Raw genomic sequence first — 57671 nt, 5'->3', positions numbered from 1 at the left:
AACCGTGCTTATCGCAATGAAATTCCTGCCCAATTTCAAGACGATGTCATTAGCATACTGCCAGAACAACCAAATAAGATATTGGTACAAACTGACTTCGATATGGCAAACAAGCCGAGCGTTTATATCTTAGACATAGCTAAAGATAGACGCGAGAAAGTTGTTCGAGCAAGAAGAAAAATATCTAGCTGGATAGCCGATCAACAAGGCAATGTAAGAATGGGTTATGGTTTTGAAGGGATCACTGCCTACTATATGCTCTATGATAATGAGACGAAGGATTTAACCGATTTCTATACCTTTCAGGCTCGTGGTCCGGAAGCTATCCATATTCTTGGATTTGATAAAGACCCAAATATTATTTACCTCACCGCACTTCATAATGGTAAAAATGCGCTGTTTAAAGCAGACATTACTAAGCGCCCGCTTTTACCTCAGCTTATTTTCTCCGATCCAGACTATGATTTTGATGGCAGTATCATTTATTCACACGACGGCAGAGCCATAGGCTTCAGCCATTCCAATCTTGATAACTCAAGAGTCTATTGGGACGAAGACCGCAAACTCCTACAACGCTCACTCAAGGCGGCATTACCAAGCTACGACACCGTTGTAATAAGTATGAGCGCGGATAATAAAAAATACATTGCGTACGGCGATTCTGACCAAGACTCTGGTACGTACCTGATTGGTGACAGAGAAACCAGCTCTTTAGCGGGGTTAGGACGTTTATATCCAGATATTACTGGTGACAATTATCTGGGCAAACAAAGGGTATCGTTTAAAGCGCGTGACGGCCTTGAAATTGAGGGTTACTTAACCCTACCTAAAGCATTCGATGCGGCTGCTCCCACAATCATCTTTCCACACGGTGGACCATACTCTCGCGACTACGCTGGCTTTGATTACTGGTCTGAACTATTGGCAAGCCGAGGCTTTGTGGTTTTCCAACCTAACTTTAGAGGCTCTTTTGGTTATGGCTTTGACTTCTTTAATGAAGCAAATCAAGGTTGGGGAGGAAAGATGCAAGATGACTTACAAGATGCGGCAAACTGGTTGATTGCAGAAAAGTATGCACTCAAAAATAAAATTTGTATAGGTGGTGCAAGTTACGGCGGCTATGCGGCACTAATGGCTGTGGTAAAACATCCTGAAACGTTTCAATGTGCAGCAAGTTTTGCCGGTGTTACAGACTTAGAATCGATAGTCAGTCGTGCACGCTTTTTCACAAACAAAGCGCTTGTTCGTGACCAATTTGGACAAGATACTGATAAACTTGAGGCACAATCTCCTGTTAACTACGCTAAGCAGATTAACCGCCCCGTGTTACTTATTCATGGTGATGACGATAAAGTCGTGCCTGTGAATCATAGTCGTGACATGGTAGATGAACTTGAAGATCATGACAAGAAGTTCAAATACATAGAGCTCGAAGATGGCAACCACCATCTGAGTTATCAAGCTCATAGAGTTAAGACGCTCACTGAGTTTTTAGCTTTTTTCGAAAAACATCTTAAGTAGCAAAGCGCCGCAATTAGCGGCGTTTTTTATTGAGAGAGCGACTTCTTCTGTCACAGAGTTGATGTATGATAGAGGCTAACATAAAGGAGAATTATTGTGCAGCTCGTTAAATTATTCGCCATGGCGTTGATGCCTATGCTCAGTGTATTTCAGGCCTCGGCAACGTCATTTTTAGTCTTTGGTGATATGCCCTATACGGAGATAGACAGAGGCATGCTGATGCCAAATGGTGCTCTGCATGAAAAGGTAAACGATATACAGCATGATTTTATGGTACACGTAGGTGATATGAAATCCGGTGCTGAGCCCTGCACTGATCAACTGCTTAAAGATAATTATGCCCTGATCTCAAGTGTGAGTAGTCAACCATTTATATTCACGCCCGGAGACAATGATTGGACAGACTGCGACCGTGAAACCCTGATCCCTAGGTTTGATGAGTTAGAAAGATTGGATTTCATCCGTAAACACTTTGCGGTGCAAATACCTGACCTTCCAAAGTTTAAACGTCAGCAAACAGTACCTGAAAATCAATCTTGGATAGTGGATGATGTGCAGTTTTTAACTTTGCATGTACCAGGCACCAATAATGGTCGCAGACAAATCTTATTATCCGATAAAAAAGTAGTGCACGAAGAGTCTCATCGTCGTGATGTAGAGAATATTAAGTGGTTAGATAGCTTGCTGATGCCAAGCCATAAAGCCGCGGTGATATTTCTACAAGCTGACCTTTATCAAAAAGAGAAGCACTCAGGACGTTGTGATAAAAACTCAAAAGCTAAGTGCGATGGTTATCAGTTATATCGAGAAACACTTGCAGAATATGCCGCTCAACTCAGTTATCCGTTGCTGTTGATACATGGAGATACGGGAGAGTTTTGTTTTTCTGAACAGTCAAAGAATTTATGGCGTCTTAACGCCCCTGGAGACTTTCAATATTTAGATATTGCAAAGGTTAAAGTTAAGGGAGGTAAAAAGAAGCCATTTAAGGTAACACCGCTTCTTTCAAAAGATAAAATAGCTAAATGCAAGGGGCTGTAAAGCCCCTTTACGCACCTTTTACGCAGCAGTACATAAAGCGTAGCGCGAATAGCTTGCCGTACCTACAGTAAAAGCTCGCGCTGTTTATTGTGGCTTTCAAACTGCTCTTGCTTAACTGTATTGACAAAATGCCACTCACTTTCCACCTTCTCTTTTGTGAAATTAAGCGTTAAATAACCACGCTGATGAATATTGGCATATTCAAGGTCATCGACTAGTAATTGCAATACCTCAGCGAATTGTAGCGCCTGCTCATCGCCTAATTGTAAGTAATGCTCAAGCCCTGGAGAACTGACAGAAGCAGTCGCATATTCTTGACCACAAACAGCTCCGCTTGCATCGCAGAGCTTACCAGACCACGCGTTGTGTGTATCTCCAGCAACGACAACTAAATTTTTACTGGCCGCTTTTGCTGTTTGTAAAATCACTTCACGTTCAACCGGATAGCCATCCCATGCATCCAAATTATAAGGTGCGGTAAACGTGACTCGTGCTTTTTCTTGTTCTGACAACGTTGAGTCACCAGCAAGCATTCTCCCCTTTATTTGAGCAAGCTCTGTTAATTGCGTCGACATTTGTGCCGAAGGATTGGCTAGAGACACGAGCAGCTCGGCTGGGATCATCATTTTGGTCATCAATACTTGTTGCCCTAAGACTTGCCATTTCGCTGCAGATGTCTTTAAGTTATCTGTGAGCCAAGTCAATTGGTTTACGCCTAAAAGCTGTTGCGAAGGCGCGGTGAGATCCGCCTGAAATCCGGCAAAATCCACTTGTCCTGTTGTAGGGTCAATATAATCTTGATAGTCGAGTGCTTTAGCGCGGCTCTCATGACGAGTATCTAGCATATAAAGTGATAACAAGTCGCCAAATTCAAATTTACGATAGAGGCTCTCAAGTTGATCCTTAACCATAGGGCGCAAAGGCATCCATTCATAGTAGGCTTGCAGTGCGGCAAGCTTTCGGGCTGTGTACTCCCCTTCTCCTTCGTTATGGTTTTCAGCGCCATCCATGTATGAGTCATTACATACTTCATGGTCGTCCCATACCGCAATAAATGGTGTACTGGCGTGGAGAGCTTGCAGCCCAAGGTCCGTACGATATTTTGCATAGCGACGACGATAATCATTTAATGAAATAATCTCGTTCGCATTATCTGCATCTAGTCCTCGCCCCATGGCGTCGGCATTTTCAGTGGCATACCCACCCATACCATATTCGTATATGTAATCACCTAAATGTAACACCGCGTCTAAATCGCTGCGTTTTGCAGCCTCTGCGTAGACATGAAAGTAACCTGCTGGATAATTTGCACAAGACATGACGGCAAGTTTTACCTGAGCTACATCGTTAACGGGTAAGGTTTTGCATTTACCTATGGGGGAATGCGTTTCCTTAGTGACGAAGCGATAAAAGTAGCGGCTATTTGCAGTCAGGCCATTAAGATCTACTTTAACGGTGTAATCGTTTTTTGCTAATGCGGCGAGCTGGTGGCTTTGTAGTAAGACGCCAAAATCTTCAGATTCTGATACTTGTAGAGTGACATCCACACTGTTAGGTGTACCTTCTGGAGTGACTCGCGTCCATAATATAATGCTATCAGCTAAAGGATCGCCACTTGCGACACCATGGTTAAATGCGACAGCAAAATCGTTGCTTGCAACCGCTTTACTATCACTGCTGCCGCAACCTACTAACGAGACGCTAATTGTCGCTGCGCCAACGCCCATTAATGCACTTTTGATAAAATCTCGACGGGTAAAACTTGCCATTATTATTGTTCCTTAACTGCAAAATGCGCCATATTGGGCGCACTTATCTACTACTTGAAGGAACTAGCTTAGTTAAGCATTATTACAATTTAACGATTGGCCTTAATTAGTGCGGATTTGGAACAACTCGATTTCTGCCACTGCTTTTGGCTTCTAGTAACATTGTATCTGCACGACGAATAATGCTCTCAACGCCAGACTCACCCGCGCCAAATTCAGCAACCCCAAATGAACTGGTAATATCGACCTCTTCACCTACCGCAATTTGAAATGATGCCTGCTCTATCATAATGCGCGCCCGCTCGGCGACTAAGATTGCCCCCTCTAAGCCGGTATTAGGCAGTACCAGGGCAAATTCCTCTCCACCTAGTCGAGCTATTAAATCCGTGTCTCGTAAAATTTCAGAGAGTAGCGAACTCACGTGAACCAGCACTATGTCCCCCGCTTCATGGCCAAATTGCTCGTTAATTGCACGGAAATTATCGAGGTCGGTCAGTATCACACTAAATGGTGTTCTGTAACGTTCATATAACCTAATTTGACTGTCAATTTTATCGCTTAGCTGCCTACGACTGGCGACGCCCGTTAATGGGTCAGTTTTGGTAATAAAATCAAGCTCTTTACGTAAGTGAGCGAGTTCGCTATTCATTGCTTTTGTTGTGGTAATGTTGTCTCCGTAGATAACAAAGGCATCATCTTGCAGCGAAAAACATCGTAATCTGAAGAACTCACCGTTTAAGGTATCAATTTCAATTTCTGGATAGTCTAATTCACAGCCGTTGCTTAAGCCTAAAAACCATTCCGTGAGTTCATCCCCGTCGATTCTGTCATCAAACGTATCGTCTGTTTGTGGGTCGAAGATATTACTCAGTGTACGCCCTGTTATGTGAGACGAGGGTTGTCCGATTAGCTTTGTCATTGCTTTATTACAAAATTCAAGAACCGACTTGTTACTAACAATAGCAACTGCATCGTCACTTTTATTGAGCACGCCACTCAGTAGGGATTGTAAATGGTTAGCGTTAGACATAATTCAATTCCGTTAGGCTTTTTGTTATTTTAAATCAATCGAGAAGATTTATCTTAGATCTCGCGCAAATCACACAAAAAAGACATTTGGGTTTCGTTATTTACATTGATTGATTCTAATTTGGCACCAATCATATTCCATTTCACTTATATTTTATGCAACAAATGAAACGTATAGTTACCTCCATACACAAAGGAGGAACTATGTTAAAACCAACGCAACTCGCAACGATTATTTCTGCTTTGCTACTGCTAAGTGCATGTGGCGAAGCTGAGCAGGCAAGCAGTCAAACTCCGCCTCTACAACCAATTGATGTAGCGGCAACACCGCAAATTAGCATTGCTGATTGGCACACCTATACAACACGCCTTTCTTCTCCGAACGAAGTCGCACTTCGCGCTCGGGTCACGGGAGTGATCGGCTCGGTAAACTTCAAAGAGGGAGATACGGTGCACCAAGGCGATGTTCTATTTGAGCTGGACGATAGAACTTTCTTGGCTGAGGTTGCCAGCCTTGCCGCACAAGTGAAACGTGCCGAAGCGGCCCTTTCGCAAGCAAAAAGTGAGTCGGCGCGTGCGCTTCGATTAAGCAAGCAAAAAGCGATTTCAACCGAAGAAGTCGATGCCCGTGTTTCGCTTACCGCGCAGCGTGAAGCTGAATTAGATGCGCTTAGCGCTTCATTTAAAGCAGCTCAGCTAAACTTAGAGTTTAGCAAGATCACGGCACCAATCAGCGGTAAAATTTCATTTGCTGAGGTCACTCAAGGTAATACCATTAGAGCAAACGACACTTTGCTTACTACGATAGTCGCAACCGATAAGATGTATGCGTACTTTGATATCGACGAGCGCACTTGGAATAGCCAGTTTGCATCAGTGACGGAAGGTGAGCCACTTCCTGTGAAATTACAGCTACTGGGCAGTGAGTCACAGCCAGTCATGGGTGAGCTAGACTTTATCGACAACGCTATTGATGACCACTCCGGAACCCTAAAAGTACGCGCTTCTTTTGATAATCACAGTGGACAACTACGAGCTGGCTCGTTTGCGCGAGTGAGTCTTTCATCCGGTGAGCAAAACGAGCGAGTATTAATTCCAGACCGCGCAGTGGGTACAGATCTTAAAAATCGCTTTGTTCTAGTCGTCAACGACGCAAATACACTTGAATATCGTCTAATCACACTCGGTAATCGCTATGGCGAATTTCGTGCTGTTGAATCGGGTTTAGCCGCAGGAGAGCGTATCGCTGTGAATGGCCCAGCGCGTGTAGGCCCAGGCATGCCGATAAACCCAAACTTAGTGACGCTTACCTTGCCAGGTAACATTGCCACAGAAGTGGTTGCGATGACGCCAAGCGATTCTTCACAAGGATTAAACTAATAATGAAATTTTCCCATTTTTTCATTAAGCGGCCTATTTTTGCGGCGATGATGTCGCTCGTGATATTAATCGCAGGGGCCATTTCCCTTTTTCAGCTTCCCGTGAGTGAGTATCCAGAGGTAGTACCGCCGACGGTTGTGGTATCTGCAACCTACCCCGGTGCAAACCCAAAAGTCATTGCTGAAACCGTTGCAACGCCGCTTGAGCAAGAGATCAATGGTGTTGAGAACATGCTGTATATGTTTTCTCAAGCAACCAGTGATGGTCGTTTAACGCTTACTGTGACTTTTGCACTTGGTACTGACCTGGACCGTGCCCAAGTTCAAGTACAAAACCGTGTAAATAGCGCTATTCCAAGATTACCGCAAGAAGTACAACGTTTAGGGGTTGTGGCTGAGAAGGCGTCACCAGATCTCACTATGGTGGTGCACTTGGTATCGCCAAGTGGCTCGCATGATACAAGCTACCTCTCTAACTATGCCGATATTTATGTCAAAGATCAGATAGCGCGCTTGCCGGGAGTGGGTGATGTAAAGCTATTCGGCGGCGGTAAATACGCGTTGCGGATATGGCTAAACCCTGAGCAACTGGCTGAAAGAAACTTAACCGCAAGCGATGTGGTCCGAGCAATCCAACAACAAAATCGCCAAGTGGCAGCTGGCTCTTTGGGTGCTCAACCCACAACCAATGAAAATCAATTCCAAATTCTGTTAAACGTTAAAGGCCGTTTGGCAGATACCAGTGAATTTGGCAATATTATTGTTAGCGTATCAGGCGATGGTGCGATCACTAGACTCAAAGACATTGGCCGAGTTGAGCTTGGACAAGATAACTACGCGTTAAGAGCTTTGCTAGATGGTAACGAAGCGGTGGCAATGCCGATTTTCCAGCGTCCTGGTTCTAACGCGATAGAGCTGTCGGATCAGGTGCGTGAAACCATGAAAGAGTTATCGACACGTTTTCCTGAAGGGGTTGAATACGATATCGTTTACGATCCGACAATTTTTGTTCGTGGCTCAATCGATGCGGTAATTTCGACATTATTAGAAGCCATCGTACTTGTTGTATTGGTTGTTATCTTATTCTTGCAAACATGGCGCGCTTCTATTATTCCGCTGGTGGCAGTGCCTGTATCGTTAGTTGGTACTTTTGCCGCAATGCAGTGGCTTGGTGTTTCTATCAATACTTTGTCGTTGTTTGGTTTGGTACTAGCAATTGGTATCGTAGTCGATGATGCCATCGTCGTGGTTGAAAACGTTGAGCGTAATATTGAAAACGGCCTTGCGCCCTTTGAGGCGACTAAACAAGCGATGTCAGAGGTGACAGGCCCTATTATAGCGATTGCATTGGTGCTTTGTGCAGTGTTTATTCCAACTGCATTTATTACTGGGTTGTCAGGCCAGTTTTATAAACAGTTTGCACTCACGATCACGATTTCGACGCTGATCTCGGCGTTTAACTCATTAACACTATCACCGGCGCTAGCTGCACTACTGTTAAAGCCGCACGGCGCTAAACCAGACAAACTCACAATGGTGTTAGATAAATTGTTTGGTCAGTGGTTATTCAAACCGTTTAATCGCTTTTTTGATAAGGCCGCTCACGGCTATGTTGGACTGGTAAAAAAACTTATTAGACTGAGCACCATTGTTTTGGTGGTTTATTTAGGGTTAATTTTTGCCACCACTAAGTTGTTTAGCACAATCCCTGGTGGCTTTATTCCACAGCAGGACAAACAGTATCTTGTTGCGATTGCACAACTGCCAGACGCTGCAAGTTTGGATAGAACAGAAGCCGTTGTACGCGAGATGGAACAAATTGCACTACAGACTCGAGGCGTTTTACATTCCGTGTCTTTTCCTGGGCTTTCAGTAAATGGCTTTACAAACAGCCCAAATAGCGGGATTGTATTTGTTGCCCTAGACAAATTTGAAAATCGCACATCGCCAGAGTTGTATGCGTCTTCAATCGCTGCGCAGCTTAATCAGAAGTTTGCCATCATAGATGAAGCGTTTGTCGCGGTTTTCCCACCGCCACCAATACAAGGGTTAGGCACCACTGGTGGTTTTAAACTGCAAATTGAAGATAGAGCAAACCTTGGCTTTGAGAAGCTATTCTCGGACTTACAAGCAGTGATCGCAAAAGCGCAGCAGCAACCGGAGCTAATGGGACTGTACTCAAGCTTTAGGATCCAAGTACCACAAATGGACATTGATATCGACCGTGAGCAAGCAATGGTACAAGGCGTACCGCTCGAGGAAGTGTTTAATGCATTACAGATCTATTTAGGTTCAATGTACGTCAATGACTTTAACTTATTTGGCCGCACTTATCAGGTCACCGCTCAGGCTGACGCGAACTTTCGCTCAGATCCTGCACAAATTTTGTCTTACAAAGTAAGAAACAACTATGGTCAAATGGTGCCACTTGGCGCGGTACTCAAAGTCACGCCGACAACGGGACCTGATCGTGTTATGCACTATAACGGGTATCCTACTGCCGAGTTAAATGGCAGCCCTGCGCCCGGCTATTCTTCGGATCAAGCGCAAATGGCAATTGAAGCGGTGCTAAACGAAACGCTTAGCGAAGGCATGGCATTTGAGTGGACTGAAGTCACCTATCAGCAGATCCTAGCGGGTAACGTGATGGTGTATATCTTCCCACTGGTTGTACTCTTGGTATTTATGGTTTTGGCATCGCAATACGAAAGCCTAAAGCTACCATTTGCAATCATTCTCATTGTGCCAATGACGATACTGTCAGCATTGGTTGGGGTATGGCTAACAGGCGGCGATAATAATATCTTTACCCAGATTGCTCTTATCGTTTTGGTTGCTTTGGCGTGTAAAAACGCAATCCTAATGGTGGAATTTGCCAAAGAAGAGTACGAGCAAGGCAAGACTAATTTGGAGTCAATTATTGAGGCATGTAAACTACGTTTACGACCTATTCTGATGACGTCGATTGCCTTCACCGCAGGAGTTGTACCTTTGGTACTTGCAACTGGTGCGGGTGCTGAAATGCGCGAAACTATGGGGATTGCAGTATTCTCAGGAATGATAGGGGTTACCTTATTTGGTCTATTGTTTACGCCTATTTTCTTTATGGCGATGACTAAGCGATTATACACGCCGAAAATACGCGAAGCGCAGAGTACTATTCCAGTAAACGATTAATAACTTGTAATCATGTTCAAAGGCCCATTGGGCCTTTTTTATGCTGCTTTTTATTTCCTTGTAATCGCACTATTCACCTTAACTTCATCCGTTTACGCTAAATTATCAGATACCGTCTTTTTCTCGCCGGAGTCTGTTTATGAAATCTCAAATTGCCTTTGCTGTTTTAATTACCGCTGTTCTCAGTGCATGTGGCGAGGACACTTCAAATCGTAAAATTGAGCTTAGTGAAACACTTAGTCGCTATCAATGCGATAATAATTCGGTGATAAAGGTTGACTACAACGACAGTGATAAAGCAACTGTCCATTTTAACGAACAAGTGGTTAAGATGAAGATTGCTCGTTCAGCCAGCGGTGCAAAATATCAAGGTGATGGGTTTGTATGGTGGACAAAAAATAACGAAGGCATGTTGCTTAGACAGGAAGAAGATAAAAACAACCGCATCATCGCACGTTGCGAGATGCGGCCCAATGAAGCCTTAACAGTGAAGGCGCAATCAAACTGATTATAAATGCTCGTCCCAATAGGCAATGTCACTTATATATAGAATTAGGATGTCTTATACCGACAACTTTTCAGGTGTAGCTAAAGTACTTTTTACAAACTCAATGGCAGCGCTTACATCAGCAAATAAAACTTGATTTAATGGTTCTGGCATACCTATTTCTTTGCGCATTTTTTCAATCTGGCTTTTCGCAATTGCCGACTTCAACACATACGCAGCACTAACACAGCCTAACTGCAAACAGCGCTTTGCTGTGTTTACCAGTAACTTGTAGGCTTCTGGTGTCGCAGCTATGGCCTTTTCCGAATAACTTATGTAACCCCATGTCGATGCGTGGATCTCAGTTCGACATTGCTCTAATGCCCTAGAAAAATAATGGATCATAGACTCATTAATATTTCCTTCGAAACAGGCAAAGAGGATATTTTGCTCGGTCCAGAGGGTTACTTTCCCGCACCGAGTTTGATAACTATATTTTGACATTAATCCTTATCCGGCTCCTTTCGAAGTGCGGATTATACATCAGCACGACAAGGTTAAAAAAGAGCAATTGCTACTTTTTTAACCTAAATCGGATATAACGCTTATGGCTCAGCGAGTTGCTGTTTCGCTGCCTCAGATTCTTCTTTTAGGTAGTTATTAAATGACAACCCTAGAAACTGCGGTAAAGTTGCGCTAATTGCCAAGGAAGACAAAGTACCAATGAGAATGCCACAACACAACGCCATGGCAAAACTATTAAGTCCAGCACCGCCTAACCACCATATCGCTAACACCGTTGTGAGCGTCGTTAATGAGGTGATAAGCGTGCGGCTCATTGAATCCTTTATCGCTTGGTCTATGGTATTGCCCACGGGGCTGGTTTTCCACTGCTCTTCGAACAAAAGCTCCCTAACTCTGTCACCAATTACAATCGAATCGTTGAGTGAGTAACCAATAATCGCCAGCAGCGCTGCAAGCACAGTTAAGTCAAACTCTACTTGCGTTATTGCAAACAAACCAAGCGTCACAATCACATCATGAAAAAGCGCGATACTTGCGGAGACTGCCAAGCGCCACTCAAATCTAAACGCCAAGTAAATCAATACACTAAGTAATGCGAATATACCTGCAAGGCCACCTTGTTCGATTAACTCATTACCCACCTGCGCACCAAGATAACTGGCGTCTAATACGCTTGCTTGCCATTGTGTTTCAAGTCCTTCTATCCACTGTTTGACGTGTGTTTCATCGGTGGACTGAGGGGTTTGGAAAACTCGCCAGCTACCATCGTTTTGTAGATCGATTCGCGCATCTTGAACACCAAGCTCAGCTAGCTTGTTTTGCATTTCTGTTTGGCTCTTTTGCTTGGGTAAGTCGATAACCGTAACGTAACCGCCGGTAAAGTCTTGGCCTAATACAATGCCTTTTTGGGCGATGGCTATGAGACTTGCAAGGACAAGTAACAATCCAGAAATTAGCCCGACGAATCTTGCCTTTTGCGTCTTACTTGTCATTTTACTTTGCGCCTTTACGTGATTTTGAATAAAGAGATTCTGATAACATACCGGAGACGACCACACCGGCGAAAATACTGGTTACTATGCCCAGCGCCAAGGTGATCGCGAACCCTTTTACTGGTCCATAACCGATACCAAGTAGGATAAGAGCAGTTATCATCGTGGTTAAGTTGGCATCGATAATGCTCGACATGGCTTGTTGATAACCTTGCTTTAATGCAGTAACCATCCCAATGCCTTTACGCCTTAATTCGCGAACTCGCTCAAAAATAATAACATTGGTGTCGACGGCCATACCGATAGTCAAAACCAAGCCCGCAATGCCGGGTAAGGTAAGCACAACACCAGGAAGCAGCGACATTAATCCAATCAGGCAAACTAAGTTTACCAGTAATGAGGTAATGGCCACTGCGCCTAGCTTGCGATACCATACTGCCATAAACAGCAAAGTTAGGCTTAGCCCTAACGCCAAAGCTTTAAAGCCGCTTTCAATATTCTTTTCGCCCAATGAAGGACCAATGGTTTGCTCTTTCACAATGGTGATTGGTGCGTCTAGAGAACCCGCCCGCAACAGTAATGCTAACTCCTGCGCACGTTCCATTGACTGCATATTGGTAATACTGAATCGGGTATTTAATACTTGTTGAATAGTGGCTACGGAAATCACTTCGGTTTTGCGCTTAATCTCTCCTTTTGTATCCGCGTAATATTCGCTGAATACGGTGGCCATTGGTTTACCAACATTGTTTCTAGAAAATCGGTTTATCTTTTCACCACCTTGAGAAGATAAGAATAGTTGCACTAAAGGCTTTCCGTATTCGTCTCTTCCTGCTGTTGCGGACTCTATTTCATCTCCGCCAAAAATGGCAACTGGGTCGACTGAAACCAGAGCGCCAGATTTATCCTTTAATTTTTGACCTCCCATTTCTTGTAATGCATGAAATGAAAGCTTTGCTGTTGCGCCGATAATACGCTTGGCTTGTTCTGGGTCTTGCACGCCAGGTAATTCAATTCGTATATAATTAGTGCCTTGACGTTGCGTAACCGCTTCTGTGATCCCGAGTTCCTCAATACGCGAACGTAAAGTAGACAGCGCTTGGGTCATTAACTGCTTATCGAACTCTGCTTTTTTCGCTTCGGCAAAACGGAAATTAACTTTCGTTAAACTGCCTTGTTTATGAGTTGTATTGGTAAATTGTGGATAGAGTTCGCGCAGTGTAGCAATAAGCGCAACGAGTTCATTTTGCCCTTGCGCTTTAGCTATGACCTCAACCTGCTCGCCACTGATAACTTGAGGAATAGATAGATTACGATAACGATTTTTGATCCGTAGGCTATTGGCTTCGTCTGCGAGTGACTGCAATTTATTTTGTGCCGCTTGTTCTGTGTCAACCTTGAGTACGAACAACACACCGCCGTCCAAGTCTAGTCCTAGCTTGATAGGTTTGAGTCCTGTGCTTTCTAACCACTGTGGCATCGTCGAAGTACTAACAACCTTAACACTTAGCTTTGAGTGAGACTCAGCCATATAAGCACGCGCTTCGGCGGTTAGCGTGCGGTTTTCAAGTTCAACTAAATAGCCACCTTGATGAGACTCGATTTGCTTGACTTTGAATCCCTCTCCTTCTAACTGAGATTTAAGCTCAGGCAGCGACAGAGACACAACCTCGTTACTACTTGCTTGAATTTGAATCAAATTCTTATTGGGATACAAGTTTGGTAGTGCACAAAGGATCAACAGGAACACAATAAGCGCAGTAAAAAAGCGTTTTGCACGCGCGTTGGCACCACGAGGGGTTGATGGCCTCGTTGGCGAATTTATATCTTTCATATTTTTCTCATTATCTATCTGAGCGATACCGATTTGCTAACGAATACTGTTCATACAGACGTTAGGGTGCTGGTATCAAAAACTACTATTTGGGTGCTTTATTGGTAGTAGATAATGATTATGAGGCGAAGTTGAGGCTGCCTTTGAAGGTTAAGTTTGCCGGCTTACAGTTGTCGATAAAGCCATTATTTGGCCGAGTATCACACATATACCAAGGCACGGGTTTAGGTCTATTGATGTCATAGACTGAGGCCGGTACATATTTTTCTGCTGCAAGCTCAAATACAAGCGCATATTCGGCTTGTTGTTTAGGATGTAGAAAATAACTAGGGTGGCTAGTACGCTCACGTTCCGGCAATAAGCCCTTTTCGTGATGTGTGGTTTCACCACTGAGCTTTATTGGAGTCGCAGAACTTGGCTTACTGGGTAACTGATTGGAGTCAGCGAGGCCCTTCTGGGTGATGTTTTCGAAGCTCGTGCTGTTAGTATCACCAGTATGGGAAAAGTGATAATCAGGCGTTCCTGTCGCGCACGCAGCAGTTACCCATAACAACATGAGTAATGACATAACGGCAAAAAGGTTAGAACGCTTCATGAAAACAGATTAAATAACTTATTAGATAAAAATACAAGATTGGGGTGATGGTAGCAAATTCAAGATAGCGGTATCAATTATAATGAATATGATAGGTATAAAAAAAACCTCCGACTTGGGAGGTTTTCCTTGTCCAGCGAGTGGATTAAAGATTTACTTGGTCTTTTAGGCCTTTACCTGCTTTGAACGAAGGAATGTTCGCAGCTGGGATTTGGATTTCAGCGCCAGTTTGTGGGTTACGACCAGTACGCGCAGCGCGCTCTTTTACTGAGAATGTGCCAAAACCAACTAAAGCAACAGAACCGCCATCTTTTAGTGTGTTAGTTACTGCGCCAGTAAACGCTTCCAAAGCACGAGTTGCCGCTGCTTTTGAAATCTCTGCGTCTGCCGCCATCTTTTCAACTAGTTGAGCTTTATTCATTATTAGATTCCTATAACTTTATAATTTGCCTAAGCAAAACCTATGTTTATGCATTTTGCGTTTATGTGCAACCCCAAAATTGCGAAATTCGACGAAATATTTATTATTTTATTGCGTTTCGCCCCGGATCCTGTGGGTTTGTAATCAAACGCTATCAATTTGCTGGCATCTGCGCAAGCTTTGTACCCCATAAAATGCGATTAAAACTCACTATCAGGTAGAACCCCACACTCCACAGCGCGCCAAATGCTGGCCAAAAAATGTACCAAGGCATTGAGATAGAAACTACATCAAAGTTAGCTGCACCAAGATAGCTTGGTGGCGCACAGACCAAAAATATCACTAGCAATATCGGCGCTTTGAGTGTTAATAGTTTGGAAAGTGCATTATTTATTGTCAGCACCAAGGCAACCCACAAAACCCAAAGCCAAAGCGGAAGTAACTCACTACCTTGGTAATTGATGAGCTGGGTTTTGACCGCAATCAATTCAATGCCCATTCCTATGGCGGGCCCCACGAGCGCAAGCACCAAATTGAGACGCTTATTTTGGTGCCCTGCGAGCATAACGAGACAGCCAACCAACATCAACCAAAGCGCGTCTGCTTGAAAAAATAATGCAGCAAACCAAACACTTTGGAAGAGTAGCGCGTTAGTAATCCAATGTTTGAGTACAGACATTTGACTGGTATCTTGGTTTTCTGGCGACTAAATGCACGGCACTGGTTGCTCTGCGTTTAAAAGCCCCCTCGCAGTAGCATAAATAAAATTGCCAAAGGCGATAAAAGCGTTCATCGAAACGTTTACTATCAAGCGAAGGCCATGCTTTTTCAAACCGAACACGCCAATCGTATAGCGTTCTGGCATAGTGCAGACCGATATCATGGAGTTCGTGGACAACCATATCGGTGGAATTTACAATTTGCTTGCTCATTTCACTCACGGAAGGAAGACAACCGCCAGGGAAGATGTACTGCTGAATAAAATCTGATTGCTTAAGGTAATGTTGATAACGCTGACAGGCGATGGTAATGGCCTGAATAAGCATCGCGCCTGTCGGCTTTAGCAAGTCATTGCATTTGGCAAAAAAGCCCGATAAATAAGCGTGTCCAACTGCTTCAATCATTTCAATGGACACAAGTTTGTCGTATTGGCCGTCCAAATCGCGATAATCTTTTTTTAGTAGTGTGATGTGCTGCTGCAACCCTTCTTTTTCAATTAGCGCTTTTACGTAGTCATGCTGCTCTTCTGAAATGGTTGTCGTGGTTATGTGGCAGCCGTAGTTTTTTGCAGCATAAACCGCAAATGCGCCCCACCCGGTGCCAATCTCAACAACTTTGTCAGTTGCCTGAAGATCCAAGCGCTCGCAGATTGCGGCTAACTTATGTTGCTGCGCTTCTTCAAGCGATGCTTCCTTTGAGGGATACACGGCACTAGAGTACAGCATTTCTTCACTTAAAAACGATTCATACAGGTCATTACCAAGGTCGTAGTGGGCCACAATGTTACGCTTTGAGCCTTGTTTTGAGTTTTTGTTTTTAAGATGCTTTATCTTATTCGCAATGCCAGAGAAAAATGCAAACTTATTTTCAAAGGCATCCAGCTGAGCTTGGTTTAGGACGAAGATCTCAATCAGTTTGGTTAAATCTGAACAACTCCAGTGACCAAGAATGTAAGATTCGCCTGCTCCGACACTGCCGCCAAGTGCAAATAGCTTATACATTTGCGCTGAATGAACATGAATATCAACGCTTAGGCTTGTTTCTGACTCACCAAAACAGTATTTTTGGTCGCCTTCGACAAGTACCACTTTTCCGGTTTCTAAGGTATTCAACGCGCCAAAGACGAGCTTTTTATACACTCTATCGAATGTAGAAAGCGAAAGTGATGAGGATATTGTCGTGGTATTTTCCATCTTATACTCTTCCGGGATGCCCAACAAAAGGCACTTTTTTTAAAAATAACTTCAACGCTTGCCAGTAGATACCTTTAGCTATGCTCCATGTCATTGCAGGAAACCGCTTGAGCAATTGATTAATATTTGCTTCATTGAGTTCCTGTTTTTTGAGCGTCATCGTGGCATCAAATAGCAATTCGTCACCTTTTCTATTTTCAATATGGATTAGCGTATTACTACCGGGTGGCTTTACTTTCCAATGATAGTGCATATCCAAATTCATAAAAGGTGATACGTGAAATTGCTTTTTAAAGTTCACTTCTTTATTTAATTCAACTAAATAAAAATGACGCTCATTCCAAGGCGTGTTACTTACCTCAGCGAGCATATGGCTAAAACCAGAGCCCTTCTCGTCTTCAAAAAAGTAGAAATTAACCGGACTGAAGTAAAAGCCTAAACAGCGTATTTGCGCCATTAAATATACTTTTGTTTGTGAGGAAACGGGTTTACCTAGCGCATTTGACTTAGCACGTGCGCGCTCAACTAAGCTTTCGCCCTCTGTGAGGATATAGTCAGCTTGATTGAATTTGAGGAGTTTTAAGCCGGATGTACCAAACTTTGACGAAATACTATTGAGTGCGTCGAACTCACTTAAATCTAGCCACATCATATACATGGGATAGGAAAATGCGTGTCTGGCATGGGCGAATCGCCGATGCCGAACTTTGCCTACCAGTATTGCACTGTTCAAAATGAGATACCCAATTGCTCGGCCACGTCTATCGCACTTCTCACACCATCTTCATGAAAGCCGTTAAACCAGTACGCACCACAAAAATAACTATGATGTTTACCATCGATGTCAACTTTACGTTTTTGAGCCGCAATGCTGGTGGTATTGAATACTGGATGATGATAGACAAATCGGCAGATAACTTTGTCTTCAGCGATCCCTTCATCATGATTTAACGTGACACAGTATTGATGTTTGGCACCAAGCCCTTGCAGTATGTTCATTTGATAGGTGACAACAGCGGCTTTGTCCGTCGCTTCGTTTAATAAATAGTTCCAACTGGCCCACGCCAGACGACGTTTTGGCAATAAACGGGTATCAGTGTGTAGCACCACTGAGTTTGCAGTATAAGGGATTGCGCCAAGTATCGCTTGTTCATCACTCGATGGTGTATTTAGTAATGCTAATGCCTGATCGCTATGACATGCAAAGACGACTTTATCGAAGTACTCGTTACGGCCATCTTTGAAGACGATGGTCACACCAGATTCATCACGAACCACTGTCTCGATGTTGGCATTAAGCACAATATTGTCTTTAAATTCTGCCACTAATGGTTGAATGTATTCCCTTGAACCTCCAGGGATAACATACCATTGAGGGCGATTTGTGATGTCCAAGAGCCCATGGTTGAAGAAAAACTGGACAAAGAATTTAGCTTCAAAATCGAGCATTTCTTTGATGCTGGTTGACCAGATTGCGGCGCCCATCGGCAAGATATAGTGCAGCTTAAAAAATTCATTAAATTGGTGTTGCTGTAATAGTTTGCCAAGCGTTTCAACACCTTGATAGTCGTCTTTTTCATACAATGACTTACAGAGACTATTAAAACGCACAATATCCTTTAGCAATCGCCAGAAAGTTGGTCTCAGTAGGTTACGCTTTTGTGCAAATAACGTACGGAGTGAATGGCCATTGTACTCAAACTTGGATTGACTGTTGTGAACACTAAAGCTCATTTCAGTTTCTTGGCGACTAACACCAATTTCAGCCAGCAGCTTTTCAAATTTTGGATAGGTTCTGTCGTTAAATACGATAAAGCCGGTATCAATCGCGAGTTTTTCACCTTGGTATTCAACATCAATAGTTGCCGTATGTCCGCCAATATAATCATTTTTTTCAAAGACTTTCACGTCATGTTGACGACTTAAAAGGTATGCTGCGGTCATACCTGAAATACCGCTTCCAATTATTGCAATCTTAGCCACGGGCTATCCTTTTTGCGAGAGGTAACCACAACGAAAACGGCAGTAACCTGAGAAGTTTTAAAAATAGGGTAAATCTTTTTGGGAAATGTATTTCTTTGCTGCGCTTTTCTATTCCTTTGCTAATGTAACCAACGGCCTCATCGACACTTACAATAAATGGCATCGGAAAGTCGTTTTTATCTGTCAACGGCGTTTCTACAAATCCTGGGTGAACTAAGGTGACATCAATATCTTTTAATGTTGCTGTCAGGGTGCGCGCTAAATAGCTGACAGCCGCTTTCGAAGCACCATAAGCTTCTGCACGAGGTAAAGGTAAAAATGCACTACTGGAACTCACGATACAAAGTTGCCCGCCTGTTTTAATTTTTGGCACTAATACGTCTAGGCAGTGGCCGATTGAGATGACATTGATATTCATCACTCGCTCAAACAGATGGCCGTCAAATTGGTTGGGATTATCAATATACTCACAACCACCTGCGTTGAGGATCACAAGATCCAAACCGTCAATATCTTTGAAATTATTTTCTATCTCATCGCGGTTTGTTAAATCAAATGCTTTGCTCTTTGCGCCTACGCTGTTTTCTAATTCGCCTAACACTTCTTGATTGCGGCCACAAGCAGTTACTTGATGGGACTGTTTTGCATAAAATTCAGCAAGACCTTTACCTATCCCTGATGTTGCGCCAGTAATTAAGATGTTACTCATGCCGTGATCCTTTTATCTAATAACCGAATAACACCACCGAGCAGTGGGACCTGGCGATACAGCATTTGCGCACTGTCAAAGTAATCCCGGTGTTGCGCCACTTTTTCGCCAATAAAACTCAAGCGACTATGACCATCGACTTCTATGAGCTTACCGCCATTTAGCTTGGGGTGTTGATAGGACATAGTCCAGTAGATAAAGCTGACGTCATCGACTTGATAGGCATTCGAAACGAGAAACTCGATTTCAGAGACATTTTCATATAACCCCTGAAAATAGCTCGTTAGCGCATCAAGTCCTTGAATTTTATGAAAAGGATCTAAAAAACTAATGTCCTCGGTGTAAATTGAAGCCAATTTACCTAGGCAATGTTTGTCCATTTCATTATAAATTGCCACGAATCGCTGCGTTCTGTGATCCATACCTATTTAAACCTTAAATGCGTCAAGTGCTCTCGCCCTTGCTTCTTTATGATCAACCAGCGGCTCTACATAGTCGTCCTTTCCGCCAAATGCCGCTAAATAGTCATGGGGAAAATGAATATGCTTTGCTGGAACATTTTTCAATTCAGGCACATATGTACGAATAAAAGAACCATCGGGATCAAACTTTTCGCTCTGCGTGATGGGATTAAAAATGCGAAAATAAGGCTGCGCGTCACACCCCGTACTTGCAGCCCACTGCCAGCCACCATTATTACTGGCAAGGTCTCCGTCTATTAATTTTGACATGAAATAGGCTTCGCCTTCGCGCCAATCGATGAGCAAGTGTTTGGTTAAAAAGCTGGCAACAATCATGCGTAGTCGATTGTGCATCCAGCCGGTTTTATTGAGCTGTCGCATTGCCGCATCGACAATCGGGTAGCCAGTTTGACCATTACACCAGAGCTCAAACGCTTGGCTATCGTCGCGCCACCTAACCGCGTTATATTTATCATTGAAATTAAAACCTTTACATAAACGCGGGAAAGCGACGATAAGATGGCGATAAAACTCACGCCAGATAAGTTCGTTCACCCAACAAAACTCTGGCTTACTTGGGTTTTCAAGCACTTCAGGGTAGTGAAGTTGGATCTGTGCGATGAGCTGCTTGGGGGACACAATGCCTAATGCCAAGTATGGACTGAGCCCTGAAGTTCCTTTGATTGCAGGGAAATCACGGTCATCTTGGTAGTCTGTTAGTTTGTCCTTAATAAAACGATTTACAATCGTGATAATGGCATTATCATCGGCAGGCCACTTTTCAGATTCATTAGTCATCTCGAAGAAAGTTGGCTTTTTGAAGTTTGCTTCATGTTGTTTGTCCAATGGCCAGCTGGAGAAGTGAAATTGCTGCCCGACAAAACGCTTTAACCATGCTTTTTTATAGGGGGTAAACACCTTAAACATCTCACCGGAGCCCGTAAGCACAGAGCCCGGTTTGGCGACGAGATCGCCATCGAATAATTTTAACGTAATCAAAGTTTCACACGCTTCATCGCGCGCCACTTCATTTACTTCGTATTCTTTATTTGCATATAAGCAATCAATGCCTTTATCGTCACAAATAACTTGAAGCTGCGCCGGTAGCTCAGCGAATGTGCTCGCTTCAACTATATGTAGCGTAATGCCAAATTCACTAAGCTGATTGCCAAGCTCAAGTAATCTGCGCTCAAGTAGGTCGAGCTGAATACTGGCTACGTTGTGTGATTGCCATTGTGGCTTGCAATAAAAAAAGAGCGCATCGCGTGCGCCCTTATTCACGGCTTCAATCAAAGCCTCGTTGCCGTAAACCCTGAGATCACGGCGAAACCAAAAAGCTGCTTTCATTATTAAATCCCGAATCTTAAACGCAGTTCGTTGGGGTATGGGTCAAAGTACACTTGGCTTTGCAAATATTCTTTAGGATGCACAGTAAGGTGATGCTTGAGCAAGGTCAACGGCACATACAAAGGCACAATACCTTTTCGATATTGCTCTATTGCGCCGCACATTTCTTGCTTTTCGATGCTCGAAAGCTCGTTCTTAAAATATCCCTGTAGATGCGTTAACGTGTTTGCTTGATTTTTGCGATTGGCAGGCTTGCTCAGTGCTGACATCAAACCACTGATGTATTTATGTTTCAGTGTCTCTCTATCAAATTGTTTGCCATCACCAAGCAGACGCCCTAAGTCTTTATAGGCTTGGTAATTATGGCTCATCAACAGATATTTGTGCTTGGCGTGAAAATTCGTCAGCTCGTGTAGACCAATGTTTTCGGATTGAGTCAATTCTTGCCAGCTTTTATAGACAAATACCCGCATCACGAAGTTTTCTCTGAGATGCATGTCGTTCAATCTGCCGTTTTCCTCGCAAGGCAAAAGCGGATTGTGTTTTATGATTTGCTCAGCAAAAATACCAATACCTTCAGATGTATTGCCTGTTCCTGCTTCGTTATAAACCTTAACACGCTCCATTCCGCAGCTTGGGCTTTTGGCGCAAAATACAAAACCGGAAAGGCTTTGTGTCTGTGAGGTAGCAACCTTTTCGCCAAATTCTCTAAGCTTGGGTGCGACATCTTCTTTACCGTCGGGGCGGCTTACTTTGATAATGTCCCCGACTCGGATCTGTCTTATGGTCGGTCTTGGAATTGGCATACCTATCGCAACTTCCGGACAAAAGCGCACATACTCAACATGTTCGGCGAATTCATCCATACAAAAGTTTGAACGCTTGTGGCCTGAGTCAAATCTTACCTTGTCGCCAGCCAAACACGCGCTAATGCCAATTTTTATTGGTGATGAAAATTTCATTTCGCAACTATTCCCTTAATAAATCAACTTACCAATTGGGTTCAACAGCTTACTTAAACCTTTATTAAAGTGTAGTGCACTACTTACTACAGTAAAGCACAGGCAGCCTTCTTTTGTGTGCGGAGAATGATTATGTTTGCCGTCTTGCCAAATAAAGTCGCCCGGTGCATATTCACCCGCCTCATCTGCGAAATCACCGTCAAGTAATAGAGTGATTTCAAAGCCTGTGTGGGTATGCTCTGGGATTTCACCCTCCGCGTCAATTTGTAGAAGGCTTGAGCGTAAGTCGTCGTCTTCTAGCAATAACCGAGAGCGGGCGATTTTCCCTACGCCTGAAAATTTAGTGCGGTCGATATTCGCAATAGCCCGAGGTAACTGAACATCCCTTCCCTGATAGTGAAATGTTGGTTGAATGAATTCTTTAACTTCGTCTATTTCGTCATCCAGTGTTATCGCTTGCATCATTGCCTCGAAATCGGAGCTCAATGCAGAGTCGGAGTTCCCCCCAAGCTGAACACTCGCTTCTTGCGCTTCAAGCTGTTGGGTCTTTTTCTGACAACATGGACACATCTCGACATGTGCTGCAATTGCGACACTGATGCTTGCAGGCAAATTGCCTTCAACAAATTGCCTTAATAATGAGTCGTTAGGGTGATGCTTAATCATGCTTGATCTCCCATTTCTGCGCGAAGTTTTTGTAAGGCGAGCCGTAAACGTGACTTAACTGTCCCGACAGGTATATTAAGATGCTCAGCCAATTGCTCTTGAGACATTTCTTGAAAGTACACGCCTTTTACTATGTCTCGCTGTGCAGGCGGCAACTTGTTGATGTATTTTTGAATTTGCGCCGTTTGCAAATGATCTTGAAAACCATCGTCAGCCTGCGAATCTTGAATTATCGGCCAAATGTCTTCACTGATGTGTTCTTCTTTATTACTCTTCAATTTACGCAGTGCATCGAAAGACGCATTGCGCATCACTGTATAAATCCAAGTTGTGGCTGCGCCTTTATCATGGTGATAGAGGTGGGCTTTACGCCACACTGACGTCATCGTGTCTTGGACAAGCTCCATCGCTTGGGCGTCGTTACCAAATTGTTTCACACCAAAGCGCCTAATTTTTGGCGCAAAGTACTCAAACAAGAACGCAAAAGCTTTACGATCTCGTTTTTCTGCAACCTTGACTAAAGCGTCTGATAACGCTTGAGAGGGAGTTTCTTGCACTGCTTTGCGAGTTCCTGATTGAACGTTGCAACCTGTAGATTGCTGTTGGCCTAACATAGCTCACCTTCCAATTTATAATTACAGGCTTTAATACGCTGGAAAAATTGGAATGGATCACTATTTTTCGTCTAATACAGTATGTAAGAACTTTGCCACCTGTTCAAATGTTTGTGCTTGTTTTATTTTCAGTTTTTGGGTCATCGAGATGGGTAAAATTTCTAGCCAACGATAAGCTACCCAAAGAGGCTGAGTAAAATGCTTGTCGCGGTATAAATCATCGAGGATGGGGTTGGCGATAAAAACACTTTGTAGCTTATCAACAAGGGTTTCATCAACCAAACTAAGTGCTTCTTCACTACATTGCCATGGCGGTCCGTCAATAATGTCACAATCGCCGTAGCGTAAAGATTGCGTGTCCACTTCCACATTGCTGATCGTGACACGTGTTAGTGCCTCAACATCAATTAGCAGTTGGCCATCCTCGTCTTGCGAGAAGTCGACAATTTTGACGTGCACGCCTTCTTTCGGCACATTGTGCGGCATATCACCCACGTATGGGCACAGCACAAAACCTTGCTCTGTTTTAGCGGCCTCTTTTACCATGTATAAATAGCGCTGTTCAAAGATCCGCAAACGGGTGAACCCGCCTGGAAGCAAAAATATTGGCAATGGAAATAAAGCTAGTTTCATAATTCCCGTTCTAACACTCAAAAACTAACAATAATTACGACTGCCTTATTTATCTGGATCAGTTGACGCTAAATTTATGCTTATTCCCAAACACAGTGTTTAGCTATCACGTTACTAGTTGAGAATGTGACGCCCTCAGCTTGCAAGCGTGACTTTTGCTGCTGAAATTTACTACTGTCTTGAGGAAATGAAATACGTCGTTGGCTATTTACTACTCTGTACCAAGGTAACGTTGAACCTTGCGGTAGGTTTTTTAATAATTGGCCCACCTTTCTCGCATGTTTTGGAGAGCCAGCTAATCTCGCTATTTGCCCATACGACGCAACTTTTCCAAATGGGATACCGCCAATTACGGTGAAGACTTTTTCAGCGAGTTCTTGTTGAGGATTGCTGCTTTTCATATTGAATATTTAACTCTTTTAATTTGTCCCAAAAATATCTTGCTACCGGCCCATGGTGGGAAATATGCAAACGATACGCGTGGATTTCAGCTTCAAACTCGTCTTTTCTATCAAACACCCTCACTTGTTGCAAAACACCAGACTCTAATTCTTCTCTACAAAGGTCAAGGCCGATTAAGGCATAGCCCATACCTTGTAATAAGTATCTTTTTATTGCTAGTGCGTCATCGAGTTTCATGACATTGTTACTGTTTCTGTATGCCAAGCGCTCACTGTCAAACTTGAACTTACTTTCTTTCATTGCAAGAGATGGGTATTGCGCAAGCTCTGAAAAACTAAGTTCGGGTGGCATGTAACCTGTTAATGACACTAAGCCTAATTTTACGTGTCCAATTGGCATTGATTCTAAATCGCCAGTTGAATGAAAAAGGTCAAACCAAGGGCCAATGCCAAGATTCGCAATCCCCTGTGTGACTTGCTCAAGCGCAAAGAACCGTTTACCACTAGAGATATTCATTTCGGTTGCGGGAAACTTAATGAAGGCATTGCCTAATACTTGATCAATTTGGTTTTGATATACGATCGGTTCGTAACAGATGTTAAAGCTTGGTTCATTACCCGCCGCGAATTCAGTCGCGAGTAATGACAAATCTCTATGATGATTAAGCAATTTTTCGGCTTCAAAATAAAATCGACGACCTTGCTCTGTTAACACATTGCGATATTTCTCACGCTCAAAAAGGGCAAATCCCAAGGATTGTTCTAATCTTTTAATTGATTGAGAGACCGCAGGCTGTGTCTTATGAAGCTTATTTGCCGCTTCGGTAAGGCTAGGCGCTTCAACAACGGTGCAAAACGCTGCTAAGTCCGAAATCTTCATAAATAAATCTTATGCAGTATAGAATGTTTTATAATTTTTATTTTATATGTAATTCCATTATTCTGCACGCATTAAAATTGACGTTGTCATGGAGAACAATATGTTAAGAGTGTTTTCTGGAATTGTGTTGGCTACCCTATTAGTGGGTTGCCAAGAGCAAGCAGAACAAGCCCCAACAGAAGCCCCTAACCGACCGGTTAAAATTCACACGGTTTCGGATCCAAATAGCAGCACGCTTCGCAGTTTCCCTGCTGAAGTGGTAGCAAACCAAGGCTCTTATCTTGCCTTTCGTGTGAATGGCGAACTTATCGAGTTTCCAGTTCTCGCAGGCCAAGATGTACAAAAAGGGCAATTGCTAGCAAAGCTCGATCCTGAAGATTTCAATCTGCAATATGAACAACGTAAAGCCCAATTTGAACTTGCTAAATCGCAGTTATCGAGAATTGAGCCTCTATTCGAAAAAGGCATAGCGACTAAAGCTGAGTTTGATAAAGCAAATGCGGATAAACAAGTTGCTGAATCTGCATTTAAAATTGCCAAAACAAACCTTGAATATAGCGAACTTAGAGCACCGTTTAGTGGTACGGTTGCCAAGGTATTTGTCAAAAATTATGAAAACGTGGTAGCAAAGCAGAATATCCTTCGCCTTGAAACACGCGATATGATGGATGTGGTTATTCAGGTTCCTGAGCGCATCGTTGCACGTGTTGATAAAGATTCTGATTACAAACCGACCGTTGTTTTTGATGGCTATCCAAGTAAGTCTTACCCGCTTGCGATCAAGGAGTGGGATACTCAGGCAGACCCTGCAACCTTAACCTACAAAGTCGTATTTAGTCTTCCAATCCCTGAAGACTTTAATTTGTTCGCAGGTATGACTGGCCATGTTTACGTCGACCCAAGCAAAATCACGAACCGTGAAAATACGGCAATCATAGTACCTAACCAAGCTGTATTCTCCGATAAAAAGCAAGGCACAGAGGGGAATAGTTACGTATGGGTATATCTAAGTGATAAACAAACCGTCACTAAACGCGAAGTTACCGTTGGCCAACTTAATCATACCGGTATTGAGGTATTGTCGGGTATTGAGCCCGGTGAGGAAATTGTTGCCGCGGGCGTGCATTACTTGCAAGAAGGCGCAAAAGTGAGACCTTGGACTAAAGAAAGAGGTCTATAATATGAGTTTAGCCAAATGGTCAATTGAGAATAAGGTCATCAGTTGGATGTTTGCATTGCTCCTTCTTATTGCTGGGGCAGCATCCTATTTGGGCTTAGGCCAGCTAGAAGATCCTGAATTCACACTAAAAAAGGCCATGGTCGTTACCATGTATCCTGGTGCATCACCACAACAAGTGGAAGAGGAAGTCACCTTCCCGATTGAAAATGCAATTCAGTCTCTGCCGTATGTTGATTATGTCACTTCAATTTCTTCTCCCGGTAAGTCACAGATCACTGTTGAGATGAAGAGTAAGTACCGTAAGAAAGACTTACAACAGATCTGGGATGAGCTGCGCCGTAAAGTAAATGATCTCTCGCCAAAGTTACCGCCTGGTGTTAGACCGCCAAGCGTTATCGACGATTTTGCTGATGTTTACGGTGAACTCTACGCGATTACTGGCGAAGGCTATTCGTATGATGAGCTAAAAGACTACGTTGACTTCTTGAAACGGGAATTAGTGCTAGTAGAAGGTGTGAGTAAAGTCACTGTTGCGGGTGAGCAGCAAGCACAAGTGGTAGTTGAAATATCAACACAAAAACTATCACAACTTGGCATCGCGCCAAGCTATCTTTTCTCGCTGCTACAAGCACAAAATACGGTTTCTAATGCGGGTAAAATACGGGTTGGAGATGAGTCTATTCGCCTGCACCCTACTGGCGAGTTTACAGACGTCTCTGAGCTTGAGGGTTTACTGATCTCAAAGCCTGGCGCCAAAGAGCTTATTTACCTAGGCGACGTGGCAAAAGTGACACGCGAATATGCTGAAGTGCCGAATCATATCACGCGTTTTGCACAAAAACGTGCGCTACTGGTTGGGGTTTCTTTTACCTCAGGCGTAAACGTTGTTGAGGTGGGTAAAGAAATTGAACATCACTTACAGCAATTAGAATATCAGCGCCCGTACGGTATTAAGATAAACACGGTTTACAATCAACCAACAGAAGTAGAAACTTCGGTTGACGGTTTCATCGTTAGTCTTTTAGAGGCTGTTGCCATTGTAATTATCGTTTTACTTATCTTTATGGGTGTAAAGAGTGGTATTTTAATCGGTGGTATTTTGCTTATTACCGTGCTGGGCACCTTTATCTTTATGAAGATATTCGCCATTGATTTACAACGTATTTCATTGGGTGCTTTGATTATTGCACTGGGGATGTTAGTCGATAATGCCATTGTTGTGACAGAAGGTATTTTGATTAATATTAAACGTGGTCAATCTAAAGTAAAAGCTGCTGTGAACATTGTTGAACAGACAAAATGGCCACTTCTTGGCGCAACTGTTATCGGGATCACCGCATTCGCGCCGATTGGTTTAAGTTCAGATGCTAGTGGTGAATTTGCTGGTTCTTTATTTTGGGTGTTGTTAATTTCATTACTACTAAGCTGGGTAACAGCAATCACACTTACGCCATTTTTTGCCAATATGATGTTTAAGGGGCCTAAGGAAAAGTCATCAGATACCAACGAAGAAGAGGACGACCCCTATAAAGGTGTGATCTTCACCGTGTATAAATCGATGCTAACCTTCAGTCTAAAAAACCGCGCGATTACCATTATTTCTATGGTACTGCTATTAGTTGCTGCGGTTGTTGGCTTTAAATCCGTTAAGCAGTCATTCTTCCCAGCTTCAAATACGCCTATATTCTATGTGGATTACTGGCATTATCAAGGTGCTGATATACGCAGTACGGCGCAGAATGTTGAGAAGATAGAATCATTTTTACTGGCCGATCCGATGGTTAACGAAGTAACGACAACGATTGGTCAAGGTGCGCCTCGTTTTATGTTGACCTATTCGCCTGAAAAACAATACGACGCTTATGGTCAGTTAATTGTGCGTGTAAAAGACCGAGAAGCTGTGGTGGCTATGATTGCTAAGCTTCGTGACTATGAGCTTAAAAATGAGCTAGACGGACGTCTCAAAATAAAGCGCATGGAAATTGGTCCTTCAACTGACGCAAAAATCGAGGCTAGGTTCTCGGGACCTGATCCTGTCGTGTTACGCCAACTTGCTGAAGAAGCCAAGGGTATTATTAGCCAAGACGATAAAGCGTTCAATATTCGTGATAACTGGCGACAAAGAACCAAGTTAATCCGCCCACAGTTTAACGAATTAAAGGCGCGTCGTTTAGGGATCAGTAAATCTGACTTAGACCAGTTGCTACTGACTTCGGTGTCGGGTAACAAGGTAGGGTTATATCGAGATGGTACGCAACTGTTGCCTATCATTGCGCGCTCCCCTGAAGAAGAGAGACTCAATGTTGAAAATCTTGGTGATCTACAAATATTCAGCCCTGTCCTTAGCGTATACGTTCCAGTATCGCAAATCGTGGATGATTTTAGTGTAACTTGGGAAGATAGCTTGATCATGCGCCGTGACCGCAAACGCACAATCACGGTAATGGCTGATCATGACGTGATAGGTGATGAAACCCCAGCTAAATTATTTTCGAGAGTGAAGGCGGATATTGAAGCCATCGAGCTACCCCAAGGATACGAGATGCAATGGGGCGGCGAATATGAGTCGTCAAGCAAAGCGAAGAAAGCCATTTTTGGCTCATTACCAATCGGTTATTTAGCGATGTTTATGATCACTGTGCTGCTCTTTAACTCGGTGAAAAAGCCGTTAGTTATCTGGTCTACAGTGCCGCTTGCCATTATTGGGGTAACGGCAGGCCTTGTACTACTACAAGCTCCATTTAGCTTTATGGCACTGCTAGGCTTGCTGAGTTTGTCAGGAATGTTGATTAAGAACGGTATTGTACTAATGGATCAAATAAATATTGAGATCGACTCTGGTAAGTCTCCTTACCAAGCGGTATTTGATTCTGGTGTAAGTCGTGTAAGACCGGTGTCTATGGCCGCTATCACAACCATATTGGGTATGATCCCGCTATTATTTGATGTGTTCTTCCAATCCATGGCAGTAACCATTATGTTTGGTTTGGGTTTTGCAACCATACTGACGTTGATTGTATTACCAGTGTTACACTGCGTGTACTTTGGTATCAAACAACCAAAAGACTAATTGAATAACATCCACCTCCTTCGGGAGGTGGATGTTATTATCGCTTTCACTTCTCTTTCATCTTTTAGTAGACAGGAGTGCTACTGCCACCAACTGTCTAACTTATCTGCAACAAGCTCAGCCCTCCAGCCTAACGCAAGATCGGGTTTCATCAGCAATTGCTTTTCTTCCGGTGACTTTTTCCACGACCAGCTGATCACCTGATTGATTTGTTTCTTCGAGGCAAACACATCAACCGGAATGTCGTTAGCTTTGGCGACTTCTGCGATAAGATGTTTGATATCCTTGCACGCCGCCTTATAGCCTTTAAAGTCGATGAGTCTTCTTACGCGTTGTGGGCAATCTTGTTCACTCACTTCTTTTGCTTTTTCTATACAGGCGAGAATTTCTTTACCAGAGCGATTGACTTCCATCGGTTCAACACCTGGAACATTGCGCAAACTGCCCAATGAGCTTGGACGACGTTTGGCAATTTCTACCATGTTATGTTCTTTAAGCACGAAATTTAGCGCTAAGTTCTTTTTCTCTGCCTTGGCTCTGCGCCACGCTGCAAGTTCTTTTAGGGTAGCAAGATCTCTAGGCTTAAGTTGCCACACGTTTTTGACATCAAGATAAAGCACTTCATCTGGCTGGCGGAAGCTTCTCTTTTGGGCGAGCAATTCACTCTCTTGAAGCACTATGTTAAATAACTGCTTTTCGTTTACTCGCGCTTGAATAGTCTCAAAACATGGCAGTAAATGATATACATCAGAGGCGGCGTAATCTAATTGGCTTTGAGATAAGGGGCGACGTAACCAATCCGTTCTGGATTCACTTTTGTCAATTTCTACGTCTCTAAGTTGCTTAACCATATTAGCAAAACCAATACAACTCCCCTCACCTAACAATTGTAAAGCAAACTGGGTATCGAATATTGGTGATGGGATAAAACCTGCAAACTTTAGAAATACTTCGATATCTTCTGATGGAGAATGAAGCACTTTTAAAACACGAGTATCGGCAAATAACGTCCACAGTCTACTAAAATCCATATCGGCTAGCGGGTCGATAAGTGCAAGATGGTTACCATCAAAGATTTGTAATAAAGCAATTTCTGGGTATAAGGTGCGGCGACGCATGAATTCGGTGTCGACGGCGAGCACCTTGGCTTTCGAAATAGACAAGACAAATTCATCTAGTGCTGTTTGGCTTTCAATAACTTGATACTGCACTGTTACTCCCATGCAATTTACATAACTAGCCATATCACACTAGTTATAAAAAAGCCGGCTAGTGCCGGCTCTATTTGTTATTCTTTTAACGCTCTACGCAGTATTTTACCAACGTTAGTCTTTGGCAGTTCATCTCTAAACTCAACTAGCTTTGGTACTTTATAGTTCGTTAGATTATCTCGGCAATGTGCAATTATATCTTTTTCTGTTAAAGATGGGTCTTTTTTAACAATAAAAACTTTAACTTGCTCACCACTAACCTCATTTGGCACGCCAACCGCTGCAACTTCTAACACGCCTTCGTGCATAGCAACGACTTCTTCGATTTCATTAGGGAAAACGTTAAAGCCAGACACTAAGATCATGTCTTTTTTACGATCAACGATGTAGAAGAAACCATCATCATCATAAGTAGCGATATCACCCGTTGCAAACCAGCCGTCTTTTAAACATTCGGCTGTTGCGTCTGGACGGTTGTAGTAACCAGCCATCACCTGTGGGCCCTTGACACACAACTCACCGGGCTCACCTTTAGGAGTTTCATTGCCGTTGTCATCAACAATCTTAATGTCAGTGCTTGGTGCAGGTAAACCAATAGAACCGTTGTAGGCTTCAAGATCATGTGGGCAAATAGTAACTAGCGGCGCACATTCTGTAAGACCATACCCTTCCATCAGCTTTGACTTTGTCACCTTCTGCCAGCGCTCAGCGACTGGGCGTTGTACGGCCATACCACCACCTAAAGACATTTTCAGGGTTGAAAAGTCGAGGTCGGCAAACCCAGGTGTGTTCAACAAACCATTAAATAGCGTGTTTACACCAGTTATCGCGGTAAATGGAACCTTTGACAGCTCTTTTACAAACGCTGGCATGTCACGCGGGTTGGTGATCAAGATATTGTGACCACCGTACTTCATAAAGGTCAGGCAGTTCGCTGTTAATGCAAAGATATGGTAAAGCGGTAGCGCCGTGATAACGACCTCTTTTCCTTTATCCAATACTTTATCTAAACAGCCAGAGACTTGCTCAAGGTTTGCCACCATGTTGCCATGAGTAAGCATCGCGCCTTTAGATACGCCAGTTGTACCGCCAGTGTATTGCAAGAAGGCAAGATCACTCAGCGTCACATCCGGATTCTGATATTTTGTAGGATCTGCCGCAATTACTTCTTTGAAAGGAATGGTATTTGGCAGGCTAAAGTCTGGCACCATTTTTTTGAAGTGCTTAACAACAAAGTTCACCAAGTGCTTTTTGAAGCCACCTAACATGTCACCAATTTCTGTCAGCACTACGTGCTTCACACTTGTTTTTGGTAAGGCCTGCTCCAGTGTGTGGGCAAAGTTTGCGAGAATAAAGATAGCTTTTGACTCGGAGTCGTTTAGCTGATGCTCTAATTCGCGTACAGTGTATAGCGGGTTGACGTTTACAACGGTACAACCAGCACGTAATACACCTAAAATAGTAACTGGGGTTTGTAACAAGTTTGGCATCATGACCGCAACTTTATCGCCACGACCAAGCTTCAATTCGTTTTGTATGTAACTAGCAACTGCTTTGGTTTTTTCATCAACTTGCTGATAAGTCAGTGTCTTTCCCATATTGGTGTAGGCTGGATACTGGGCATAATCTGCAAAACTTTTTTCAAATAATTCAAGCAATGAGTTGTAATGCTCTGGGTCGATAGTTTCAGGCATACCTTCTGGGTAGCGCTTAAGCCAGATTTTTTCCACTCTTAGCTCCTGTGTTCTCGTTATTTTTATATTCACCCTAAACCATAAACGATGTAAGGCACTTTAACAATTGAGCAAATACTCTAAAAACGCCATATTCCCACAATATCTGAGGATTTACAATCTAGATGCTGTTGAAACGAGGGCTTTAGCGCTCTTTGCGAACTTTTCTTTCCATGATTAGTTTATTCTTTACGCTCCTTCAGTTGTAAACGATGTTTTGTCGCGGTTTTGGTGTGCTTCAATTAGCTTATAGCAAATTTCTGGGTTTTCCATATGGCAATGGTGGCCGCCAGGTATTTTCTCAAGCTTGAGTGATTCGAAACAACCCTTAAATTGACTATATTGTCTGACAATCATGCCATAGCCTTGTTCCGCTAACACCAGTAAAGTTGGAACGGATATCCCATTAAGTGCCGATTTTGCCTGAGAGATGGAATATCTAAATCCAGAATGATGCTTTAGTCGCGGGTCCAATCTAAGTTGCACGCCGTCAGAATGCGGTTGAGTATTTCTTGCCATAAGCAGCGCTGCTATTTCTACAGAAACATCACTAACTTTACTACGCAGTTGCGCAAGTGTATTTATATCAGGATAAACCCTTTGTTCAGATTGTTTTAACTTATCTCGAGAATTAAACGCATTAATGAGCTGGGTTTTGGTATCACTCTCTGAGGTGCTCACAATTCCGATCCCCTCGATTAATACCAAAGATAAACAACGTGTTGGATAGCAGCTTGCAAACAAGTTAGCTATCATCGCTCCCATAGAATGACCAACAATATGGCATGTTTTGATCTGCGCTAAATCTAAAAAGCACTTTAGGTCATAGACATAATCGATAAAGTAATAGAAGGCGTCAGCACTTTTCCAATCTGAGTGTCCATGACCAGGTAAGTCAAGCGCGATATGCGTGTATTGAGTATTGCAAAATGGTGCAAATGGCACAAAGCTATTGCTGTTGTCTTGCCAACCATGAAGGTAAACAACGGTTTGCTTTCCTTCTCCCCAGCTTTGGTAGGAGAATGGCCCGATTTTTTGTTCTTTTATCGCATATAGAGACATCGACGAATTCTTTTAGTGTTCATTGTACCATCATTGATTTATCATCTTACCGTGACATATTTGAACTTACTACTTTGATTTGTTGAAAATATTTTTATCGAACATCCATTCTATTATGAATGTGTTTTAAATCGATCAAATAGCAGAGAATCACAAACTTCCATCACGATAAGTACACGGGAATAACAATGAATTTCAAAACTAGCCTTTTGGCCTCATTTGTTGGATTAGTATTTGCGGCTCCGACATTGGCTGCTCCAAAAAACATTATTTATATGATTGGCGACGGTATGGGGCCGGCTTACACTACGGGCTACCGTTATTTTAAAGATGACCCTTCAACGAAAGTGGTTGATCCAACGGTTTTTGACTCTATTTTGGTTGGTATGGCGCATACCTACCCAGACGACGACACGGTTGTAACAGATAGTGCTGCGGGTGCAACCGCTCTGAGTACAGGAACAAAAAGCTATAATGGCGCAATTGCGGTAGATACCCATAAAGAACATTTGGAAACGATGCTTGAAGTGGCGAAAAGAAAAGGTAAAACAACCGCGCTTGTTGCAACATCGCAAATCAACCACGCAACACCTGCAAGTTTCGCGTCTCATAATGAGTCGCGTCGTAACTATGACGACATTGCCAATGATTACATCGACAATAAAATCGCAGGAAAACTACCTGTAGATCTCATGCTTGGTGGTGGCACTAAATATTTCATTCGTGAAGATAGAAACCTAGTTAACGAATTTAAAGACGCGGGTTATCAATACGTTGATGCTTTATCTAAGCTTGAAACGCTAAACAAAATTCCTGCGATTGGTCTGTTCGCAGAAGTAGGTCTGCCATTCGCAATTGATGAAGAGCCGCAGCGCCTAACTAAAATGACTAAAACGGCACTATCATTATTGGAAAACCAAAATGATAAAGGCTTCTTCTTAATGATTGAAGGTAGTCAGATTGACTGGTGTGGACATGCTAATGATATCGCTTGTGCTATGCATGAAATGGACGACTTTGCAGAGTCAATTAAGCTGGCAAAGGCTTTTGTTGATAACAACCCTGACACTATCCTAGTGATCACAGCAGATCACTCTACCGGTGGATTAACGCTTGGTGCGAATGGTCAATATCGCTGGGAGCGTGATGTGATCGCTAAAGTGAAAGGTTCAGCGGGCGAGATAGCAAAAGTACTTGCAAAGACAAAAGACGTTAAAGCAACGTGGCAAAAGCTCACAGGTCTTGAGTATGACAGTGCGACTGAGCTAAAAGTAAAAGAAGCACTATCACAAGGTCCAAAGGCGCTTAGTGTTGTCGTTAAAGAGGCAATTAGTGATGCATCTTTCACTGGTTGGACAACGGGTGGTCACACCGCTATCGATGTACAAGTGTTTGCCCATGGTAAAGGTAAAGAAGCATTTATTGGCTCGCAAAACAATACTGCAATTGCAGATAAACTGATTGGATTTATTAAAAAGTAAAAATCTTCATCTACTATTCCAAACAAAGAAGGTCAGCATTTGCTGACCTTCTCTTTTTGATCCTTGGGAGAGTTGTTACGCGTAAACAGAGACGCCAATCATACTTTTGATCTCATCTCGTCTTGCTTCCGTTGCAATTGCTTTGTATTCACTAATTGCCTGTCCAGTGCGAAAGTTAGGGCGGTCGTAGATAGTAGAACGTTGCTGCGATTGGAATTGCTCCACCAACGCAATGCCCTTTTCACTGGTTTTGATCTGAGCGGTATTGAGCTTAGCCGTATTTCCTTCTTCTATAGCAGGACTCACCGCCTTTTTAGGCTGTGGCTTTACTTGATATGTACCTGCTTGTTGAATGATTGAATTTAGTTTCACGGTTTAGCTCAATAGATACGAAATGCTTGTATAAAAATACGCCTTTATTCTCGACCTGGCAACTTTTTCCACGTAACAGTATCCCTCACATATTTTGGCTGGGCGTCAGCTGCATCCACAGATAGGCCTTGTGTGAAACTATCGTCGGCTATAAACAGCATGTAATAAGCATCAGGTAACGTGATATTGTCAATGATTTCGCATTCAAGCTGTGTGGCAAGCTCTGAGAATGCTTGCCATCCTGTACCAACACCTGCCGCACCACTTGACGTAAAGTCGATATTTTCAGGTTTAATAACTGTTTCTTCGGTGCTTGGTTGAATAACACCACTAGTTTCGCCGTTGTATTGGCATAAGTAGATCTCACCCATACGTGCATCTATTGCCGACACTACGCTGGACTTGCCTGCTTCCATGTATGCCTGTTGCGCCATCGCCTGCAAAGTTGAAACGCCAACCAACTTAAGACCTGAAGAATATGCTAAGCCTTGCGCAACCGCTGTACTTATTCTCACACCAGTAAAGCTGCCAGGCCCACGTCCAAATACAATGCCATCAAGCTCACTAAGCGTGATATCGGCTTCGCGTAAAATACGTTCAACTAAGGGAAGTATCTTTTGGCTATGCTGCTGTGGGCAAACCTCGAAGTGGCGAATAAACTTGCCTTCATAGTGCAATGCAATACTGAGTGCTTCGGTGGAGGCGTCTATGGCCAACAGGTTATTTTTCATTTTTATCAATATTCTCTAAAAATCGAATTGCCTTGTTTAAGTCTCTCGTGCGAGACATATCAGGCAAACTACTTAAAAACGTCTGGCCGTATTTTCTCGTAACTAAGCGATTATCGCAAATAATCAGTACACCTTTATCGTTAGCATCACGAATTAATCGCCCAACCCCTTGTTTCAGCGCGATAACAGCTTGGGGGAGTTGTATTGCATCAAAGGGTTCCAATCCACGCATTTCAGCGTCTCGCATGCGCGCTTGCAACAAAGGGTCATCTGGTGAAGCAAATGGTAGCTTATCAATGACGACACAACTCAAAGTGTCACCTCTCACATCCACGCCTTCCCAAAAAGAAGCTGTACCAAGTAGTACGGCGTTACCGTGCCGAATAAATTGCTCTAAAATTATCCGTTTCGATGCTTGACCCTGCATAAAAATGGGGTATTGCAGTGCCGTATTCAGCCCTTCGTACACTAAATGCATCGCGCGATAGCTGGTAAAGAGTAAAAATGTACGCCCTTTTGCAGCTTCAATCACCTGTTTTGCAAGCTTTACCAGCGCATGTGGCATTAAGTCGTCACGGGTTTCTGGCAAATAGCGTGGCAGGCAGAGTAAAGCCTGCTGCTTATAGTCAAATGGACTATCAACAATAAATTGTGAGGTCGGTTTGAGTCCTAAGCTACGACTAAAGTGCTCCAGGGAATTATCAACGGATAAGGTGGCGGAGGTAAATACAAAGCTTGCCTCAGTGGTTTTGACAATTTGTGCAAACTTACTTGATACATCAAGCGGCGTGATATGAATAGATAAAAAGCGTCTTGTGGTTTCGAACCAGTAACTAAATCCAGTTTGACTGGTATCAAAGGCACGTTCAAACTGATTTTTAAAGGTCATGACCTTTTCAAATGGGTGTTCTATTTTTTCGCTTCTATCCAGACAAAGCTTGAGCACTTTATAGAGAAAGTCTAAGTTAGCTATCACTCGATGCATCGCATCGCAAATCGGTTTATTCGCCAGCGCCTCACGCCAATCACCACGAGCACCATCGCCACCAAATACCAAACGCAAATCGGCGACACTAGTTTCCAATTTATTGAGCGTTTTGCCTAGTTGCAACATATCTGGAATATCAGAACGGTAGATCACCCTTAAATCGTTAATAAGCGCCTGCAAAGCTTTAGTGCTGATAGTCTCACCAAAGTAGTCACTGGCTATTTCTGGTAATTGATGTGCTTCATCGAAGATATAGCTATCTGCGGTTGGCATTAGCTCCGCAAAACCTAAATCTTTTACGGCCATATCGGCAAAAAATAAATGATGATTGATCACCACAACATCGGCATCGACAGCCTTCAATCTTGCCTTTCGGATATAACAGTCTTCATAGTCTGGGCACTCTTTCCCTAAACAGTTATCTGCAGTTGAGGTAACGTAGGGTAATACTTTTGCGTCTTCTTCGATACCCACACAGTCGGCTAAGTCTCCACTGTGTGTTTCAGAAGCGAACTTTGCAACCATGGCAAGTTGATGCATAACATCTGGGTCGTCGGTTGGCACATGGCTCAAATGCTGTGATAAACGATAAGGGCAAAGGTAATTGGCTCTACCCTTTAGCAAAGTGACTTTTTTCCCACTGCCAAGCACCTTTTTTAGGGTCGGCACGTCACGATGGAATAATTGCTCTTGCAAGGCCTTAGAGCCGGTTGAGACGATGACTTTACCTTTAGACTGAAAGGCAGGAATGAGATAGGCAAACGTTTTACCCGTCCCTGTTCCTGCTTCGGCGATGCATTGTCCACCATTTTGTATGGTTTCTTCTACCGCAATAGCCATATCAATTTGGGGCTGTCTTGGTTGATAGCCCGGGAAATGCTGGGCTAAAGGCCCCGTAGAAGAGAAAGTCGTAGATACAGCCAAAGTAATGTAGTTTACAAACAGACAGGTCGCGAAATTGTATGTGGCTAAGCATCAAATCGCAACCGCTGTTTGGCAATAACTGAGTGTTTACCTGTTAAGTTGTCGTTTAATCTTAATCATGCCTACCCCACAAATAGTGAAATACACGAGATACAAAGCGATGCGGTTAGGCCAAGTAGGCTCTGGTGAAGGCATTACAACACGCAAGTAATCGTTCAAAACCAGCATACCGACACCGACAATGATTGCTGTCAATTTAAAGTGGCGGTGATTGGCCGAAGAAATGGTAAACAAGGAAACTAGGAGCAGTACAAGGCTTAAGTAAAATGCTAAAACAGCCATGCTACCGGGCACAACACTGGGGGCTAACGCTAGCACAGACAGACCTACAACGAACCAACCTATGAGATTTTTTACTGATTTATACGACATGTTATTTCTCCTTAAATAAATGGTCGTTAATTTATGCAACTTTGTTTGATTTATTGAATACAAACAGAACTATCAAATGTATCGGTATCGAAACAGAACACGACGAGTGTATCGATAATGGCACGCAAAATACAGTAAGAGTAAAGCGATAACAGCCTACATCATATTGATTGTATGAATAAAAATATAAAAAGTAAAAGCTGGTATCAAAACTGCGAATTAAGCTTACGTTAGAAAACACACAATAGTGATAATGGACACACTAAAAAGGACACAACATGTTTATTAAATCGCTTATATATACCTTTTGCACGGTTATTATTTTGTATAGTGCTTTAACACAAGCACAGCAACCCAATCCTCAAATAACAATGCTTGAGTCTGCTTTTTATAATCGTCAGTATCAGCAAGTCACTAAAATGCTTAACACGCTAAAAGATAAAGAGCTTGATGCAGAAATAATGGCCGTGTCAGTTGCGGTTGCGCAAAATGATGGTAATAAAGAAATACTGTTAAACACCTTGATTAAGCGCCATATAGACAATGCAAAGGTGCATTTTACTGCTGGTAATTTATGGTATCAAATTAAACAACAGTCAAACCTTTTTAATAAACTTAGCTTAGTTGAGAAGTCTAACAAGCACTTTATAAGAGCTGCAGAATTGGCGCCAAATAATCCTGAGTACTTAGTATCTGCAGCGAAAGCATTAGCTATAGAAAGTGGCTTTTGGGATTTTGAAAAAAAAGCATCAAAAACGATAGTTGATAGACTAAAAGCAATGGATGACCGCTACTATAACTTGGCTTTTATGGACTACTTACAAAACACACAAAATGAAGAGTTAGCCCTAAAAACGGTAGCTTCTGTGGGTCAACATTATGCGCAAGATATCGTTTTGATCCATCGAGCTGCTAACTTATTGTGGACTTTTTCAGCGAAAGACGGAGCGCAGCGTTTATTTACTAACGGGTGCCTGATTGAGCATATTGCATTAAGCCAACTACCAACGTGGAGAGATGCTTGTGTTTCATCGGTTTATTTAGCGCTTCAGCAACACGGTGATAAGCGTAGGGCTGTTGATGCTATGGAACGCTTATTGGGAAAAGAGCGGGTACAGGATGAGCAGCATATAGAGTATTTAATGCTTCAGGCTGAGTTATACCGAGTACTGAAACAAAACAAAAAGGCTAGAAGTGCCTACCTTCAGGCATTGAATCTCACCAAAGTGCGTTCAACTGAGCGAGATATTCGCCGCGCTTTAGCTGAGCTAAACGATAAATAAACTAGGTTCGAAAGAGCGGATGATGGGCTTATTGGCGGATAGATAAGCTTTGGTATTGAGAGATGTTCAATAGGTTAGAGCCAGCATAATTATATCTACGCCCATGTATCTAGATTCTCACCCTTATGTTCTTCGTGAGATTTTTCCTCCTCATCCTCTTCATCTTCGCTTTCTTTAATTTTTTCATGCTCAGCAGCTTGGCGTTTAAGTTCGATCTCGGTTTTTAGATCTTTCTTAACTTTTTCAATCTTATAGTGCTGCACACCAGCCACATGAAATGCAGACTTATGAGTTACATCTAGCCGTACGATTGGGCCTAAAAAAGGTTTAAATGCATCCATCTGTTCCTCCACTAACCTACTGTTGGTCTTACTTATTATCGGCTGTTATAAGCTATTCTTTAATTTGCGTAAAAAAATGATTGCCAAGTAGAACAAAATTATGTTTATCTATAAATGAAATTTTTGAACAGCAGATATATTACAAAGGTAACATCATGCTAATGATACTGACAGCAATTCATCATCACCATCATCATACGGGATAACCTGTCAGTTATTTCGCTGGTGGGTTATTCCTTAAAGGAACCTCCGGCGAAGCAAAAAGTATAGTCAAAGTTTATTTCGCCCCGAGGTTCCGCCTCGGGGTTTTTCGTTTAAAGAATTAGGAAATAAATAATGAGCAACAGCAACCGTTTAAGAATCGCAATCCAAAAATCAGGCCGTCTTTCAAAGGATTGCCAAGCCCTACTCAAACAACTTGGTGTAAAACTAAACTTACGTGAACAACGTTTGATCGCCCACTCTACCAACATGCCTATTGATGTACTTAGAGTACGTGATGACGATATTCCGGGCCTTGTAATGGACGGCGTTTGTGATTTAGGCATTGTTGGCGAAAACGTGTTAGAAGAAGTTCAAGCTGAGCGTGTTCGCAACGAGCAGTTTGCTGAAGTCACTAAACTTTCAAAATTGGACTTTGGTTTTTGCCGCCTAGCGCTGGCGTGGCCACAAGAGCTAGGTCAACAGGAGAAAGCCTGGTTTAACGGCAAACGCATCGCAACCACCTACCCTGAGATTTTAAAGCAATATCTAAAACGTGAGAGCATCGATGCCAGTGTGGTCATGTTAACAGGCTCAGTAGAAGTTGCACCTCGAGCAGGCCTTGCTGACGCCATTTGTGACTTAGTATCAACCGGTGCAACGCTCGAAGCTAATGGTCTTATGCAAGGGGATACCATCTTAGAATCCAATGCTTGCCTCATTCAAAATGCAGCGTTGACTGACCAAAGTAAGCTTGCGCTGATCGATAAGCTAATGCCACGCCTTAAAGGGGTGAAACAAGCAAAAGAAAGTAAGTACATCATGATGCATGCACCAAAGAATAAGTTAGATGAAGTATGTGCATTACTTCCAGGCACAGGCCAACCAACTTTACTTGCACTTGCTGGCAGCGATGAATATGTTGCACTTCACATGGTCAGCTCTGAAACTCTATTTTGGGAGACGATGGAAGAGTTAAAAGCGCTTGGTGCTAACTCGATTCTCGTCATGCCAATTGAAAAGATGATGGAGTAACAGCATGTTTGATTGGCAGTTAGCCACCAGCGAGCAACGCATCGAATGCTTGAGCCGTCCTGCGGTCAAAGTGGGTGGCAAGGTAAAATCGGCAGTTGAAAAGATAATTGATAACGTCGCTCGCAACGGCGACACCGCGTTACTAAGTTATGCCGAGCAGTTTGACGCCCGTGTTAGCCCAAGAATACGGGTAATGGGGTCAGAGCTTATTGAAAGCGAATTTGCGTTAACACCTGAACTTAAAAGTGCTATTGACCAAGCGTATAGCAACATTAAAAAGTTTCACCAGTTGCAGTTACCACAAAGCAAGAAAATAGAGACTCAGCCAGGTGTGACCTGCGAGCTCAGATATCAAGCGATAGAAGCCGTGGGTTTATATGTGCCAGGTGGTAGCGCGCCACTACCTTCCTCTGTATTGATGCAAGGCGTGTGTGCGCAGCTAAGTGGTGCAAAAACAATCGTGTTGGCGACGCCGGTTAAAGGCGATAGCCAAATACATCCTGCGATTTTGTATGCGGCTAAATTGTGTGGCGTTACGGATGTGATTGAATGTGGTGGTGCAGGTGCAATTGCTGCCATGGCGCTAGGTACTAACAGCGTACCAAAAGTGAACAAAATTTTTGGTCCAGGCAATAGCTTTGTCACAATGGCAAAACAGCTGCTTTCTCAGTCAGTGCCGGGACTTGCGATTGATATGCCGGCTGGCCCTTCTGAGGTGTTAGTGATTGCAGATAAGGGCGCTAACCCAGAATTTATCGCCGCCGATCTACTTTCTCAAGCGGAGCATGGGGAAGACTCGCAAGTAATATTGTTAGCGTCTGACAGTCAACTTATCGAAGAAACTGAAGCTGCAATCGAGCGTCAACTAAGCAAGCTTAGTCGCGCCGATATTGCAAGAGCCGCGCTTAAAAACAGCACGCTGATTTTAGTTGAAAGCGTAGAGCAAGCATTTGAGATCTCAGCAGAGTATGGGCCAGAGCACCTTATCTTGCAGATAAGAGATGCGGAGCGTTTCCTGCCGCTAGTAAAAAACGCAGGCTCAGTGTTTGTAGGTGACTATACGCCAGAGTCAGCAGGTGACTATGCTTCTGGCACCAACCATGTGTTACCAACCTATGGTTATTCAAAAACCTACTCAAGTTTAAACCTGATGGATTTTTATAAGGCTTACACAGTACAAACCATCACAAAAGAAGGGCTACGTGGGTTAAGTACTGCGATTTTACCTTTGGCACAAGCTGAGGGCCTAGATGCACACGCGAACGCCGTTAAAGTGAGGCTGGAGAATAATAATGACTAATATTGCGCTACCAAATAACATTGAAAAACTTAAGGCCTACAGCTCTGCAAAGAGTGCAAAGTTGACTGGCACCACGTGGCTCAATGCCAATGAAAGTCCATACGCTCGTGTGCTTGAAATGTGCTTTGATAACTTAAACCGTTATCCAGATCCGCAGCCACAAGCGGTAATTGATGCCTATGCAGGCTACGCTAAGATCGAGCAAACAAATGTACTGATGACGCGTGGTGCCGATGAAGGCATTGAGTTATTAGTACGAACGTATTGTGAACCGGCCAAAGATAGCATTGCAATCTTTACCCCTACCTATGGTATGTACAAAGTAACGGCAGACACCCATAACATCGCGATTAACGAATTAAGCCAAGCGCAGCTTGCCAACGACGATGTAGGTTCGCTCATCAGTGCAATTGGTGACGCTAAATTGGTATTTGTGTGTAATCCAAATAACCCAACCGGCGCATTACAACCTGCCAGCAAAGTCGCAGCACTTGCTGATAAGCTTAAAGGCCGTGCAATCGTGGTCGTTGATGAAGCTTATATTGAGTTCTGTGAAGAAAAAACCTGTGTCGAGCTTATCAAAGAATTCTCAAATGTCGTTGTGCTGCGCACGCTATCTAAAGCGTTTGCACTGGCAGGACTGCGCGTTGGCTTTATGTTAGCGAGTGAAGCGCTATTGGCACCGGTGAGAAAAGTGATTGCGCCCTACCCTGTTTCTACGGTCGTAGCACAAATAGCAGCAACAGCGTTAACGTCAGACGCGATAACGCAGATGCGCCGGCAAGTCTCTATTTTGAACCTAGCAAAAAAGAAGCTTATACAATGGCTACAAGACAGCGAGTTCGCAAGCGCAATACTATGCGGCGAAGGCAACTTTGTTACTTTACAGCTAACCGACAAACAGTTTGTGGAGCAAGCGATGCGCCAAGGGTTAATCATGCGGCCATTTGTGCTGTTTGGCGAGGACAACTGGCTGCGGATCTCTATCGGCAACGAGCAGGAATTAAAACAAGTAGAAAACTGGCTAAAACAATGCCAAGTCACTGAGGAAGTATCATGAGCGCCCCCTATTTATTCATCGACCGCGATGGCACTATTATCGAAGAACCAATAACCGACAAACAAGTGGATAGTCTAGAAAAACTGGCACTTTTACCCAATGTGATCCCCGCGTTATTACAACTGCAGTCATTTGGCTACAAGCTAGTGATGGTATCTAACCAAGACGGCCTCGGTACAGATAGTTTCCCTCAAGCTGATTTTGATGCGCCTCAAGACAAAATGATGCAAATTCTAACAAGCCAAGGGATCCGTTTTGAGGAAGTTCTGATCTGTCCTCACTTTGACGAAGACAACTGCCAATGTCGCAAACCTAAAACAGGATTACTCACAGAACTGATGCGCTCAGGTAAAGTGAACCTTAGCAAATCATTTGTTATTGGCGATAGGCAAACCGATATTCAGCTTGCAAAAAACCTCTGCATTGAAGGTATTCTTTACGAAGATAACTGGCCTGCTATTGTGACGCAGTTAACCACCTTAAATCGCAGTGCACAAATTGCCAGAAATACCAAAGAAACACAGATTTCGGTAGCGATAAATCTGGACCAACAAGCCAATGGGGAGATTTCAACAGGGCTTGGTTTTTTCGACCACATGCTAGATCAGATCAGAACTCACGCTAACCTTGGCCTGAATATTCAGGCGAAAGGTGACTTACATATAGACGAGCACCATCTCGTAGAAGACATCGGGATTGCCCTTGGTCAGGCCTTTAAGACCGCGCTTGGCACAAAATCACAAATTGCACGTTATGGATTTGCGTTGCCGATGGACGAATGTAAAGCAGAATGTCAGTTGGATTTATCTGGACGCGCGTCTTTTGTACTTAATGCTGACTTTACACGAGATAAAGTTGGAGACTTGGATGTACAAATGGTTGAGCATTTCTTTAAGTCCTTTGCGGATAATGCGGCAGTGAGTTTAATTCTGAGCGTAAGCGAAGGTAATGCACACCATCAAGTTGAGGGGTTATTCAAAGCGTTCTCTCGTGCTATTCGTATGGCAATTGCAACGGATGCGTCACAGCAAATGGCAAGTTCTAAGGGGTGTTTATGATTGCAATCATTAATACCGGTTGTGCCAATATTAACTCAGTGCGCTTTGCATTTGAGCGCCTTGGCGTCACACCTGAAGTGATCACAACACCGGAGAAATTAGCCAGCTTTGAACGAGCAATTTTACCCGGCGTAGGCCACGCCAATGTGGCAATGAAGCGGTTAAATGAGCAAGGCTGGGCAGAGGCAATAGCTGACTATCAACGGCCTTTGATGGGTATCTGTTTAGGGATGCAGCTTCTTTGTGAATCGACTGAAGAAGGTGATATTCCGTGCTTAGGCCGCATTCCGGGTAAGGTTGAGTTATTGGAGACCAATGAGTTAACTGCACCGCATATGGGCTGGAATAATCTCCGTGTGGCGAAGCCTCATGCGCTCACTACTGGGCTCAATGAACAAGACCAAGTGTACTTTGTACACAGTTTTGCGCATACCATCAATCAATCTACACTGGTTTCGGGTGAGTACGGTCAGGCGTTTTCTGCGATTGTTGCAAACGACAATTATGCCGGCATGCAATTTCACCCAGAGCGCAGCGGCAAGGTTGGCGCGCAGCTTTTACAAAACTTTATTAATTGGCAGCTATAAAAAGGACGAACAATGATTATTCCCGCTTTAGATGTATTAGAGAACAATATTGTTCGTTTGTATCAAGGCAAGTATGAAACCGCACAATTTTACCCATTTGATTTAGCTGAGCGTTTACTTGAATATCAAAACGCAGGCGCAGCTAAGCTACATTTAGTGGATTTAGAAGGCGCTCGTGATCCGAGTAAAAAGCAATGGCGCACTATCCAAGCGGCGACTAAGGCTTTATCTGTTCCCTTTCAGGTAGGCGGTGGTATTCGCAGTATTGAAGACGTAAAGCAGTGGTTAGATGCCGGAGCTGCTCAAGTGGTGATAGGCTCAATGGCAGTAGATAAACAGCTAGAAGTTGCTGCATGGATTAAAGCATGTGGTGCCGATAAATTTGTGATAGCACTTGATGTGAACAAAACCGAAAGCGGCTGGTCTCCTGCTACTCATGGCTGGCTAAATGATGCGAAAAGCGATTTATTCGAGCTATTAGATTTTTATGTTGAGCAAGGTGTGAGCGATTTTTTATGCACAGATATCAGTAAGGACGGCACGATGACAGGTCCATCATTTGCCTTATATGAAGACATCACTAAACATAACAGTGCAATTAAAGTACAAGCGTCAGGAGGCGTGAGCTCGCTTGATGATATTGCTCGACTTGCAAAGCAACAAGTAGGTGGAGTGATACTTGGCAAATCGCTACTTGAAGGTGTATTTAACGTTGAGGAGGCTCTATCATGCTATCAAAACGCATAATTCCTTGTTTAGACGTAAAAGACGGTCAGGTGGTCAAAGGTGTTAAATTCCAAGGCCATGAAGTAGTGGGGGATATTCTTGATCTCGCCCAGCGTTATAGCGAGGCAGGTGCTGATGAACTGGTGTTTTATGAGATCAGTGCTAGCGTCGAAAAGCGTCTGTTAGACGTAAATTGGGTCGCGGAGATTGCCAGGCATATCGATATTCCATTTTGTGTAGCTGGTGGGATTAAATCGGTGGCCGATGCTGCTCGAGTGCTTGAGCAAGGCGCGGATAAGATCTCCATTAATAGCCCTGCGATTGCAAGGCCTGAACTTATTAAAGAGTTACATGACGAATTTGGCAAGCAATGCGTGGTTGTAGGCGTAGATAGCTTTTATGACCAGCAAACTCAAGAGTATTTAGTTTATCAGTTAACTGGCGATCCGAATGCGGCAAGCCGTACTCGATACAAAACGCAAGAATGGGTCAAACGAGTTCAAGATCTTGGAGCCGGAGAGATTGTACTTAATTGTATGAACCAAGATGGCGTGCGTAATGGTTATGATATAGAGCAGCTCTGTGCGATTAGAGCGCTGTGTAAAGTGCCACTTATCTCCTCTGGCGGCGCGGGCAGCATGCAAGACTTTGTTGATGTTTTTAAACAAACAGATGTAGATGGTGCTTTGGCTGCAAGTGTGTTCCATAAAGGTGTGATTGAAATTCCAAAGCTCAAGCAGTTCTTAATAAATAATAATGTGGCGGCACGACAATGATTATTAATAAACAAAATATTGCTGAAGTAGATTTTGATAAATCAGCACTGATCCCCGCTATCGTACAAGATGTTTTAACCGGGGTAGTGTTGATGCAGGGCTTTATGAACAGAGAAGCCCTTGAAGTGACATTAGAAAAGCAACTCGTTACTTTTTATTCGCGTTCAAAATCGCGTCTTTGGACCAAAGGTGAAACCTCAAACAATGTTTTGACCTTGGTGGAGGTGCATACCGATTGTGATAAAGATAGTCTGCTGATCTACGCAAAACCGCAAGGTCCAACTTGCCACCTTGGCAGCGAAAGCTGCTTTGCGGACACCATGCCGGAGCTTGCATTTTTAGGAAAGCTTGAGCGAGTGATAGCCCAGAGAAAAAATGCATCCCCTGAAAGCAGTTATACCGCCTCTTTATTCGCTAAAGACTTAAGCCGTAGTTGTCAAAAAGTGGGAGAAGAAGGTGTTGAAGTGGCGCTGGCGGCGATGAAAAACGACAACGAAGAGTTACTCAATGAGTCCGCAGACTTACTGTATCACCTTATTGTGTTACTTCAGAGGCAGGGCCTTACACTCAGTGACGTGGTCAATACGCTCAAAGATAGGCATAAGTAATTTGCACTTTGGGTAAGTAATCATTTCGTCTACCCCCACTTTGGCTTGTTCCAGACATCGTGCCGTAACAAGCCAGCTTACTACAATCGGGATAAATCTGTAATTAGATCAACTCCCGTTCATATAAATAAGGTAAACTTCTCATAGTCTTACAACTATGCAGTGGCAAAATATTAGTCTAACTTTAATGGTGCTATTGCGAACAGTATGGAACGGTTTATGAAAACAAGATTACTTGGTCTAATGCTGGCAGGGTTGACAGCTGCCGGATGTTCAACATTGACCCCTGAGCAACAAGAAAAGCTCGACGATATGTCTAATTGCGAGAAACTTAATGCACTTCTAAGTGCATCATCCAGTGGGTTTTCTGCGCTTAAAGGCGCTGAAGTCGGCGCAAAGTTAATCAACTCTTGGCAGGCCAAGGCACACCTAGTTGGCAATAAATGCCAAATCATAGAAAGCGCTTCTGGAAAATCTAAATATACCTGTTCTGAGCTGTTCAAGGAGTATGAAAACGCGGTAAAAATCCATAACTATGCGCAGAGTCTCGCAAAGCAATGTTTAGATCACTCTTGGGTTGGTGATAGCCAAAAGAGTGGCCAGCTAATGCGTACGCAAATTATGTCACCGAGCTCTACTAGCAAAATTGCAATTGAACTAGGCAAAGGCCTCGACAAAGTCACGCCATGGATCGTTACGTTTAATGTGACTGAAAAATAAGATGTGAAATACGGAGAAGCGTTGTGCTTCTCCTACCCTGTCCCCCTAAGCATTCCTCCTTTGCAATCCACTTCACTTTGTCTGTTTGAGCGTTAATAAATTTTTAATTGTTGCTTTACTCGATTCTAATGCCGCTTCGCGTGGCGTCTTTTATATAAAAATAGTGAATAGTAATTGTGGTGTAACGCGATAAAAATTTAGAAAAAATAAGCAGTATATATTTTGAGCAGAGTTGGGATCTGCAACAGTCTATATTTAATTGATGCTGATTATGCATTTCTTTGGTTTTGATGTGTTAATAAAAAGCTTGTTTATTAAAAAAAAGTAGCATTTAATTCAGCTGCTATTTTTGTTGTTAGCGCTAAATTAACTACTATTTTTAAAGGAATTAAGATGAACACATTGATAAAGTTGTCTGCTCTATCCCTCTTTATTGCTATGCTTTGCACCCCTGCTTCGGCTAATGAGCAAGCTAAGCCATTTGAATATACAGTAAATGGCAGTGTATATGAGATCCCCGCTTCTCAAGCTAAGAATTTAGATGAGATAATTGCGCTAATAGAAACTAATAACGATGTTTCAGGTTATGACGTTACTGAGACTAAGTTAGCAAAAACTGAGCGCACAGAAATTGCCAGTGATTTTTCAACGCTAGCTGGTGGTAACTTACGTGTTTATAGTGAACTCAATACGGGGTATTTAAATGATTTTGACCAAGCATTTACTTACACTTGTCCAAGTAATATGTTTATTAAATCAATTTCAAGCTACCATCAAGATAAACAAGAAGACAGACGTTTTAGCTTAGTCTGTGCAAAATTTACAACGGATAGCGGTAGTCGCATTTATCGTAAAACGACAAAGTGGAGCGGTTACGTAAATTCATATGATCAAGCGTTTAACTTTGTTTGTCCTAATGGTCAATTCTTTGTCGGAATATCAAGTCGTCACGATAATGGCACAGAAGACCGTTTGTTTAACTTTAATTGCGCATCTATGGCAACCTCTAGCACAGGCGCTGCACTATTCGCTGAATCATGTATTACAACACAATACACAGGTTACGACCAACCTTGGACATTAGGTGGTAATGGTGCAATCATCGGTATGTCAAGTCGCCATGATAACCGAACGGAAGACCGTCAGACTGCAGTGAGTTATTGCTCAGCTGCGAGTGATTGGTAATACTTTCTTATAGAGTAGGGTTGATACCCTACTCTATGTCAGAATTTGGTCATTTCATTGTCATACAAAAGTCGCACACTCTAAATGTAATTAGTTAGCGGATTTAAGACTTATTGTGACCAAACCGAATATTTTTCTCATCAATTTAGATTCTTGTACTGATAGACTCAAGGAGTCTACTTTCCAGTTTGATAAGTTCTCACTACCCTTTGAAAGAATAAGTGCCATAAAAGGTGTAGAGCTGAGCGCAGACGTTTTAGATACGAGCTATTGTAAGTTAAAAAACGCTAAGCAATACTTCCGGCCTTTAACATTAGGTGAGATAGGCTGTTATTTAAGTCATATAAAAGTACTGAGCAAAATTGTTGACTTAGAACTGCCCTATGCTTTTATTTTTGAAGATGATTTTCAACTCCACGACGACTTAGCACAGATAGACCAACTGATCGCTTCATTGCCATTTGATTGGGATATGATCAAGCTATTTCAATCTCAGAAGAACAAACGCACTCCGATTGCAAGCTTCGAGCTAAATAAATCGTTATCGTTATTTATGCAAAATAAAGTACCTGCCGGAACCGTTGCCCAGCTTGTAAGTCTTAAGGGGGCAAAGAAAATATTATCCAAATCAATTCCTTTCGGCAGACCGATTGATATTGATTATCAACATTTTTGGGAAAAAGATCTGAGTGTTTTTGTAATGAGTCCTTGTCCTGTTAGCCATGGTGAAAAGTTTGCGAGTACCATAGATAGAGCACCAAGTGCTACAGGAGTAAAGCGGTATTTTTGGCGTAAGCAGTTGCTACAGATAAATAAGTTTATAAAAAACAAGTTTTATCGCGGACTGGTTCTCAAACGCTATCAGCAACACTTCTAGTTATATGGTGCGAAAGCCGCTGTACGCCTTTTGAACAATAGGTTTTATACTTGTACGTAATAGAGAAAAATTCGTGTTAAAAGTGTAATTTATGGGAAGACTTCTGAAAAAGATGTGCTAGTATCTAAGATTATTGCAATAAGTTTAACTTTTTGCTTAAACCATTAATAATAACAACGTTGAGGGAGCACAGACGTGTCTATAGAAATCAACTTTGAACTCTCTGATTCAGATCTTGAACACTTCCGTGGAATGATGAAAGCTGCTATTGAGAAAAGTGGCGATGTAAGTGATGCCGAAATCATTGCTAAAGCGCGTGATTTAGTGGCAACGATGGAAAAATCCAACCTTCCTGAATTTGTAAGCACTCGTCTAATTTCGTTACAAACGCTAATTGACGCAGTGTTAGATGAAGAATGGCAAATGCCTGAAGATGAAAAGCGCGAGATCATGGCTTCTCTTGCTTACTTCAGTGAGCCAGAAGACATCGTTCCAGATCATATCCCAGTATTGGGCTATGTCGATGATGCGATTATGATAGAGCTTGTGTTACAAGAGCTGTCGCTAGATTTAAAAGCATACCGTGAATTCTGTGGTTTTAGAGCTACTGAAGAAGCAAGACGTGGTGATAACGCTAAGGTCGATCGTGAAAGCTGGCTTGCGGGTACACGTTCTCAGATCCGCTCTTCTATGCGTAGAAGTCGTTCTAAAAACCGCTCACGCTTCTTCTCTCGCATTATGTAAGTTAAGTTGCCCTAAGTTAAGCTGATTGTGATTAATCTTAGGACTGTGAAACAAAAAGGGCTGATAGTTATCAGCCCTTTTTGATTGCGCATTATTTTATTTCATTTGGGTGAGAAACCCCCATCCAAGCTCTATAAAGTAGCGCTTGCTCGCTTGATGGGTTAGGCGTGAATGTTATCTTTTTAGGCTTATCATGGTCGCGGTTAAGCTTGATTTTCGCACTCATCAACTTATCTCGACGGATAAAATCTACCGCGATTGTTTGACCTGGCTCGAAGTTTTCTAAGCTCGCTTTTAAGTCTTTACGAACATGGTGCTTATCAAATGCAACGATAAGGTCGCCTGCTGTTAGCCCCGCTTGCCATGCATTTCCTTCTCGAGCTACATGGGTCAGCTCCAGTAATTCCCCCTTTTGTCTTGCCATACCATCTAAGCCTGCAATCACTTTTGCCGACTCTGGATAATCATAAACAAGCCCTACTTTGTCGAATAACTTGTCAAAATCTATATTCGCTGGCGTATCAACATATTCATTCCACCAAGTATTGTAGTCTTGACCGGTAAGCGCTTTTAGGATGTTTTTAACATCTTCACTGGTGAAGCTATTTGGCAGTTTATGCTGTTGGTAAAGTGCTTTATGAACGTCGCGGTAGCTAATTTTTCCTTTTGACTTTTCGAGTAAGTCGATATCAAGTGCCATGGACACCAACGCGCCTTCTGAATAGATATTGGTGCTGTAATTCATCCCATGATCGCCACCTTGATTGATCCATTTATCAAAGCTCGTTGCTGCAACCGACTGAACATGACGACCAGGAGTTTTCAAATGACGATTAACACGCTTAGTCAGCATTTTAAGATATTCGTCATTGGTGGTGATCCCTGCACTTAGCAGCAAATAATCCTCAAAGTAGCTTGTTGAGCCTTCTGCTAGCCATAATAAATCCGTGTAATTTGGTGCGACGTAATCATAAGGAACCATGCCCGCTGGGCGATAGTTTTTAACATTCCACGTGTGGATGAATTCATGTGCTGCTGTAGAGATAAAACCAATGTAGTCATCTCTTTCTTTAAAACTGTCTCTATGTCTTTGAATAATCGTCGAGTTTAAGTGCTCTGTTGCCCCTCGTGCACCACTGGTTGCATGCACCATAAAGACATATCGGTCATAAGGATAGTCGTGCCAAATGAGCGTGCCGGTTTGAACGAGTTTTTTAAGATCAGCGAGCATTTGGTCAACGTCATAGTTGCCCTCGCCCCAAATAACTAATTCATATTTGCGGCTATCTACCTCAAATTTATGCAGCTGATTAATACCAGTTTCAATAGGGGAATCTAACAAAATGTCGTAGCTATCGGCTTTGAAGCTGTGTTTTGAATCGGCAAAGTCCATACCAGAGACAGAGCGCCAGCCTTTAGGTACATTGAGCTCAACAGAAACAGGCTCAGATCTAAAAGAGTCACTAAACATCAAAAAGCCTGAGGCGTCGATAAACGCATGGGTGTCGTCAATGTGCCTGGAACGAAGACCCAACTCATTGGCATAAACCTGATATCTAACCGTCAGTTCGGTAGGTTCGCTAAGGTGTACGCGCCATGTGTTTTTATCAATTTTTTCCCATTTTTGTGCTTGCCCGCTTTGAGATTTTGCGTCAAAAAAGCGTACGCCGTTGGCTAAATCCAATATTTCGTAGCGACCTGTACGCCAATCTGGAAGTTGCACATCAATGCTTGATTGTGAGGATTTTGGAAACTTAACTTCTACTTCTGCAAGGTGATGCTGTGGTTGTGTAATTGAAATACGGTAGTCGACGTCAGCATAAACACTAAATGTTGCTGCACATGCTAAGGCTATTAGACTTTTCTTCATTATTTTTGTATTGGTAATTCGAGATAAAATCAATCTACCAAATCAGCGACTTACACGCTAAGTAATATCGATGAGTAAACAGCAAACTCCGATACTTTACCTCGTTAAATTTCTGCGCATAACAGCTTAATTTGTTGTAGACTTAGTAACTAAGAGATTATTTTATGATTGGAAATCTGTGACTGATAATGCCGTGATGCTCGAGCAGAAATTAAAGCAAGCCATAGAGGCTAGAAAAACGCTTGAGGATGCAAGAAAACAACAAGTAGAACTCCTTACTCAGTTTGCTGCAAAGTTATCCTTAGCCTGCAAAGGGCAAGATGTTTCACTTGATAATCAGTTAGCTAAATTTCGTCTTGCACTTAATAAAGGCGTCGATTTTGAGCTGCTTGTGCCTTTTATTGACGGAATTTCCGAGCCGCTAAAGTCACAAGAAGTGACCAATTCAAATAATCAAAAAGCGTTGCAAACAGCAATTCAGCAAAGCGGAAAGTTACTGCAGAAGCTCAAGGGATTACCAGATGAGTCGCGCAGAAAGTTGCGTCACTTATTGGATGTAGAACTTGAAGATATCAACTCTACTAATGCTTATATCCCCGCGTTGGAGTCTTTGGTTTCTATCTACCATACGGTTTTACAATCAAAAGTAGAAATTACTGAAGAAACATATCATAGCCACCACCCTGAATTAGCTGCTGAGCTTCAAGCTTTGATCAACGAGTTAATTTTCGAAGATGAAGTTATAGAAAAGGTTAAAGATATACGTGCAAGCGTTGCTGAAAACAACAGTTTAGATAATTTATATTCAGCAGCGACAGAAATCATTAAAATTATTGCGCAAACGATTGCCAAAGAGCGCCAATCCGCACAAGGTTTTTTGGTTTCACTGAATCAAACACTGGAAGAGCTACATCGCTCTATTGTTGAAACAACGGCGCGTTCAAAATCAACATCTAAAGAACTACAGTCGTTAAACAATAAAATAGAATTAAAAATTCAAAACTTAAATCAGCAAACCCAAAACGCCAGCTCAATAACTGAGCTTAAAGCCTTGGTCGACAATGAGTTGAAACTACTGAGTGCAGATTTGATAGAGCGTGAAAAGCTTGAAAAAAATGAGCGAGAGGCGCTGCTTGACTCGTTTGATGCAATTAACAATCGTATTAACACCTTAGAGTCTAAAGTTTCAAATTATAAAAAGCGACTCAGCGAACAAAAGTTCAAAAGCCTATTGGATAGCTTAACTAAGTTACCAAATAGAGCGGCTTTTGATGAGCGTCTAACCCATGAAATGCACCTATTTGAGATAAACGATTCAGATGTGACGCTGGTTGTTATCGACGTCGATCACTTTAAATCTATCAACGACCGTTATGGACATAGTGCGGGCGACAAAACCTTGCAAGTGATCGCACGGGCCCTTAAAAAGTCTATTAGGAAAAGCGATTTTATCGCACGCTACGGCGGCGAGGAATTTGTCTTACTAATGCCGGGCATGCCGTTGATTCATGCGCAAAAACCGCTTGAAAAAGTAAGGCAAGTCATTAAATCTATACCATTCAAATTTAAAGAAAAAGAAGTTGAAATTACGATTTCTCTCGGCGCTACTCAGTTTGTCAAAGGGGATACTGCCCTGAGCGCCTTTGACCGAGCTGATGCAGCGCTTTATGAAGCGAAAAATAGCGGGCGAGATAGATTGTGTTTTAAGTAAATAAAGTTAACTTGGGTAAAGGCTGAGTGGCGAGACATTATACTCGTCCCCGCTTTGCTTAGTTATACCAATTCGCTGCGCATTACAAACAAGGAGTAAGCCTATGCAAGTAGAGCTAAACCCAACTGGGGTTCTTAACTTATTATCAAGATTGGAAGTAGATTTACTTCAGCAGTCAACCACAAGTGAGAGATATAGGCTTTTTAGAAATTGTGCATTAGCGGTGTTAAACGTTGGTAGTCATACCGATTCCAGCTCTGAGATCTACGATAAGTACGAAGACTTTGATATTCAGCTACTCGCGCGCGAGCGAGGAATTAAAATAGCGTTAAGCAATCCCCCCGAGTCAGCTTTTGTCGATGGTCAAATAATTACTGGTATTCATGAGCACATATTTTCGGTGATCCGCGACATACTTTTTATTTGTCAAAAATATCATGGTGAAAATAAATCACCGGTAGAAATCACTCATATGGTTTTTGACATGCTGCGTAACGCCGATGCGCTTCAAGTGAACAAAGACCCTAACATGATTGTCTGTTGGGGTGGTCATTCAATCAATGAAGTTGAATACAAATATACTAAGGAAGTGGGTTATCAACTCGGTCTTCGTGGCCTAAACATTTGCACAGGTTGTGGACCGGGAGCAATGAAAGGCCCGATGAAGGGAGCAACAATTGGTCATGCTAAACAACGGATCTCGAATAACCGTTATTTAGGCCTTACCGAACCCAGTATTATTGCCGCTGAGCCGCCTAACCCTATTGTTAATGAATTAGTAATTTTGCCAGATATCGAAAAGCGTCTTGAAGCGTTTGTACGTATTGCACATGGCATCATTATTTTCCCAGGCGGTGCAGGAACAGCAGAAGAGCTGCTTTATTTACTTGGTATTTTGTTACACCCAGAAAACGAAAAGCAATGCTTACCTGTGATTTTAACTGGCCCTAAAGAGTCAGCTGCATACTTTGAAGAACTGAGTGCCTTTGTTGAAAAAACACTCGGAAAAGAAGCCTTGTCTAAGTTCGAGATTATCGTAGACAATCCAGAATTGGTGGCCAAGAAGCTCAAACAATCGATGGCAACGGTGCGCGAGTATCGTAAGTCTGAAGGTGATGCCTATTACTTTAATTGGACGCTAAAGATTGAAAATGATTTTCAGCATCCATTTGCACCCACGCATGAAAATATGTCGGGTTTAGACTTACACCTAGAACAACCAAAACAGTTACTGGCTGCTAACTTAAGGCGTGCTTTTTCAGGTATTGTTGCTGGTAACGTGAAAGATGAAGGTATCACTGCAATTAAACAGCATGGTCCGTATGAATTAAGTGGTGATAAATCACTGATGACTGATATGGATAAGCTGCTAGGTGCATTTGTTAATCAGGGGCGAATGAAGCTACCTGGAAGCAAGTACATACCGTGTTATAAAATTAAAGCTTAGAGTGAATGAATAATTTGTTGTTAATAGATGCGCTTAACCTTATCAGGCGCATCTATGCTGTTAACGAACCAAAAGGTAGTAAAGAACAAGAGGCCCATATAAAGGCCTCTTGTCTTCGTGTAGAGCAAGCTACTCGTAGTTTGTTACGTAAAGTGGGGGCGACACACGCAGTTGCGGTATTTGACGGTGATAGAAGTTGGCGTTATCACTTCTACCCAAAATACAAAATAAGCCGTCAACCAATGCCCGAATTCCTAAATCAGAACCTCGATAAGTTTTCAGAAGCGTTCGCAAGTGTTGGTGTTAAATCATTTAATCCCGAACATGATGAAGCTGACGATGTCATAGCGACTCTTGCCTGTAAAGCGGCTGCCGCAAATGTTAACTGTACGATAGTATCGACTGATAAAGGGTTCTTACCCTTGATCAATGATGCTATCTCTGTGTACGACTATTTCAAAAAGTCGATAATTTCGCTTGAAGATATAAAAAGTCGATTTTCTGTCACGCAAAGCAAGCTCGAAATGTTTTGGGCTCTAAGTGGTGACAAGACAAACGATATCCCTAGTGTTGCTGGAGTTGGTGTTAAGACGGCGCAAGAGCTACTCGCAAAGCATGATGACTTTGAAAGTATGCTAAAAGACGAGACAGTGAAGCCTGCTGCAAAAGCAAAATTAGAGGCCGGAGCAAGCGACTATGTTACAAGCCTTGCGCTAGTGACACTAAGAAGAGATATTGAAATTGGCTTTAGTTTGAAGGATATTCGACTGGTTTGAATGGCCTTTTGATTTGCAATGTATTACATCGTCGCTAAGCGCTAGGCGAATGTAGATGACTTTGATATATTGCATACAAGCGTATCTCAGTTTTTGCAGATACAAGGTCCGTTTTACCCATTCTTTATTGAGCAGTTAGATGATTAGGAAAATACTACAGTACATATTTCTTGGCCTTGCGGTTTACGTTACTGTAGTGTTTCTCGTGATCAATTATTATAAAGATGACCCGCAAGCGATGATTTGGCAGGACCGAGAAGCGTTTAACAATCGTTTCATTCGTAATCTTAGCCTTGAAAAGCCGACTGAGTTAGACACGGTATTGGATACCTTGGGTAGCCCAGATCTAACGTATGTAAAGAAGAAACAAGATAATACGATTGTACAAATTGTGTTTTATCGCACTCAGCTTGTAAAACCAGATGGAATTACTACAGAAGATGAATGCACCGGATTATTGTTTGAAAATGGCATATTAAAGCTTTGGGGACCTGGTGCAAGGGTCACATTTGATAAAGTGTCATACCAATTAGATTAATTTTCCAACCAATTTGAAGGGTAAAATACCATATTAGCTTCGTTAACAACGCCTCATGTAGAACAACTAAATAGCAACGTTTTTACCTTGCTAAGAAAGCTATTTTACCGTTTAAAAATAGACCGTTTACTTAATAAAATTGGTAAAGATAGATGGATGCAAGGATAGTTACTAGTAAAACGCTGTTCGCGATAGCCCAAGGTACACACAAAGTATTACGTCTTTATTATCACAAAGAAAAGTGGTCTTCTATCTATCCTACCCTAGTTAAACTTGCGCAGCTTTATATGGACTGTTATGAGTCC

Annotated in this window: 55 protein-coding genes (2 of these 55 cut by a window edge); 26 read left to right on the top strand and 29 right to left on the bottom strand. The window is 42.7% G+C overall.

Annotation, left to right across the window (positions count from 1 at the left end):
- Positions 1–1521 carry the 3' portion of an alpha/beta hydrolase family protein gene (locus JJQ94_RS00465; RefSeq protein ID WP_099029596.1) on the top strand. The gene continues 375 nt to the left of window position 1, outside the view, so only the last 1521 of its 1896 coding nucleotides appear in the window; its start codon lies beyond the left edge, outside the window; its stop codon occupies positions 1519–1521.
- Positions 1522–1617: 96 nt separating this feature from the next.
- Positions 1618–2562, top strand: a complete 945-nt coding sequence (locus tag JJQ94_RS00460) for a hypothetical protein (protein WP_099029595.1) — start codon at positions 1618–1620, stop codon at positions 2560–2562.
- A gap of 62 nt (positions 2563–2624) precedes the next feature.
- Here the strand turns inward: JJQ94_RS00460 and JJQ94_RS00455 are convergent, their stop codons facing one another.
- Together JJQ94_RS00455 and JJQ94_RS00450 are read right to left on the bottom strand one after the other, a co-directional pair.
- Positions 2625–4331 (bottom strand): alkaline phosphatase D family protein, encoded by a 1707-nt coding sequence (locus JJQ94_RS00455; protein ID WP_099029594.1) that lies wholly within the window; start codon positions 4329–4331, stop codon positions 2625–2627.
- Between the two features lie 106 nt (positions 4332–4437).
- Positions 4438–5361: a sensor domain-containing diguanylate cyclase gene (locus JJQ94_RS00450; protein WP_099029593.1), complete on the bottom strand. Its 924-nt coding sequence runs from the start codon at positions 5359–5361 to the stop codon at positions 4438–4440.
- 203 nt (positions 5362–5564) lie between these two features.
- Between JJQ94_RS00450 and JJQ94_RS00445 the strand changes: the two genes are divergently transcribed.
- The 3 genes from JJQ94_RS00445 to JJQ94_RS00435 all read left to right on the top strand — a co-directional run bounded on the left by JJQ94_RS00445 (position 5565) and on the right by JJQ94_RS00435 (position 10424).
- The gene (locus tag JJQ94_RS00445; RefSeq protein ID WP_099029592.1) at positions 5565–6740 is read left to right on the top strand and encodes an efflux RND transporter periplasmic adaptor subunit; all 1176 of its coding nucleotides are present in this window, start codon (positions 5565–5567) and stop codon (positions 6738–6740) included.
- A 2-nt stretch (positions 6741–6742) separates the two neighbouring features.
- A complete protein-coding gene (locus tag JJQ94_RS00440) occupies positions 6743–9916 on the top strand; it encodes an efflux RND transporter permease subunit (RefSeq protein ID WP_099029591.1) in 3174 nt (1057 codons plus the stop codon).
- A gap of 139 nt (positions 9917–10055) precedes the next feature.
- On the top strand, positions 10056–10424 hold the full coding sequence (locus tag JJQ94_RS00435; RefSeq protein WP_099029590.1) for an MliC family protein: 369 nt from the start codon (positions 10056–10058) through the stop codon (positions 10422–10424).
- Positions 10425–10478: 54 nt separating this feature from the next.
- Here the strand turns inward: JJQ94_RS00435 and JJQ94_RS00430 are convergent, their stop codons facing one another.
- The 18 genes from JJQ94_RS00430 to JJQ94_RS00345 all read right to left on the bottom strand — a co-directional run bounded on the left by JJQ94_RS00430 (position 10479) and on the right by JJQ94_RS00345 (position 25339).
- Positions 10479–10907: a hypothetical protein gene (locus JJQ94_RS00430; protein ID WP_099029589.1), complete on the bottom strand. Its 429-nt coding sequence runs from the start codon at positions 10905–10907 to the stop codon at positions 10479–10481.
- 101 nt (positions 10908–11008) lie between these two features.
- Positions 11009–11920, bottom strand: a complete 912-nt coding sequence (gene secF, locus JJQ94_RS00425) for a protein translocase subunit SecF (protein ID WP_099029588.1) — start codon at positions 11918–11920, stop codon at positions 11009–11011.
- A gap of 1 nt (position 11921) precedes the next feature.
- Positions 11922–13754 (bottom strand): protein translocase subunit SecD, encoded by a 1833-nt coding sequence (gene secD, locus JJQ94_RS00420; RefSeq protein ID WP_099029587.1) that lies wholly within the window; start codon positions 13752–13754, stop codon positions 11922–11924.
- A 118-nt stretch (positions 13755–13872) separates the two neighbouring features.
- Positions 13873–14349 carry a hypothetical protein gene (locus JJQ94_RS00415; protein WP_099029586.1) on the bottom strand — a complete coding sequence of 159 codons (477 nt, stop codon included), beginning with the start codon at positions 14347–14349 and terminating at the stop codon, positions 13873–13875.
- A 145-nt stretch (positions 14350–14494) separates the two neighbouring features.
- Positions 14495–14770: an HU family DNA-binding protein gene (locus tag JJQ94_RS00410; protein WP_095726573.1), complete on the bottom strand. Its 276-nt coding sequence runs from the start codon at positions 14768–14770 to the stop codon at positions 14495–14497.
- A gap of 154 nt (positions 14771–14924) precedes the next feature.
- On the bottom strand, positions 14925–15449 hold the full coding sequence (locus JJQ94_RS00405; protein ID WP_099029585.1) for a DUF2878 family protein: 525 nt from the start codon (positions 15447–15449) through the stop codon (positions 14925–14927).
- Entirely contained in the window at positions 15421–16683 is a 1263-nt protein-coding gene (locus JJQ94_RS00400; protein ID WP_099029584.1) for an SAM-dependent methyltransferase, read from the bottom strand. The genes JJQ94_RS00405 and JJQ94_RS00400 overlap by 29 nt, the downstream gene beginning before the upstream one ends.
- Before the next feature lies 1 nt (position 16684).
- Positions 16685–17416: a DUF1365 domain-containing protein gene (locus JJQ94_RS00395; protein ID WP_099029583.1), complete on the bottom strand. Its 732-nt coding sequence runs from the start codon at positions 17414–17416 to the stop codon at positions 16685–16687.
- The gene (locus tag JJQ94_RS00390) at positions 17413–18666 is read right to left on the bottom strand and encodes an NAD(P)/FAD-dependent oxidoreductase (RefSeq protein ID WP_099029582.1); all 1254 of its coding nucleotides are present in this window, start codon (positions 18664–18666) and stop codon (positions 17413–17415) included. The genes JJQ94_RS00395 and JJQ94_RS00390 overlap by 4 nt, the downstream gene beginning before the upstream one ends.
- Complete coding sequence (locus JJQ94_RS00385) at positions 18659–19375, bottom strand: SDR family NAD(P)-dependent oxidoreductase (RefSeq protein ID WP_099029581.1); 717 nt, start codon at positions 19373–19375, stop codon at positions 18659–18661. The genes JJQ94_RS00390 and JJQ94_RS00385 overlap by 8 nt, the downstream gene beginning before the upstream one ends.
- A complete protein-coding gene (locus JJQ94_RS00380; protein WP_099029580.1) occupies positions 19372–19797 on the bottom strand; it encodes a nuclear transport factor 2 family protein in 426 nt (141 codons plus the stop codon). The genes JJQ94_RS00385 and JJQ94_RS00380 overlap by 4 nt, the downstream gene beginning before the upstream one ends.
- 6 nt (positions 19798–19803) lie before the next feature.
- A complete protein-coding gene (gene phrB, locus JJQ94_RS00375) occupies positions 19804–21183 on the bottom strand; it encodes a deoxyribodipyrimidine photo-lyase (RefSeq protein ID WP_099029579.1) in 1380 nt (459 codons plus the stop codon).
- A 2-nt stretch (positions 21184–21185) separates the two neighbouring features.
- Entirely contained in the window at positions 21186–22145 is a 960-nt protein-coding gene (locus JJQ94_RS00370) for a YbgA family protein (RefSeq protein WP_099029578.1), read from the bottom strand.
- 15 nt (positions 22146–22160) lie between these two features.
- On the bottom strand, positions 22161–22811 hold the full coding sequence (locus JJQ94_RS00365; protein WP_099029577.1) for a ChrR family anti-sigma-E factor: 651 nt from the start codon (positions 22809–22811) through the stop codon (positions 22161–22163).
- The gene (locus JJQ94_RS00360) at positions 22808–23425 is read right to left on the bottom strand and encodes a sigma-70 family RNA polymerase sigma factor (protein WP_099029576.1); all 618 of its coding nucleotides are present in this window, start codon (positions 23423–23425) and stop codon (positions 22808–22810) included. Before JJQ94_RS00360 ends, JJQ94_RS00365 begins: the two co-directional genes overlap by 4 nt.
- Positions 23426–23485: 60 nt before the next feature.
- On the bottom strand, positions 23486–24058 hold the full coding sequence (locus tag JJQ94_RS00355) for an LON peptidase substrate-binding domain-containing protein (protein ID WP_099029575.1): 573 nt from the start codon (positions 24056–24058) through the stop codon (positions 23486–23488).
- Positions 24059–24138: 80 nt separating this feature from the next.
- Complete coding sequence (locus JJQ94_RS00350; protein WP_099029574.1) at positions 24139–24459, bottom strand: MGMT family protein; 321 nt, start codon at positions 24457–24459, stop codon at positions 24139–24141.
- Positions 24425–25339 carry a LysR family transcriptional regulator gene (locus tag JJQ94_RS00345; RefSeq protein ID WP_010377177.1) on the bottom strand — a complete coding sequence of 305 codons (915 nt, stop codon included), beginning with the start codon at positions 25337–25339 and terminating at the stop codon, positions 24425–24427. The genes JJQ94_RS00350 and JJQ94_RS00345 overlap by 35 nt, the downstream gene beginning before the upstream one ends.
- Before the next feature lie 100 nt (positions 25340–25439).
- Here JJQ94_RS00345 and JJQ94_RS00340 point away from each other — a divergent pair, with 100 nt between their 5' ends.
- The gene (locus JJQ94_RS00340; protein ID WP_099029573.1) at positions 25440–26519 is read left to right on the top strand and encodes an efflux RND transporter periplasmic adaptor subunit; all 1080 of its coding nucleotides are present in this window, start codon (positions 25440–25442) and stop codon (positions 26517–26519) included.
- A gap of 1 nt (position 26520) precedes the next feature.
- Entirely contained in the window at positions 26521–29589 is a 3069-nt protein-coding gene (locus JJQ94_RS00335) for an efflux RND transporter permease subunit (protein WP_099029572.1), read from the top strand.
- An 80-nt stretch (positions 29590–29669) separates the two neighbouring features.
- Here JJQ94_RS00335 and rnd read toward each other — a convergent pair whose 3' ends face one another.
- From rnd to JJQ94_RS00320, 3 genes are all read right to left on the bottom strand, one after another.
- Entirely contained in the window at positions 29670–30800 is a 1131-nt protein-coding gene (gene rnd, locus JJQ94_RS00330) for a ribonuclease D (RefSeq protein ID WP_099029571.1), read from the bottom strand.
- 77 nt (positions 30801–30877) lie between these two features.
- Positions 30878–32530 (bottom strand): long-chain-fatty-acid--CoA ligase FadD, encoded by a 1653-nt coding sequence (gene fadD / locus JJQ94_RS00325; protein ID WP_099029570.1) that lies wholly within the window; start codon positions 32528–32530, stop codon positions 30878–30880.
- A 192-nt stretch (positions 32531–32722) separates the two neighbouring features.
- Positions 32723–33595 carry an alpha/beta fold hydrolase gene (locus JJQ94_RS00320; protein ID WP_099029569.1) on the bottom strand — a complete coding sequence of 291 codons (873 nt, stop codon included), beginning with the start codon at positions 33593–33595 and terminating at the stop codon, positions 32723–32725.
- Between the two features lie 188 nt (positions 33596–33783).
- On the opposite strand from JJQ94_RS00320, the gene JJQ94_RS00315 reads away from it, so the two are divergent.
- Positions 33784–35076, top strand: coding sequence for an alkaline phosphatase (locus tag JJQ94_RS00315; RefSeq protein ID WP_099029568.1), 1293 nt, complete (start codon positions 33784–33786; stop codon positions 35074–35076).
- Positions 35077–35151: 75 nt separating this feature from the next.
- Here the strand turns inward: JJQ94_RS00315 and JJQ94_RS00310 are convergent, their stop codons facing one another.
- From JJQ94_RS00310 to JJQ94_RS00295, 4 genes are all read right to left on the bottom strand, one after another.
- The gene (locus JJQ94_RS00310; RefSeq protein ID WP_017216823.1) at positions 35152–35448 is read right to left on the bottom strand and encodes a hypothetical protein; all 297 of its coding nucleotides are present in this window, start codon (positions 35446–35448) and stop codon (positions 35152–35154) included.
- Between the two features lie 44 nt (positions 35449–35492).
- A complete protein-coding gene (gene tsaB / locus JJQ94_RS00305) occupies positions 35493–36179 on the bottom strand; it encodes a tRNA (adenosine(37)-N6)-threonylcarbamoyltransferase complex dimerization subunit type 1 TsaB (protein ID WP_099029567.1) in 687 nt (228 codons plus the stop codon).
- Complete coding sequence (locus JJQ94_RS00300; protein WP_099029566.1) at positions 36169–38007, bottom strand: ATP-dependent DNA helicase; 1839 nt, start codon at positions 38005–38007, stop codon at positions 36169–36171. The genes tsaB and JJQ94_RS00300 overlap by 11 nt, the downstream gene beginning before the upstream one ends.
- A 171-nt stretch (positions 38008–38178) precedes the next feature.
- Positions 38179–38523, bottom strand: a complete 345-nt coding sequence (locus JJQ94_RS00295) for a hypothetical protein (protein WP_099029565.1) — start codon at positions 38521–38523, stop codon at positions 38179–38181.
- 278 nt (positions 38524–38801) lie between these two features.
- Here JJQ94_RS00295 and JJQ94_RS00290 point away from each other — a divergent pair, with 278 nt between their 5' ends.
- Complete coding sequence (locus JJQ94_RS00290) at positions 38802–39806, top strand: hypothetical protein (RefSeq protein WP_099029564.1); 1005 nt, start codon at positions 38802–38804, stop codon at positions 39804–39806.
- 95 nt (positions 39807–39901) lie between these two features.
- Here the strand turns inward: JJQ94_RS00290 and JJQ94_RS00285 are convergent, their stop codons facing one another.
- A complete protein-coding gene (locus JJQ94_RS00285; RefSeq protein ID WP_010605471.1) occupies positions 39902–40147 on the bottom strand; it encodes a hypothetical protein in 246 nt (81 codons plus the stop codon).
- Positions 40148–40483: 336 nt separating this feature from the next.
- Between JJQ94_RS00285 and hisG the strand changes: the two genes are divergently transcribed.
- The 12 genes from hisG to JJQ94_RS00225 all read left to right on the top strand — a co-directional run bounded on the left by hisG (position 40484) and on the right by JJQ94_RS00225 (position 51024).
- Entirely contained in the window at positions 40484–41383 is a 900-nt protein-coding gene (hisG, locus tag JJQ94_RS00280; protein WP_099029563.1) for an ATP phosphoribosyltransferase, read from the top strand.
- A gap of 4 nt (positions 41384–41387) precedes the next feature.
- The gene (gene hisD / locus JJQ94_RS00275) at positions 41388–42683 is read left to right on the top strand and encodes a histidinol dehydrogenase (RefSeq protein ID WP_099029562.1); all 1296 of its coding nucleotides are present in this window, start codon (positions 41388–41390) and stop codon (positions 42681–42683) included.
- The gene (gene hisC / locus JJQ94_RS00270; protein ID WP_099029561.1) at positions 42676–43743 is read left to right on the top strand and encodes a histidinol-phosphate transaminase; all 1068 of its coding nucleotides are present in this window, start codon (positions 42676–42678) and stop codon (positions 43741–43743) included. The genes hisD and hisC overlap by 8 nt, the downstream gene beginning before the upstream one ends.
- Positions 43740–44801 carry a bifunctional histidinol-phosphatase/imidazoleglycerol-phosphate dehydratase HisB gene (gene hisB, locus JJQ94_RS00265; protein ID WP_099029560.1) on the top strand — a complete coding sequence of 354 codons (1062 nt, stop codon included), beginning with the start codon at positions 43740–43742 and terminating at the stop codon, positions 44799–44801. The genes hisC and hisB overlap by 4 nt, the downstream gene beginning before the upstream one ends.
- Positions 44798–45388: an imidazole glycerol phosphate synthase subunit HisH gene (gene hisH / locus JJQ94_RS00260; protein ID WP_099029559.1), complete on the top strand. Its 591-nt coding sequence runs from the start codon at positions 44798–44800 to the stop codon at positions 45386–45388. The genes hisB and hisH overlap by 4 nt, the downstream gene beginning before the upstream one ends.
- Before the next feature lie 12 nt (positions 45389–45400).
- Positions 45401–46135, top strand: a complete 735-nt coding sequence (locus JJQ94_RS00255; RefSeq protein WP_099029558.1) for a 1-(5-phosphoribosyl)-5-[(5-phosphoribosylamino)methylideneamino] imidazole-4-carboxamide isomerase — start codon at positions 45401–45403, stop codon at positions 46133–46135.
- Complete coding sequence (hisF, locus tag JJQ94_RS00250; protein WP_099029557.1) at positions 46117–46890, top strand: imidazole glycerol phosphate synthase subunit HisF; 774 nt, start codon at positions 46117–46119, stop codon at positions 46888–46890. The genes JJQ94_RS00255 and hisF overlap by 19 nt, the downstream gene beginning before the upstream one ends.
- Positions 46887–47498 (top strand): bifunctional phosphoribosyl-AMP cyclohydrolase/phosphoribosyl-ATP diphosphatase HisIE, encoded by a 612-nt coding sequence (gene hisIE, locus JJQ94_RS00245; RefSeq protein ID WP_099029556.1) that lies wholly within the window; start codon positions 46887–46889, stop codon positions 47496–47498. The genes hisF and hisIE overlap by 4 nt, the downstream gene beginning before the upstream one ends.
- Before the next feature lie 219 nt (positions 47499–47717).
- Positions 47718–48218 (top strand): hypothetical protein, encoded by a 501-nt coding sequence (locus JJQ94_RS00240; protein ID WP_099029555.1) that lies wholly within the window; start codon positions 47718–47720, stop codon positions 48216–48218.
- A gap of 393 nt (positions 48219–48611) precedes the next feature.
- Positions 48612–49403: a dermatopontin-like protein gene (locus JJQ94_RS00235; protein ID WP_099029554.1), complete on the top strand. Its 792-nt coding sequence runs from the start codon at positions 48612–48614 to the stop codon at positions 49401–49403.
- A gap of 115 nt (positions 49404–49518) precedes the next feature.
- Positions 49519–50280: a glycosyltransferase family 25 protein gene (locus tag JJQ94_RS00230; RefSeq protein WP_099029553.1), complete on the top strand. Its 762-nt coding sequence runs from the start codon at positions 49519–49521 to the stop codon at positions 50278–50280.
- Positions 50281–50475: 195 nt separating this feature from the next.
- Complete coding sequence (locus JJQ94_RS00225) at positions 50476–51024, top strand: YkvA family protein (RefSeq protein WP_045990127.1); 549 nt, start codon at positions 50476–50478, stop codon at positions 51022–51024.
- Between the two features lie 91 nt (positions 51025–51115).
- On the opposite strand, the gene JJQ94_RS00220 is transcribed toward JJQ94_RS00225, so the two are convergent.
- Complete coding sequence (locus JJQ94_RS00220) at positions 51116–52894, bottom strand: M61 family metallopeptidase (RefSeq protein WP_099029552.1); 1779 nt, start codon at positions 52892–52894, stop codon at positions 51116–51118.
- 178 nt (positions 52895–53072) lie between these two features.
- Here JJQ94_RS00220 and JJQ94_RS00215 point away from each other — a divergent pair, with 178 nt between their 5' ends.
- The 5 genes from JJQ94_RS00215 to JJQ94_RS00195 all read left to right on the top strand — a co-directional run.
- A complete protein-coding gene (locus JJQ94_RS00215; RefSeq protein WP_099029551.1) occupies positions 53073–54605 on the top strand; it encodes a GGDEF domain-containing protein in 1533 nt (510 codons plus the stop codon).
- Between the two features lie 103 nt (positions 54606–54708).
- The gene (gene ppnN / locus JJQ94_RS00210) at positions 54709–56052 is read left to right on the top strand and encodes a nucleotide 5'-monophosphate nucleosidase PpnN (protein ID WP_099029550.1); all 1344 of its coding nucleotides are present in this window, start codon (positions 54709–54711) and stop codon (positions 56050–56052) included.
- Positions 56053–56057: 5 nt separating this feature from the next.
- The gene (gene xni, locus JJQ94_RS00205; RefSeq protein WP_099029549.1) at positions 56058–56828 is read left to right on the top strand and encodes a flap endonuclease Xni; all 771 of its coding nucleotides are present in this window, start codon (positions 56058–56060) and stop codon (positions 56826–56828) included.
- A 139-nt stretch (positions 56829–56967) separates the two neighbouring features.
- On the top strand, positions 56968–57366 hold the full coding sequence (locus JJQ94_RS00200; RefSeq protein ID WP_099029548.1) for a DUF3192 domain-containing protein: 399 nt from the start codon (positions 56968–56970) through the stop codon (positions 57364–57366).
- Between the two features lie 152 nt (positions 57367–57518).
- Positions 57519–57671: the start of a hypothetical protein gene (locus tag JJQ94_RS00195; protein ID WP_099029547.1), read on the top strand. It continues 1539 nt past the right edge of the window; 153 of the gene's 1692 nt are visible here — the first part of the coding sequence; its start codon is at positions 57519–57521; the stop codon falls past the right edge of the window.

The organism is Pseudoalteromonas sp. GCY (genome assembly GCF_016695175.1).
Classification (GTDB): domain Bacteria; phylum Pseudomonadota; class Gammaproteobacteria; order Enterobacterales; family Alteromonadaceae; genus Pseudoalteromonas.
This window is presented reverse-complemented; position numbering and strand designations above follow the sequence as displayed.

Coding starts and splice junctions, on each gene's coding strand:
- JJQ94_RS00285 (WP_010605471.1), bottom strand. CDS start 40,147: ATGGATGCATTTAAACCTTTTTTAGGCCCAATCGTACGGCTAGATGTA.
- JJQ94_RS00315 (WP_099029568.1), top strand. CDS start 33,784: ATGAATTTCAAAACTAGCCTTTTGGCCTCATTTGTTGGATTAGTATTT.
- JJQ94_RS00200 (WP_099029548.1), top strand. CDS start 56,968: ATGATTAGGAAAATACTACAGTACATATTTCTTGGCCTTGCGGTTTAC.
- JJQ94_RS00355 (WP_099029575.1), bottom strand. CDS start 24,058: ATGAAACTAGCTTTATTTCCATTGCCAATATTTTTGCTTCCAGGCGGG.
- hisF (WP_099029557.1), top strand. CDS start 46,117: ATGCTATCAAAACGCATAATTCCTTGTTTAGACGTAAAAGACGGTCAG.
- JJQ94_RS00335 (WP_099029572.1), top strand. CDS start 26,521: ATGAGTTTAGCCAAATGGTCAATTGAGAATAAGGTCATCAGTTGGATG.
- JJQ94_RS00400 (WP_099029584.1), bottom strand. CDS start 16,683: ATGGAAAATACCACGACAATATCCTCATCACTTTCGCTTTCTACATTC.
- JJQ94_RS00320 (WP_099029569.1), bottom strand. CDS start 33,595: ATGTCTCTATATGCGATAAAAGAACAAAAAATCGGGCCATTCTCCTAC.
- JJQ94_RS00350 (WP_099029574.1), bottom strand. CDS start 24,459: ATGAAAAGCAGCAATCCTCAACAAGAACTCGCTGAAAAAGTCTTCACC.
- JJQ94_RS00380 (WP_099029580.1), bottom strand. CDS start 19,797: ATGGATCACAGAACGCAGCGATTCGTGGCAATTTATAATGAAATGGAC.
- hisD (WP_099029562.1), top strand. CDS start 41,388: ATGTTTGATTGGCAGTTAGCCACCAGCGAGCAACGCATCGAATGCTTG.
- JJQ94_RS00455 (WP_099029594.1), bottom strand. CDS start 4,331: ATGGCAAGTTTTACCCGTCGAGATTTTATCAAAAGTGCATTAATGGGC.
- JJQ94_RS00365 (WP_099029577.1), bottom strand. CDS start 22,811: ATGATTAAGCATCACCCTAACGACTCATTATTAAGGCAATTTGTTGAA.
- JJQ94_RS00450 (WP_099029593.1), bottom strand. CDS start 5,361: ATGTCTAACGCTAACCATTTACAATCCCTACTGAGTGGCGTGCTCAAT.
- JJQ94_RS00300 (WP_099029566.1), bottom strand. CDS start 38,007: ATGGCTATTGCGGTAGAAGAAACCATACAAAATGGTGGACAATGCATC.
- hisB (WP_099029560.1), top strand. CDS start 43,740: ATGAGCGCCCCCTATTTATTCATCGACCGCGATGGCACTATTATCGAA.
- JJQ94_RS00255 (WP_099029558.1), top strand. CDS start 45,401: ATGATTATTCCCGCTTTAGATGTATTAGAGAACAATATTGTTCGTTTG.
- JJQ94_RS00405 (WP_099029585.1), bottom strand. CDS start 15,449: ATGTCTGTACTCAAACATTGGATTACTAACGCGCTACTCTTCCAAAGT.
- phrB (WP_099029579.1), bottom strand. CDS start 21,183: ATGAAAGCAGCTTTTTGGTTTCGCCGTGATCTCAGGGTTTACGGCAAC.
- JJQ94_RS00220 (WP_099029552.1), bottom strand. CDS start 52,894: ATGAAGAAAAGTCTAATAGCCTTAGCATGTGCAGCAACATTTAGTGTT.
- JJQ94_RS00240 (WP_099029555.1), top strand. CDS start 47,718: ATGAAAACAAGATTACTTGGTCTAATGCTGGCAGGGTTGACAGCTGCC.
- ppnN (WP_099029550.1), top strand. CDS start 54,709: ATGCAAGTAGAGCTAAACCCAACTGGGGTTCTTAACTTATTATCAAGA.
- JJQ94_RS00340 (WP_099029573.1), top strand. CDS start 25,440: ATGTTAAGAGTGTTTTCTGGAATTGTGTTGGCTACCCTATTAGTGGGT.
- JJQ94_RS00440 (WP_099029591.1), top strand. CDS start 6,743: ATGAAATTTTCCCATTTTTTCATTAAGCGGCCTATTTTTGCGGCGATG.
- JJQ94_RS00415 (WP_099029586.1), bottom strand. CDS start 14,349: ATGAAGCGTTCTAACCTTTTTGCCGTTATGTCATTACTCATGTTGTTA.
- JJQ94_RS00370 (WP_099029578.1), bottom strand. CDS start 22,145: ATGAAATTTTCATCACCAATAAAAATTGGCATTAGCGCGTGTTTGGCT.
- JJQ94_RS00430 (WP_099029589.1), bottom strand. CDS start 10,907: ATGTCAAAATATAGTTATCAAACTCGGTGCGGGAAAGTAACCCTCTGG.
- tsaB (WP_099029567.1), bottom strand. CDS start 36,179: ATGAAAAATAACCTGTTGGCCATAGACGCCTCCACCGAAGCACTCAGT.
- hisIE (WP_099029556.1), top strand. CDS start 46,887: ATGATTATTAATAAACAAAATATTGCTGAAGTAGATTTTGATAAATCA.
- JJQ94_RS00345 (WP_010377177.1), bottom strand. CDS start 25,339: ATGAAGATTTCGGACTTAGCAGCGTTTTGCACCGTTGTTGAAGCGCCT.
- secF (WP_099029588.1), bottom strand. CDS start 11,920: ATGACAAGTAAGACGCAAAAGGCAAGATTCGTCGGGCTAATTTCTGGA.
- JJQ94_RS00295 (WP_099029565.1), bottom strand. CDS start 38,523: ATGTCGTATAAATCAGTAAAAAATCTCATAGGTTGGTTCGTTGTAGGT.
- JJQ94_RS00435 (WP_099029590.1), top strand. CDS start 10,056: ATGAAATCTCAAATTGCCTTTGCTGTTTTAATTACCGCTGTTCTCAGT.
- hisH (WP_099029559.1), top strand. CDS start 44,798: ATGATTGCAATCATTAATACCGGTTGTGCCAATATTAACTCAGTGCGC.
- hisC (WP_099029561.1), top strand. CDS start 42,676: ATGACTAATATTGCGCTACCAAATAACATTGAAAAACTTAAGGCCTAC.
- JJQ94_RS00235 (WP_099029554.1), top strand. CDS start 48,612: ATGAACACATTGATAAAGTTGTCTGCTCTATCCCTCTTTATTGCTATG.
- JJQ94_RS00360 (WP_099029576.1), bottom strand. CDS start 23,425: ATGTTAGGCCAACAGCAATCTACAGGTTGCAACGTTCAATCAGGAACT.
- JJQ94_RS00410 (WP_095726573.1), bottom strand. CDS start 14,770: ATGAATAAAGCTCAACTAGTTGAAAAGATGGCGGCAGACGCAGAGATT.
- hisG (WP_099029563.1), top strand. CDS start 40,484: ATGAGCAACAGCAACCGTTTAAGAATCGCAATCCAAAAATCAGGCCGT.
- xni (WP_099029549.1), top strand. CDS start 56,058: ATGAATAATTTGTTGTTAATAGATGCGCTTAACCTTATCAGGCGCATC.
- secD (WP_099029587.1), bottom strand. CDS start 13,754: ATGAAAGATATAAATTCGCCAACGAGGCCATCAACCCCTCGTGGTGCC.
- JJQ94_RS00290 (WP_099029564.1), top strand. CDS start 38,802: ATGTTTATTAAATCGCTTATATATACCTTTTGCACGGTTATTATTTTG.
- JJQ94_RS00445 (WP_099029592.1), top strand. CDS start 5,565: ATGTTAAAACCAACGCAACTCGCAACGATTATTTCTGCTTTGCTACTG.
- JJQ94_RS00385 (WP_099029581.1), bottom strand. CDS start 19,375: ATGAGTAACATCTTAATTACTGGCGCAACATCAGGGATAGGTAAAGGT.